Here is a 54825-nt window from a genome sequence, read left to right as displayed (position 1 = left end):
CGCAGCGCACCGGCCGGATGGTCCTCGACAGGGTCGTCGGCCCCTGGGACTGGTACGACTTCGATGTCGTCCAGCCGGGCACTGCTGCGGCAGCGCGACACCTTCTTCGCCTGGGCCGCCGCCCACGCGGACCGCTTCGCCCTCGGCGCCGGCGCACACGCCGTCCGCCGGGCGTATCTGCGCGTCCGCGACGGCCTCACCGCCCGTCTGCGGGACGGAACCGTAGCCACTCTCCGCCCCGCCACCGCCTTCGACGGCCCCGACTCACGCACCTACGAATCCGCCAACCGCGTCACCAAATGCGCGGACGCCCCCGGCCCCGCCCCGCGCCGCATCCTCGCCGACATCCGCCGCACCCGGACCCTCGACCCCCCTCGACCACGACTACTCGCACGGCGTCTTCGCCAGCGGCGGCAACACCTGCGTGGACCGGACGGCCGCCGCCTACCTCGTCGACGGAACGCTCCCGACGACGGACGTACGCTGCACCGGCCCCGGGCTGCCCGAGGTACGTAGCACGGTGAGTTGACCGGGCGCCGCCCCGGTGACGTGGTGTGCCGCGATCAGTGCCGGAACTCTCCTGCCACACGCCCCAGTTCGATCCGGTCGATGTTCGGCGCCCAACCGGTCGGGTTGCCGAACGTCACCGTGTTGGTGCCCTTCTTCAGCTCGACCGGGACGCCGAGCGTCCAGTAGTCGTCCCAGCTCCAGGTGTTCTTGAAGGTGGCCCGGGTCGGGGCGCCGGAGTCCACGGTGATGTCCGCCGTACGGGACATGATGTCCGTGTTGTACGCGTGCCCGTTGTCACGCCGCTCGTTGTGCGCGTACCGCACGACGAGGAGATAGCGGCCGGACCGGGGCGCGTCCACTGTGAACTCGGCTCTGCTGTCGGGGCCGTTGCCGAGCGAGCCGATGTAGGAGCCGCCGGAGGCGTGCGCGGAGTCGACGAGTTCGGCGCCGCCCGACAGGGTCGCCGATGCGGCCTCGTAGGCGAGCGTGCCGGCCGTCGAGCCGTCGCCCGAGACATCGAGGGAACGGACGGAGGCGTACTTCGCGCTCAGCGCGACACGGTTGTTCCCGGCCACCAGGTACAGCCGTAGGGGCTGTCCCGGCGCGGCCGTCACCGTCTCCCCGTGCAGCCGCAGCTTCACGGGCGCGGAGGCACGCGAGCGGACCGTGAAGTAGCCGTCACGCGGGGCGTAGACGTCGAAGACCGCCCTGTCGCCGGTGTGCAGCACGAGAGCACCCGTGCCGACGCCGGACGACGAGGAGTAGTCGTACGACGGCCGGCCGCTGACGTCGGCGAGGGTGGCCTCGTACGACGCGGAGGCCTCGCCGGTACGGGCCGTCAGGTCGATGCGGTCGAGTGTGACCTCGGCGTCGCCCTTGGCCAGGGTCAGCACGTGCGAGCCCGCCGTGAGCCGGATGCCGACGTCGTTCCTGGCGCGGTAGGTCCAGTTCTCCGTGGAGGCGTACGAGACCGTGACCGGGGCGGCGCCGTCGACCGACAACTGTTGGGTGGCCGGGCCACCGGACTGGTTGCCGTAGAGGATCGCCAGGTCGTACGTGCCGTCCGTCGGGACCGACACCCTGAAGTCCACCTTGCTGGTGGGCTGGTTGAGGGAGCCGACGTCCTTGGTGCCGGAGGCCGCGTAGCCGTTGGCGTTGCTCACCGTGCCCTGCGTGTAGATCTGCCCGGCGGTGATCGCCGCGTCCTCGGCCTCGTACGACGCCGACCACGGGACGGCGGCGGGGGAGGGGGTGCCCGAGCCGGCGGGGGTGAGGACGATCCGGTACGCCGACATCTTGTGCAGACCGCGCAGCGGGACGGTGACCGTGCCGTCGTCCGCCACCTTGAGCCTGGCACGGGTCAGCACCTGTGGCGCGGCGTGCTGCCCCTCGTACCCGGACCAGGCCGCCTCGGCGACGGTCGCGGTGACCGTACGGCCGAAGACGGAGCGGGGGACGTTGCGCACCACGACGTCGGAGTCGCCGGCCGAACCGCCCAGCAGGACCTGGGCCTGGCGGCGGGAGGCGTCCAGGGAGGCGAGGCCCTGGAGGGTGTCGATGGTGTTCGGCTGCGGCGGGGTCACCTTCACCGTGTCGCCGGTCAGCCCGGCGTACCAACGGAAGAACCACCAGCCGCCGTTGGGGATGTTGGAGCGCACCACCTGGCCGCTGAGGTTGCCGGCGGCGTCCCAGTACGCCATGTTGGCGTACACCTTGTTCCTCTCGAACATCGAGACCCACTGCACGAGCTGCCCCGGCACGGACAGGTCGCGGCGGTTGGCGTACTCGTCGATGTTGATCCGGAGCGGGCCGATGCCCAACTCCCGCTCAAGCGCTCGGTAGTTGTCGTAGTGGCCCTGGAAGTCGCGCAGCGAGCCGGAGCTCAGCTCGTGCCAGGTCATGATCTGCGGCAGGACGTTCTCGTGCTGGGCGAAGGTGAGGAAGTCCCGCAGGAAGCGCGGGTAGTAGCCGGTCTCGTTGGGTCCCGCGATCACCGCGTCCGGGTCGATGGCGCGGATGCGGTGGTACACGGTCTTCCAGTGGGCGAAGAAGCGGTCGCGTTCGACCTCGTACGCGGCCTGGTCGGTGAGGTTGAGCTTGTACCAGATGAAGTCCGGTTCGTTGAACGGGATGTAGACGAAGCGGTCGCTGTTCGGGTCGGCCGCGATCTCCTCGGTGATCTTGTCGACCTTGGGGAGGTAGTCGTCGATGCCGAGATCCTCGTACGGCCACTTGGCGTACATGTCCTGCATCATCACGTTGATCTCGCCGCCGCCGTTGCGGAAGAAGGACTTGGAGACGGAGAGCGCGTCGCCGTTGGGGTGCTGCGCGCCGCCCTCCGGCTTCTGCGAGATGCTGGTGATCTTCAGGGGTGCCAGGGCGGCGTCGCTGGGGACACCGTCGTCGCCGAGGCCGTACAGGGCGCCGTTGGCGCCGAGCGTCACCGGGCCCTCGGAGTCGGCCAGGTCGACGGTGAGGCGTTGCGGGTCGGCGGCCGACGCGGAGCCCAGGGTGGGGACGAGGGCGGCGAGGGCGAGCACGGCTGTCAGCAGGGCGGTTCGGGATCTCGTGCGGGTGGGGGCGAGCACGCTGGCGGACCTCCGGTTACTTGACGGCTCCACTGGTGATTCCGGACACGATCTTTCGCTGGCCGACGAGGAACACGGCGACCATCGGCAGGCTCATCACCGCGACGTACGCGAAGACGAGATGCCAGTTCTCGAGGTAGAGCTGGGCGCTGGCGACCTGGTAGAGGTTGAGCGGCAGGGTCGCCCGCTCTCCGCCGCCGAGGACGAAGAACGCGTAGAAGACGTCGCTCCAGGCGTAGAGCATCACCATGATCGTCGCGGTGGCGATCACCGGCCTGAGCAGGGGCAGGACGATCCGCGCGAAGATCCGCCAGGGGGGTGCCCCGTCGATACGGGCCGCCTCCTCCAGTTCGATGGGGATCGTCCGGACGAACCCGGTCATGAAGAAGATCGACGTCGACAGATACATGCCGGTGTAGACGGCGATCATGCCGGGGCGGGTGTTCGCGAGGCCGAGCTGCCGCAGTTCCATCACGATGGTGATGACGGCGGGCGGCAGCAGCAGCCCGCTGATGCACAGCGCGTACGCCGCCGAGACCAGCTTGGACCTGCGGCGTGCGAAGACCCAGGCGGCGCCCGCCCCCAGCAGCAGGACGAGGATCACCGAAGGCACCACGACCAGCAGCGAGTTGAGAAGGCCGCGGAGCATCTCGCCCTGGTTGACGGCGTCCGCGTAGTTGTCGGCGGGCTGCCAGTGCCTGGGCAGGTCCAGGTTCGGCCTGATGGCCTCGGCCTGTGGCTTGGCCGAGGTGACGGCGACCAGCCACAGCGGTACGCCGACGGCGAGGCCGGCCAGCAGGACGACGAGGGCCGGGCGGGCGTGACGCCACACCGGGGTCACAGGAGTTGCTCCCTTCGGCGCAGTCCGACGACCAGCGGGATCGCCACGGCCACCACGACCAGGAACAGGACCAGACTCATCGCGGAGGCCTGGGCGTACAGGCCCTGCCCGAAGATCCGGAACATGTAGATGTTGAAGACCTCGGTGGAGGCGGCGGGCCCGCCGCCGGTCGTGGCCTGCACGATGTCGAAGGTGTTCATCGAACCGATCAGCGCCGTGGTCACGTTGAAGGTGACGGCCGGGGCCAGCATCGGCCACCGCACCGACCAGAAGGTCCGCCACGGCCCGGCCCCGTCCATCCGCGCGGCCTCCAGCATGTCCCCCGGGATGCCCTTGAGCCCGGCCAGATAGATCAGCATCGCCAGCCCCATCCACTTCCAGCCGTGAATGAGCGTGACCACCACCAGCGTCCACGTCGTCGACCCCAGCCACGGAATGTCGCTTCCCAGCACGGAGTTGACGGCGCCGTCCTGGTCGAGGAGCGCCTGGAAGACGTAGCCCGTCGCCAGGGCCGAGATGAGCACCGGCAGGAAGAAGACCGCTCGGAAGAAGCGGTTGAAGCGGGTGTCGTCCTCAAGGAGCAGGGCGAGTACCAGCCCGAAGCCGTTCTGGAAGAACGCCGCGAGCACCGCGTAGAGCAGGGTCGTCCGGATCGCCCGCAGCAGTGAGCCGTCGTCGGCGACGGTCCTGAAGTTGTCCAGGCCGGTGAAGGAGATGTCCGGGTGGTAGGAGGACCAGTCGGTGAACGGGTAGTAGAAGTTGAGCAGGTTGGGGACCAGGAAGAAGCCCGCGAAGACGACGATCGCCGGGAGGGCGAACCACCAGGGATGGTGCACCGCGGCCCGTGGCAGCCGCCCCGGCTTCTTCGGCGCGCCCGACACGGGCGCGGGCTTCTCGGCGCGTACGACCGCATGAGCCATCGTCAGAATCCGGGCGCGGCCTGCGCCTTGGCGACCTGCGCGAACTGGTCCTGGATGGCCTGGCCGACCTGTTGCGGGTTCTTCTTCCCGTAGATCATGTCGGCCAGGTACAGATGCGTGTCCGGGGCGACGATCGCCTTCGCCTGGAAGACGCCGATGGCGGTCGGCAGGGCCTCGACCTGGTCCTTGGAGGTCTGCGGCAGACCGTCGGGAGTGGGCACGGAAGGCTGCACGGACGGGATCTTCATCGCCTTGATGTAGTCGGCGTAGTCGGGGCCGAGCCAGAAGGCGAGGAACTGCCGGGCCGCGTTCTGCCGCTTCTCGTCACCCGTCCTGAAGGCGACCACGCCGTTGGTCTGGTCGGGCGAATACAGGCCGGTGGCCGAGGAGTTGGCGACGGGGAACCAGCCGATCCGCCGGTCGATCTCGGCGGTGGAGTACTTGGCCTGCAACTGACTCTGGAAGGAGGTGACGTTGAGGACCATCCCGGCCTCGCCCTTCCACAGGGCGTCGGCCTGCCCGGTGAAGGTGCCGGTGCGGTAGTTCTTCTGGGCCAGCCCGGCATCAAGGAGCTTGTCCTTGTACTTCTTGATCGCGCCGACCACGACGGGGTCGGTCCACTTCTCCTTGTTCCGGTTCAGCCCGTCCCACCAGGCCTGGTCGAGGTCGGTGAGCTGGACCTGCATCTGCCACTGCAACGGCCACTTGTCACCGCCGGCCTCGTAGAAGGCCGCCGCGTCCGTCTTGTCGACCACCTCGCGGCCGAGGGCCAGCAGTTCGTCGTACGACGTGGGGAAGTCCTTCTCGCTCAGCCCGGCCTTGGCGAAGACGTCCTTGTTGTAGTAGACGCCGAGCATGGCGGGGCTGGTGACGATCGCCGCGTACCGCTTGCCGTCGATCATGCCGAGCGACTTCTCGGTGTCGCCCAGCTTCGCCTCCCACGGCTCCCCGTCGAGGGGGAGGAGGTTCTGCTGCGGCTGGACGAACGGCAGGGTGGAGATGCTGGGTTGCCAGAACATCAGGTCGGGGCGGTCGCCGGAGGCCAGCTTGGTCGGCACGTTCTGCTCGTACAGGTCCGGGATCGCCTGGGTCTCGACCTCGGCGCCGGTGGCCTTCTCGAAGGCGTCGATCACCTGCTTCGGCGCGTTGACCGTGTTCTGCGCGGTCCACATCGTGAGCTTCACGCCGTCGAGACGGGCCGTGGGGTCGACGGCCGTCCGCTTGGCGTCGGAGCCGGAGTCCGGGTCGGCAGCGGTGGGGTCGCTGCACGCGGTGGCGGCCAGGGCGAGGGCGGATATCAGGGCCAGTGCGGGGAGTGCTCTTCTCTTCATCACGTGCCTTTCGGAGCAGGTGGTTCAGGAAGCGGGACTCACAACTGCCGTGCTGATGAGTGGTGTTCAGGAGGGAGGCGGCCCCGAGCTCTCCCGGACCACCAGCTCCGGGACGGAGACCGGGTGCGGGGCGATCGGCGCCGACTCCTCCAGCACCCCGTGCAGCAGCGCGAACGCGGACCGCCCCAGACCCGTGAAGTCCAGGCGTACGGTCGTCAGGGACGGCGTGAGATAGGCGGAGTGCGGGGCGTCGTCGAACCCGGCCACGCTCACCGCGCCCGGCACCGGGCGGCCCGTCTCGTGCAGGGCGCGCAGGACTCCGAGCGCCAGGTCGTCGTTGCCGCACAGGACCGCGGTGACGCCGGGGTCCTTCGCCAGCCTCAGCCCCGCCGCGTGGCCGCCCGCGGGACCCCAACTGCCCTGCACCGGACGGGGTTGTGGGGCGCCGGCCTCCTTCAGGGCCTGCCGCCAGCCGCTGGTGCGGGCGCTCGTGCGGCGGGTGCTGGACGGGATGGCCACGTAGTGCACGGTCTCGTGCCCCAGCGAAAGCAGATGACGGGTCGCCTCGTAGGCGGCCTCGCGGTCGTCGGTCCACACCCAGGGGCGGTTCTCGCCGGGCGGGCTCGCCGGGGTCTCCACCACGCCGACGACCGGCACCCCGGCCGGGACGGCGCCCAGGGCGCGGACACCGGCCGGATCGTAGGCGATCACGATCAGGCCGCCACCCGCGTCGGCCGCTCGCCGCACCTCCGCGGCGACGGCGGTCTCGTCGGCCGACTCCAGGACGCTGATCCCCACCGCGTAGGAGGCGGCGCGCGCGGCCTCCTCCACGCCCTGGAGGATCGAGGCGTAGCCGTAGTGGGTGGTGTTGGCGGTGAGTACGGTCACGGCCCGGGTGCGCCCGCTGGCCAGGGCGAGCGCGGTCGCGCTGCGCCGGAAGCCCAGCTCGTCGATGGCGGCGAGCACCCGCTCCCGGGTCGACGGCTTCACGCTGGGATGGCCGTTGATCACTCGGGAGACGGTCTGGTACGAGACGCCGGCGGCGGCCGCGACGTCCCTGATGCTTGCCGGGCTCCTTGTGTGACCGGTCACATTCATGCGAGGATTGTGACCGGTCACACAGGGGGCGTCAAGAGAACGTAACAACGGATTCACGCGACCGAGGGGGAACGCCTTGACCGGTACGGCGGATGCGGGGGAGCGCGATCAGCAGGTTCCGAACTCCTCGCGAGGCGCCTTCAGTTGGGGACACGCACAGCTGACGGCAGAGTTCGCCACCGCCGCCGACGGGACGCTGCGGCTGATCCGGCTCGACGGCACCGGCTCCGGCGACCCTGAGACCGCGCTTCCCCTCGTCGAGCTCACCGCTCTCGGGCACGGCAGTGGCTGGTCCGGCCCACGCTTCACCGGCACGGCGCTGGGCTCACGCCTCCGCCACCGGGGCCACCGCGCGGACCGCCGTGACGGCTGGGAGCACCTCACCGTCGAACTCCACGACCCCGCAAGCGGGTTGACGGCCTTCGCCGAACTGTCCTCCCCGGTCGGCATCCCCCTCCTGCGGTCCCGGGTCCGCCTGCGCAACGACGGCGACACACCTCTCGTCGTCCAGTCCGTCAGCAGCCTCCTGCTCGCCGGTCTGCCGGGGCCGGACTCCCTCGACGTCCACCGTGCCCGCAACGACTGGCTCGCGGAGTGCCGTTGGTACACCGAACCGCTGCGCGCGACCGTCGCCGACATCAACGCCGACGCCCACCAGCACGACAGCCGGGCCGCCCTCGCCCTCACCGGACGCGGCAGTTGGCCCACCGACGGGCATCTGCCGATGGGCGCGCTGACCCGACGGGACGACGGCCGCACCTGGCTGTGGCAGATCGAGTCCCCGGCGGGCTGGCGCTGGGACCTCGGCGAACACGCCGGGGGCAGCCACCTGGCGCTGAACGGCCCCACCGACGCCGCACACCAGTGGCGGATCCGGCTCGCGCCGGGCGAGGAGTTCACCACGGTGGAGGGCGTACTCGCGCTCGGCGCCGGGTTCGACGCGGCCATGGGCGCCCTCACCTCGTACCGACGCCTCGTCCGCCGCCCGCACCCGGACCACACCCACCTGCCGGTCGTCTTCAACGACTACATGAACACGCTGATGGGCGACCCCACGACGGCCAAGCTCCTCCCACTGATCGACGCCGCCGCCGAGGCCGGCGCGGAGTACTTCTGCATCGACTCCGGCTGGTACGACGACACCGCCGACGGCGGCTGGTGGAACAGCGTCGGCGCCTGGGAACCCTCGCCCCGCCGCTTTCCGGGCGGCGGCATCCAAGCCGTACTGGACCGCATCCGCGCACGCGGCATGGTGGCCGGGCTGTGGCTGGAGCCGGAGGTCATCGGCGTGGACAGTCCGCTCGCGGCGACGCTGCCGCCCGACGCCTTCTTCCAGCGCGACGGCGTACGCCTCACCGAACAGGGCCGCCACCAGCTCGACCTGCGCCACCCGGCGGCCCGCGCCCACCTCGACCGGACGGTGGACCGGATCGTGGGGGAGTGGGGCGTCGGCTATCTCAAGCTCGACTACAACATCGTCGTCGACCCCGGCACCCGCGGACCCGGCGACCTCGCGCCCGGCGCCGGTCTGCTGGGGCACGCGCAGGCATACCTCGACTGGCTGTCCGACGTCCTGGACCGGTACCCGGCACTGGTCGTCGAGAACTGCGCCTCGGGCGGCATGCGCATGGACGGTGCCACTCTGGCCGTCACCCAGCTCCAGTCCACCAGCGACCAGCAGGACCCGCTGCGCTACCCGCCCATCTCCGCCTCCGCCCCGACGGCCGTCCCGCCGGAACAGGGCGCCGTCTGGGCGTACCCGCAACCCGGGTTCGACGACGACCTGATCCGCTTCACCCTCGGCGGTGCGCTCCTCGGCCGCATCCACCTGTCCGGGCATCTGAACCGGATGTCCGAGCCTCAACTCCGGCTCGTGCGCGACGCGGTGGACGTGTACCGGAGCATCCGCCGGGACCTCGCGACGGCCCTGCCGTTCTGGCCGCTGGGGTTGCCGGGCTGGACGGACGAGTGGCTCGCGGTCGGGATGCGGGTGTCTGACGGCCGCACGACGTACCTGTCGGTGTGGCGTCGGGGCGGGGAGACCGAACTGAGCCTGCCCATAGGCCACTTGGCGGGACGGGCGGCGCACGCGGAGGTCCTGCACCCGGCTCACGCGTCCGTCGGCACGGCCGAGTGGGACGGGGACGCGGTCAGGGTGTCGGTGCCGCGGGCGCCGGGTGTGCTGCTCGTGCGGTTGACCGCCGGGGCGTAGGCAAGGATTCTTCTGCGAGGCTGCGGTGTGCCGCCTCGGAACCTCTGAGCCTCTTCGCGGGAGCCGACGTGATCGGAAGCAGGCGGATCGGCACCACTTCGGACACCGGCGCGCAGGCCGTCCTGGTGACGGGAGCGGCCGGCGGCATCGGGAGACACGCCGCCCTCACCCACGCCCGGCGAGGCCATCCGGTCGCGGCCCTGGACAACGACGCCGAGCGCCTCGCCCAACTGCCCCGCCACACAGGCCTGCACACCTTCACCTGCGACGTCACGGACACCGACGCACTGGACCGGACCCTCCAGGACGTCGAGGCCGCCGTCGGAACGCCGACGCGGGTCGTGCACTGCGCCGGCATCGCCCGCGTGGGCCGACTGCTGGACCAACCCCTCGCGGACATCGAGCAGTTGGTGCGGGTCAATTACCTCGGCAGCGTCCAGGTGGCCCGGGCCGTCGTGCCCCGCATGGCCGCCGGGCCGGGTGGCGCGCTGATCCTCGTCGCCTCCATCGCCGGATGGGTGCCGATGACGTCGGTGGGGGCCTACTCCGCGTCCAAGGCCGCGCTGGTGGCGATGGCCGAGGTGCTCGCCCGGGAGTGCGCCGACAGCGGCGTGCGGGTCGTGTGCGTCTGCCCGCCCGCCGTGGAGACGCCGATGCTCACTGAGATGCAGCGCAACCATCCCGACGTCATCAGCGACGCCCCCGGCATCCATCCCGACGTCGTGCTGCGCTCCGCCGAACGCGCCCTGGCCAGGGGGCGCGTCCTGGCGTTCCCCGGACGGGGCACGACCACCCTGTGGCGGGCCCGGCGGCTGGCCCCGCTGCGGGTGACCAGCCTGCTGGAGGCGGTTCTGCTCAAGCAGTTGAGCAAGTCGCGGCCCGCGCCGCCCCTCCTGAAGCAGGAGTAGGGCGCCCCAGGAGCCCGCACGCCTTCGCGGCCGTACACGGGGGCCCGTCGGATAGGGGACCGCACCCGCATCACTGGACGGCAGGCCTCGAAGCGAGGGGGCCGTTGTGCGGGACATCCGGGACGAACGGCCCTTCGCGGGCGGCGGTGGCCCGCGCACCATGGACGCACACGTGCCTTGCGCGCTGCATCCGGTGAAAGACGGTCTGGCCATGTATCCCAACGACGGATTCCGTGAACTCAAGCGTCCGGCGTGCCTGCGCCTGCTGGGCCAGGTGCCCGTCGGCCGGATCGTCCACACCCGGCACGCCCTGCCCGCGGTGCTGCCGGTCAACTTCAGTCTGGACACCGACGACGCGGTGCTGCTGCGCACCGCGGCCGGATCGGAACTGGTGCGCGCCATCGACGGCACCGTCGTCGCGTTCGAAGCGGACCAGGTCGACGCGGTCACCCACTCCGGATGGAGCGTCGTGGTCACCGGCGCGGCCACGGTCGTCACGGACGCGGCCGAGCACGACCGCCTGACCCGCACCGGGCCCCGCTCCTGGGTGTCCTCACCAGAGGAGGTGTTCGTCCGGATCGAAGCGGAGCTGGTGACGGGCCGCGAGCTCGTCGGCGGACGCACCCGTCACGGCGTCCGCCTGCCCGACTGAACCGAGAACCGGGCCTGCGGCCCGCAGGGCCCTGCGAGAGGGGCCGTCCGGCGGCCCACCGGGTTCACGTGGCCCCTGCCCGGGGCGTCCGCGTCGTACGAGCATCGAGAGCACAGAGCAAAGGAGGAGGGGTCATGACTCTCCAGCATGTGGCCGTGGGAACGGACGGATCACTGGTCGCCGTGCGGGCGCTCGACTGGGCCGCGGACGAGGCCGTACGACGCGGTGCCGGCCTGCGGATCCTGTACGCCGTGCCCGACCGTGACCAGGCCGGCCCCGTCCTGGCGTCGGCCACCGCGCGCGTGCAGGCACGGCACCCCGGTCTGGCGGTGACGTCCCGGGCCGTCGCGGGCAGCCCGGTCCCGGCGCTCGCCGAGGAAAGCGAGGGCGCGGCCCTCACGGTCGTGGGAACCCGCGGTTTCGGCGGTGTCACCGGACTGCTGGCCGGTTCCGTGAGCCTGCGGCTGGCCGCGCAGGCGCGGGGCCCCCTGCTCGTCGTACGGGGTGACCATCCGTGCGACGGCGCGCAGGAGGTACTGCTCGGCCTGGAGGACGACTGCGACGCCGAGGCCGCCGCGTACGCCTTCGACGAGGCCGAACGACGTGGTGTGCGGCTGCGTGTCCTGCACTCCCGCACCCACCGGCACATCACCCCCGAGCTTCCCTCGCTGATCCCCGCCACGAGCCCTGGACAGCGGCGGCTCGCCCGGGAGGAACACGCCGAGGAAGCGGTACCGCGGTTCAGCCTGGCCCTCCTGGAAGAGCAGCATCCTGGCGTCGCGGTGGACGCTCGCACGGTACGCAGCAGCCCGGCCGACGCACTGCTGGCCGCCACCGGCGGCACGGCCGTCGTCGTCATCGGCGCCCACCGCCGTACCGGCCGGCTCGGACCGCAGCTCGGCTCCGTGGCACACACCCTCCTGCACCGCTCGCACTGCCCGGTGGTGCTCGTGCCGACAACGGGGTGACCCCGCTCAGCCGTCGCTCTCCGTGCCGGGCCCCCGCGCCAGGGCGGCGGGGTCGCGGACTTGCGTGCCGTACGAAGATTCCGTTCGGCGGCCCTGCCGATGGCTTCGCGTGCCTTGGTCACCGCGGCGCCGGGCGTGTACGGCAGCTGCCAGGCGTACACGGCACGGAGCGGCGCGGCCCGCGTCATGGCGCTCTCGAAGGCGAACGCGAGCACCTCGTCACACTGACGCGAGGGAAAGACGCCGACCACCACGTCCCGGTACGGCGTGCCGACCGCGGGTCGGCCCTCGGCGTCCGGCAGATGCTCGGCCTCCAGGCTGTGAGGCGCCCGTACGAGCACCACCGGCCGCGTCGCCCGGGCCACCTCGCCAGCGCCACAGAGCCGGCCATGAAACCACCGAAGCCGCTGAAGGCCCGGCTGCCCAGCACCAGCAGCTCCGCCTCGTCGACCGCGGCGACCAAGGCGTCGGCGGCGGACCGCGGCACCTGATCGGCGGTCAGCCGCACCTGCGGATACCGCTCGCCGAGGCGGTCCAGCGCCCCGCGCAGAACGAAGCGGCTGACCTGGCCCGGCACAGGGCCGACCGGCCCCTTCGGGCCGCGCCGAAAAGGCGTGTGCGGCAGGCCCGTTCGGTGGGTGCCGTGCCGTCACAGGGGTGGGCGGACTGCCCTGTCGGGGCCCTTGACGAGGGCCGGTCGGCCCAAGCCCGCGGCGGCTCGCTCGGCCCAGTCTGGAGGCAGACGTCGGTCCCGTGACGATCGGCGCGCACCGCCGGAGGTCCTCATGCACAGCACCCCCCGCCTCGTGAGCGACGTGATGACGCGCAAGGTGGTCGCCCTCGAGAGCACCTCGACGTTCAAGGACATCGTGAAGGCCATGCGGCGCTGGCAGGTCAGCGCGCTGCCCGTGGTGGACGACGCGCACCGGGTCATGGGCGTCGTCTCCGAGGCCGATCTGCTGCCCAAGGAGGAGTTCCGCGCCCACGACCCCGACGCGGACGCCCTCCTGCGCCGCTCCGAAGCCCTCGCCCGGGCCCGGGCACGCTCCGCGGGCGAGTTGATGACGGCACCGGCGGTCACCGTCGAAGCGGACGCGAGCCTCGCCCGGGCCGCCCGGATCATGGCCAGGCACCAGGTCAAACGTCTCCCGGTCGTGGACGGCGCCGGCATCCTGACCGGCCTCGTCAGCCGCAGCGACCTGCTCAAGGTGTTCTTGCGCACCGACGCGGACATCGCCCGGGAAGTGCGCCGAGAGGTGGTCGAGCCGCTCTTCCCCGACCCGTTGGAACCGGTGCGAGTGGAAGTGCGGGACGGGGTCGTCTCCCTTGCGGGCCGGATCTGGGACACCGGCCTCGTCCCCATCGCAGTACGACTGGCACGGGCCGTGGAGGGCGTGGTGGACGTGGACTGCGCGCTCATGGGCCCACCCCGGCGGCCGGTCCTCGACCCGGATCTGGTGGACGACGAGCAGCCCGAACGGTCCGGCGGGCCGGCCGGAAAGGCATGAGCACAAGAGGGCGGAAAGGACCCGCCCGCTTCTCGCGGATCCTGATTGCGCAGTCGTAGCGGGACCGGACGAGAACACCGCGCCCCGGTCACGCCCGGCGCCGCTGTCGTTCCTGGGCGGAGTGGGAACGGTGACTGGCAGCAAGTTCCTCGTCGAGAGCGACCACGCCCGGGTCCGCGTCGACTGCGGGCGCGAGCTGCCCTGCGACGGCGCGGACATCGCGACGGTCGTCGTCACCCACGCCCACCTGGATCACTGCGGCTACCTGCCGCGACTGGTGCGGCACGGCTTCCGGGGGCGGATCGTGACGACGGAGTTCACCGCTCGGCTGATGGAGATCGTGTTGCGGGACAGCGCCGAGCTCCAGTGGGAAGCCGCCCACCACGCCAACGAACACGGCTGGTCCAAGCACCATCCGGCCCAGCCGCTGTACGACGACTCGGACGTCGACCGCACCCTGAATCTGCTCGACCCCGTCCCTGTGCGCACCCCGGTCGACATCGCGTTCTTCGACGAGCCGGCGCTGCGCCGGATCAACCGCCGCACGCACCGCCCGCCGACGGAGCCGGAGCAGACCCCGACCCGCACCCGGGGCACAGGCACGGACCACCGCATCACCGTTTCGTGTTGAGCGACCGTCCACCGAACGACCCGCAACGGGGCGGTTCGGTGCTGCGCGACCCGCTGCCCGGCGACCGGGGCGCGCACCCCCCTCGGCGCCGCCACGCCCTCGCGGCATGCCGACAGGCGCGGGCCTTGCGGCTCAGCGCCACTGCTCGGGGATGTTCGCCAACTGCCGCAGCAGGTCCCAGCCCTGGCTGCGGTGTTTGCGTTCCGCACCGGGACTCCGCCATGGGGCGCCCTGCCCGACCCAGTAACCGCGATAGTTGCGCAGGCCCAGGACGCTGTTGTCACCGACATCGGACTCGTTGCCGCAGCAGGAGCAGATCTCCGCGGTCGGCCATCCGTCCGCCCAGAACACGTCGGCGTCGTCGTAGCCGCACACCCGGCAGACGGTCTCCCACGTCTCGGTCTCGTCCATGCGGTCAGTCTATGGATCGCCCCGGACGCAACCGCACCACTCACACCGACCCCGGTAGGGCCTCGGTCGCTCGCAGCCGCGCTGTCCGCCTGCCGGCGGCGGGCATCGTCGCCACGGGCGCGGTACGGAAAGGGGCGTTGAGGCCGATCACCAGGGGCGAAGAACGCCACCACGCTCACCCCGAGGAATGCCACCCACAGCACCGCGAGACGACCGTTTCCCGATCGCCCGGACGCCGGACCGTGCCCGGCGTGGACATGAGGACGGCGAGGCCGACGAGGCGGGCGAGCATCAGGAACAGGCCCATGACGACCGAGCTGTAGCCGAAGACCGTGCCTGCCCCAGCAGGGTCTGCAGAGTCCGGCCCAGGGGCCGAACGGCCCCGGTCAGGGCCGATCCACCCCTCCTGTCGTGCGTCCGCGCGTGGGACGGTGAGAGTGGAGTTCCGCGCTGCAACGGTGCGGCCCGACACAAGGCGGTGGAAACGATGGAGCTGCCCCTGGTCGTGGGTGTGGACGGATCGGACTCGAGCCTGCTGGCGGTCGACTGGGCCGTGGACGAGGCGGCCCGGCACGGGCTGCCCCTGCGCCTGGTGCACGCGTCGCTGTGGGAGCGCTACGAGGGCGTCCTGCCGTCCACGAGCCCGAACCGGCCGTCCGAGCAGGTGATGGCCGACAACATCGTCGCCGGCGCGGCGGAACGCGCCGGCCGTCGCCACCCCGAGGTCAAGGTGGTCACTGAGGTGATCCCGGAGGAACCGGCCGACGCGCTGCTGCGTGAGGCGGAAGGCGCCACCGCGCTGGTCACGGGCAACCGCGGCCGCGGCGAGCTGCAGGGCCTGTTGCTCGGCTCGGTCGGCCTGATCGTCGCGGCCCGTGCCCACTGCCCCGTGATCGTCGTCCGCGGTGACCGCCCCGGCCGGGAGGGCGCCCACGAACGTATCCTGCTCGGGGTCGGCGAGCCCGCCACGTCCGCCGCGGCCGTGCGGTTCGCCTTCCGCGAGGCCGAGGCCCGCCGGTGCACCCTGGACGTCGTACGCGCCTGGCGCTGCCCGGCACACGAGACGGCCGACCACCCGTTGCTGGCCGGACACGAGGGCCACGAGCACGAGGACCAGGCCTCCACGCTGCTCGACGCCGTGCTGCACGACGCCGCGGCCGACCACCCGGATGTGACCGTGCGGCGCGCCACGGTGGAAGGGCCGGCCCGCAGGGTGCTGCTGAGCCGGTCGGCGGCCGCGGACCTCGTGATCATCGGGGCGCGTCGCAGGACCGGCCACTTCGGTCTCCAGCTCGGCCGGGTGGGACACACACTGCTGCACCACGCGCAGTGCCCGGTCGCCATCGTCCCGCAGCCGGTGTGACCGTGCGCCGCCCCCGCACACACGCGGACCCCGGCGAGCGGGTCGCCCCCGCCCTGCGGGGCATCCGTGCCGTGGTGTTCGACACCGACGGAGTGATCACCGACTCGGCCCGGGTGCACGCCGCGGCATGGAAGACGGCCTTCGACGCGTTCCTGCGCGCGCATCCGCCCGCGGACCCCGCCCAGCGGCGGCCGTTCGACGTGCGGGACGACTATCTGCGCCATGTGGACGGCAAGTCCCGCCTCGACGGCGCCGCCGCCTTCCTCGCCTCCCGCGGCCTCGACACCTCCGAGGACACCGTGCGGGCCGTCGCCGCGGACAAGGAGCGGCTGTTCACCGAGCGGCTGCGCGCGCACGGCGTCGACGCCTACCCGGGCACTGTCCGCCTCGTGCGTGCCCTGCGCCGGGCGGGGGTGCCCGTCGCGGCCGCCTCGGCGTCCCGGCACGCGGGTGAACTGCTCGACCACGCGGGTGTGCTGGACCTGTTCGACGTGCTCGTGGACGGCGGCGAGGCCGCCCGGCTCGCCCTGCCGGGCAAACCCAGGCCGGACCTGTTCCTGGAGGCGCTGCGACGACTCGGTGTCCCCGCGTGCCGGGCCGCGGTGGTGGAGGACGCCCTGGCCGGAGTGGAGGCGGGCCGACGGGGCGGATTCGCTCTCGTGATCGGTGTGGATCGAGCCGGGACCGGGGACTCGGGCGGCGCACTGCGGCACAGGGGTGCCGATGTCGTCGTACGCGACCTCGCGGAACTGGTCGTGGCAGGGGAGACGAAGTGACGGGCTGGACCTGGGAGTACGAGGGCTACACGCCCGCCGACGAACGGCTCCGCGAGTCGCTGTGCACGCTGGGCAACGGCGGCTTCGCCACCCGCGGGGCACTGCCGGAGTGCGCGGCGGACGACGTGCACTACCCGGGCACGTATGTCGCGGGCTGCTACAACCGGCTCACCTCCGAGGTCGCGGGCCGCGAGGTCGAGAACGAGGACATGGTCAACCTCCCCAACTGGTTGCCGTTGCGCTTCCGTCTGTCCGGTGAGGACTGGGTCACCCCCGACGACACCCCGGTGCTCGCGCACCGGATGACCCTGCACCTGGCCTCCGGGATGCTGGAGCGGCACACGCGCTACGACCTCGGCGCGCAACGGGTGCTGGCGGTCCGGCAGCAGCGGATCGTGCACATGGCCGACCCCCATCTGGCCGTCCTGCGCACCGAGTTCACGGCCGAGGGCTTCGCCGGGGAGCTGGAGGTCGAGGCCGCTCTCGACGGCGGTGTCACCAACGCGGGCGTGCCCCGGTACCGGGATCTGGACGGCCGTCATCTCACCCATGTGCACGCCGGCTCCGCCGGACCGGACACCGTGTGGCTGCGCTGCCGCACCCGCACCTCGGACATCCGCGTCGGCATGGCTGCCCGGCTGACCGCCGACGGGATCGCCACCGCCCGGCACGAACCGAACCGCGCGGTCCAGGAGGTGCGCCTCGGCCTGACGTCCGGCACAACCGTGACCGTGGACAAGACCGTCGCCCTGCACACCTCTCGCGACCCGGCCATCAGCGATCCGCTGTACGCCGCGGTCGACCGGGTGGAACGGTCCCCGGGCTTCGACGAACTGCTCGAATCACACCTCACCGCCTGGGACCAGTTGTGGCGCCGGGCGGCCCTGGACGTGGCCGGGGAGGGGGGCCGCATTCTGCGGCTGCACCTCTTCCACGTGCTGCAGACCCTTTCCCCGCACACCGCCGACCTCGACGTCGGTGTGCCCGCGCGGGGCCTGCACGGCGAGGCGTACCGCGGCCATGTCTTCTGGGACGAGCTGTTCGTCCTGCCCTACCTGAATCTGCACTTCCCCGAGGTTTCCCGTGCCCTGCTGCGCTACCGCCACCGCCGCCTGGAGCAGGCCTGCGCGGCCGCGCGACAGGTGGGCCGCAAGGGGGCGATGTACCCGTGGCAGAGCGGCAGCGACGGCCGCGAGGAGACCCAGCAGCTCCACCTCAATCCGCGCTCCGGCCGCTGGCTGCCCGACCACTCCAGGCTGCAGCACCATGTCGGCTCGGCCATCGCCTACAACGTCTGGGAGTACTGTGAGGCCAGTGGTGATGCCGAGTTCCTGCACACCAAGGGCGCCGAGATGCTGCTCCAGATCGCCCGCTTCTGGGCCGACTCGGCCGTCTACGACGACCGTCTCGGTCGGCACCGGATCAAGGGCGTTGTCGGCCCCGACGAGTATCACGAGGCGTACCCCGGCGCGAGCACACCCGGTCTCGACGACAACGCGTACACCAACGTCACCGCGGCCTGGGTCCTGACCCGCACCCTGGAACTGCTGCGGGCCCTGCCCGAACCCCGCCGGCGCGAACTCGTCGAGCGCACCGGCCTGGACGGGGGCGAGCTGGAACTGTGGGAGGACGTCTCACGCACCCTGCACGTGCCCTTCCACGCCGGAGTCATCAGCCAGTTCGAGGGCTACGGCGATCTCGTCGAACTCGACTGGGACGGCTACCGGAGGCGCTACGGCGACATCCGGCGCCTGGACCGGATCCTGGAGGCGGAGGGCGACACCGTCAACCGCTACCAGGCGTCCAAACAGGCTGATGTGCTGATGCTCGGCTACCTGTTCTCCCCGGCGGAACTGCGGGGCCTGTTCCGCCGGCTGGGGCTGCGGCTCGACGAGGAGACATGGTGCCGGACGGTCGACCACTACCTGCGCCGCACCAGCCACGGCTCCACCCTCAGCGGTCTGGTGCACGGGTGGGTGCTGGCCCGGGCACGGCGGGCGGAGGCATGGAAGTACTGCCACGAGGCCCTCCAGGGCGATATCGCCGATGTGCAGGGCGGTACGACCGGCGAGGGCATCCATCTCGGCGCCATGGCCGGCACGCTCGATCTGGTGCAACGAGGGCTGACCGGCCTGGAGACCCGGGGCGGGGCCCTGTGGCTCGACCCGGTGCCCCTGCCGGAACTCTCCTCGTACGGCTTCGAGCTCCGTTACCGGGGCCACTGGGGCGTACGCCTGCGCCTGGAGCGGGGCGGCTTGGAGATCACGGTGCCGTCGTCCGACGCCACCCCCATCGACGTACGGCTGCCGGACCGGTCGGTGCGTCTGGCGCCGGGAGAGACGGGGCGGCTGGTCCTGGCCGACTGAACCCGGGTCGGCCCGCGCGGTGGGACGGCCCTTCGAGGCGAGGGTCACCCTGGTCCAGCAGTGGCCCGTCCCGCTGTCGTTGCAGACGACCTTCCAGGAGGCCGGAGTGAGGTTGTCGTGCCATGGCCCCCCTCCTGAGGGAGGAACCGACGCGTCCCACCGGCCGGGCCGGTCCTTCTGGCCGTGGACGGTTTCCCCGCCTCCCGCGACGGCGATGGCGCTGTGCCGTTCGGCCGGGGTCCCCGTGAAGATGATCACCGGGCACCCGAGCAGCGTTGCGCACAGGAGCGGCGGAGGGCCCGCGGGTCCGGATCAGCCGAGGTCGGGGTCGTCGTCCTGGTCGAGCCGGAACTCGATGTCCACGACCCCCTCCACCGCGCGGACCAGCCGTGCCACCACGGGGACCAGGGACCTGTCACGGACCCGGCCACCCAGTCGTACGACACCGTCGTGGACCTCGACCGCCACCGTGTCCGCGTGCGTGGGGAACAGGTAGGCGACGACCTCACGCCGCACCTCCTCCGCGATGTCCTCGTCGTCGCGCAGGAACACCTTGAGCAGGTCGGCCCGGCTGACGATGCCCACCGGTCGCCCCTCGGCGTCGGTGACCGGCAGCCGCTTGACTCGAGCCCGCGCCATCGTCCGCGCGGCCTGCGACAGCGTCACGTCGGGGCCGAGGGTCAGGGCGGGCGAGGTCATCAGCTCGCCCGCCGTCACCGAACCCGCCTTCGCCAGGTCGGACAGCCGGCGCAGCTGGGTGTAACGGTCCGGATCGCTGTCGCGGAACTCCTCCTTGGGCAGCAGATCCGCCTCGGAGACCACGCCGGCGACCCGGCCGCCGCCGTCCACCACGGGCAGCGCGCTGACCTTGCGGTCCTGCATGGTCCGCACGATGTCCTTGAAGACGGCGTCGCGGTGTACACAGACCACGTCGCGGGTCATCACGTCACTCACGATGTGCGGGGTACCGGACACGGTGGCTCCTTCGCTCGTCGGCCTTTCGCTACGGGGTCCTCGGTACGGGCGCGGTCAGCGCATGCTGCCGCTGCCGTAGGGGGCGTACAGGTCGAGGAGCCGCGTACGGGCCGCCTGCAGACGATGCGCGACGACCTCGCCGACCCACCGGGCGATCGTCCGGCCGAACTCGGGGTCGTCCTCGCACAGTCGGCGTACCGCGTCCGCGTCGAACTCGTAGGCCCGCAGCGGCGACGCGGTTCCGGCGCCCAGATGCCAGACATACGGCGGGAACAGCCAGGACCAACCGACGAGTTCGTTGTGTCCGATGGACTCGATGACCGCGGCCCGTCGTCCCGGCACCCGAATGTCGAGGTCGACCGTGCCGGTGCGGACGATCCAGAATCGGTCGGCGCGGGAGCCCTCCTCGAAGAGCCGGACGCCCTCGGGGAAGGAGACCTCACGGGCGATCCCCAGCAGACGGTCGCGGTGCGCGGCAGGCAGCGCCCGCGGCATGCTCATCGTTGCGGGTGCGTTCATGGCGTGCCTCCAGAGGGTCGTGTGCCTGACGGAGTCGAGGACGGGGAGTCACGGACATCCGGGGAGGCATACGGAGCTACCACCACCAGCGTGGCCGCCCGGACCCGCCCGGGCCATGGGCCGTCCGGCCCCGTCCGTGGGCCACCCGGCGGTCCTTCGAAGCCCTTCAGCATCCTGCGGTCCGGGGGCGGAACGCCGTTCGATGGGCGTGAGCCCCACCGGCCCCGGCACGAGGAGTCCAGCCATGCGTATCGTCGTCGCCCTCGGCGGCAACGCCCTGCTGCGCCGCGGTGACCGCCCCGACGCGGGCGTTCAGCGGGCGAACGTCGTCCGCGTCGCGACCGCGGTCGCGCCCCTGGCCCATGAGCACGACCTGGTCATCACCCACGGCAACACTCCGCAGCTCGGCCTCCTCGCCACCGAGAGCGCGGCGGACCGGTCGCTCGGCGCGCCCTGCCCGGTCGATCTGCTCGGCGCCCAGACCCAGGGCCTGATCGGCAGCCTCCTGGTGCACGGCCTGCGGAACGCGCTGCCCGGGCGCCGAGTCGTCGCCCTGCTCACCCACACCCAGGTGCGCGCCGACGACCCGGCCTTCGCGCGGCCCACCGAGGCCGTCGGACCGGCCTACCCGGACAACGTCGCCGACTTCCTGACGGACGAGTACGGCTGGGCGATGACGAGGGTGCGGGGCGGCCGACAGCGGGTGCTGCCGGCACCGCGGCCCGAGCGGGTGCTGGAGTGCGACACGGTCCGGGTGCTGCTCGAGACGGGCAGCGTGGTGGTGTGCGCGGGCGGTGGCGGCGTCCCCGTCGTCGCCGACCGTTCCACGGGCGCGCTGCGCGGCGTGGAGGCGATCGTCGACAAGGACCTGGCCGCGGCCCGGCTCGCCGAGGACGTGAAGGCCGACTTCCTGCTCATTCTCACCGACGTCCCCAACGTCTACGCCGACTACGGCACCCCCGAGCGGCGGTCGGTCCTCGACGCCACACCCGGCGAACTCCGCGCCGCCGGTTACGCCGCTGACTCGATGGGCCCCAAGGCCGAGGCCGCCGCCCGGTTCGTGGAGCACACCGGTCAACTGGCGGCGATCGGGGCGCTGGACGCGGCGTACGAGATAGTGCACGGCCGCTCGGGGACGCTGGTCCGGCCGGACCTGCCGGTCGGCTGACCGGCATCGCTCACCGGGTGTCGGACCATCGCCGGTACGCCGCCAACGCCGTCGGCAGCGTCGGAAAGATCAACTCCCGGCCCACCGACTCCACGAGTCCGTACGCCTCCAGGTCGTCCAGCAGATCCTGCTTCACCCGGGCGAGGGCGAACACGACCCCACGGCCCGCGAGTTCGCGCCGCAGCTCGTCGACCGCATCCAAGGCGGTGATGTCGACCTCGACGTTCGCCTCCGTGTTGAGGACGAACCACCGCACGGCGGTGGTCTGTTGGTCGACGGCTTCCAGGGCGCGGCGGTGGAAGTCCTGCGCGTTGGCGAAGAACAGCGGGGAGTCGTAGCGGTAGACGAGCAGTCCGGGGACGGTGCGGGCGTCGGGATAGTCGTCCACGTCGTGCATGCCGGCCACCCCGGGCACCAGCCCCTCGATCGCGTCGTGCGGCCGGGCCACCCGGCTCAGCAGCTCGGCGACGGACAGGCCGACGGCGACGAGCACGCCGTACAGCAGATCCAGTGTGAGCACGCCGACGAGGCAGCCGAGCGCGAGCAACAGTTCGCGGCGGCGGAAGGAGGCCAGACGGGCGAAGCCCGCCAGATCCATCATGCGCACCGCGGCGTAAGCGACGAGCGCGCCGAGCACCGCCGACGGGGTGCGCGTCAGGAGGGGGCTGAGGAACAGCAGGACGGCGAGCACGGCCGCCCCCGCGACCAGGGAGTACGCCGGGCTGCGGGCGCCGGCCGAAGAGGCCAGCGCGGTACGGCTGGCGCTGCTGCTGACCGGGAAGCCCTGCAGTGATCCGGCACCGAGGTTGATCGCGCCCAGCGCCAGGAACTCCTGGTCGGCGTCCAGACCCCGGCCGCCCTCGTCGTGGGGGTCGAAGGCGCGGGCGGTGAGGATGAAGTCCGTGTACGCGACGAGCAGGACACCCAGGGCGGGCAGCACCAGGTCCGGCAGCATGGTGAGATCGGGGGCCGCGAACGCGGGCAGGCCCGAGGGGACCTCGCCGATCACCTTGAGGCCGTGCGTGTCGTCGAGGTCGAAGACGGCCACGGCCGCCGTGCCGAGGATCACCACGAGGAGCGGGCCGGGGACCGTGGGGAGCAGCCACGCCACCGTGAACAGGAACGCGAGCGCGACTGCGGAGAAGAGCGTGGTCGCGGGGTCCAGTTCCGTCAAGTCGGCGAAGAACGACCGGAGTTGCGGGAAGAAGCCCGATCCCGACGTGTCCACCCCCGTCAGCTTGGGCAGCTGGTCCACGATCATGATCAGGGCCACGCCCGCCAGATAGCCGATCAGGACCGGGCGGGACAACAGGTCGGCGACGAAACCGAGGCGCAGCAGCCGGGCCGCCAGGCACAGCAGCCCGACCGTCACGGCGAGGGCCGCGGCCAGCGGGGCATAGCGGTCCGGATCCGCTCCCGCCAGAGGCGCCACCACCGTCGCCGTCATCAGGGCGGTCGTCGACTCCGGGCCGACCGACAGCAGCCGCGAGGAGCCCAGTACCGCGTACAGGCCGAGCGCCGGCAGGATCGCCCACAGCCCGGCGACCGGTGGCAGCCCGGCCACGCCCGCGTACGCCATCACCTGAGGCACGAGATACGCAGCGACGGTGACCCCGGCCAGCAGATCGCCGCGCAGCCAGGCGCGGCGGTATCCGGACAGCGTGGCGATGCCGGGCGCGAGTCGGCGCCACCCCGGTTCGCGTCTGCCCGAACCGTTCGACATGGGATTCCTTTCGTCGGCTGCCTTCAGGTTCGGCGAGCGTACGCCGGGTGGCAAAGGGACCGTTCAGTCCTTCGGCGGTACCACTGGCGGGTGGGCCGGTCGGCCCCTCGTGGGGACCTGCGGCCCCTGCTGCGCCCATGTCGCCCGGGACGACGCTGGACACAGAAACCGACAGGAGGCAGAACCATGGTGCGCACCGTTGTCGCAGGTCTCGACGGCTCCTCCGAGAGCCGGGCGGCCGCCGAATGGGCAGCCCGCGAGGCGAAGCTGCGCGGCCTGCCGTTGAAGATCGTCAATGTCTGGGAACCCGTCCCGGACCCCATGGCCCAGGCCCCGCTCCTCGGCGCGGAGACCCAGCAGCACTGGAGCGAGCGCGTGCCCCGCGAGGCCGCCGAGGGGCTGCGGCTGCGGCACCCCGGTGTCGAGGTGGGCGTGGAGCAGCTGACGGGCAGCGCTTCCGAGATTCTCACCAAGTCCGCCGAGGACGCCGAAGTGCTGGTCCTCGGCTCCCGCGGACTGAGCGGAATCGGCGGATTCATGGTCGGCTCGGTCGGCCTGTCCGTCATCGCCCACGCCGAGCGGCCCGTCGTCCTGGTCCGTGCCGGGGAGCAGGCCGCCGACGAGCACGAGGCGGATCCGGCCGGCATCCCGTCCGCCGCCACTCCCTTCAAGCCCGTCGTCCTCGGCGTCGACCCGCACGGCCCCCACGACGCCGTCATCGGCTTCGCCTTCGAGACGGCCGCCCGGCGGGGAACCGGCCTGCGGGCCGTGTACGGCTGGAACCTTCCGCCGTACTACGTCTACGGCCTGTCCGCCGACCCGTACCTGCACGACGAGATCGCCCGCCGTCAGGCGGCGGCCCTGACCGAGGTGCTCAAGCCCTGGCGGCAGCAGTACCCGGACGTCGAGGTCACCGAGGCCCCTGCCTCCGGCAGCCCCGGCAACCGGCTGGTGGACGCCGCCACCGACGCCTGTCTGGTCGTCGTCGGCCGGCGGATCCGGCGCAACCCCCTCGGCGCCCACATCGGTCCCGTCGCGCACGCCGTCCTGCACCACGCCGTCGCGCCCGTCGCGGTCGTCGCCCACAACTGACCTGATCGACAGAGGAGTTGAACCCATGAAGGCAGCCGTCGTACGAGCCTTCGGCGAGCCCCTGGTCATCGAGGAGCGCCCCGACCCCCTACCCGGCCCCGGCCAGGTCCGTATCCGGGTCGAGGCCTCCGGCCTGTGTCACACCGACATCCACGCCGCGCACGGCGACTGGCCCGTCAAGCCCAGCCCCCCGTTCGTCCCCGGCCACGAGGGCGTCGGCATCGTCGAGGAACTCGGCGCCGGTGTCACCCACCTGAGCCTCGGACAGCGCGTCGCCGTGCCGTGGCTCGGCAAGGCCTGCGGACGGTGCGAGCACTGCCTGTCCGGGTGGGAGACACTGTGCGAGCAGCAGATCAACACCGGGTACGGGTGCGACGGCGGTTACGCCGAGAAGATGCTCGCCTGGGCCGACTACGCCCAGCCGGTGCCCGACGGGGTCGACGCCGTCGACGCCGCCCCGCTGACCTGCGCGGGCGTGACGACGTACAAGGCACTGAAGGTCGCACAAGTGCGCCCGAGCCAGTTGGTCGCGATCTCCGGCATCGGCGGGCTCGGTCATCTCGCGGTGCAGTACGCGAAGATCGCGGGCGCCACCGTCGCCGCCATCGATGTCACCGACGACAAGCTCGAACTCGCCGCGGAACTCGGCGCCGACCTGGTCATCGACGCGCGCAAGCAGGACGTCGCCCAGGTGCTCAAGCAGCACGGCGGAGCCCACGCGGCGATCGCCCTCGCCGTCGACGAGGCCGCGTTCACGGCCGTCGCCTCCGGACTGCGGCGCGGCGGCAGGCTCGTCATGGTCGCCCTGCCCGCGCACGGCACGATCCAGGTCCCGATCTTCGACACCGTACTGAACGGAACGAGTGTGATCGGCTCCATCGTCGGCACCCGGCAGGACCTCGCCGAGGTGTTCGAGCTGCACGCGGCCGGCCGCACCCGGGTCATCAGCGAGACCCGGCCGCTCTCGTCCGTCAACGAGTCGATCGAGGACGTCCTGCGCGGCCAGGTCAAGGCCCGCATCGTCTTCGACCTCGCCACAGGGAGGTGAACGTGATGGAACTGCCCGTCGTCGTCGGCGTCGACGGCTCCGAACCGAGCCTGCGCGCCGCGGACTGGGCGGCCGACGAGGCCGCGCTGCGAGGCGTGCCGCTGCACGTGGTGTACGCCTGCCGCTGGGACCGCTACGAGGGTGCCGCCCTCGCCCAGGAGCTCGGCAAGCCCTCCGCCGAGGTGCTGCCCCAGGACGTCGTCGCCGGTGCCGCCCGGCGCGCCCACGCCCGGCAGCCAGAGCTCAAGGTCACCACCGACGTCGCCTTCGAGGAGCCCGAGTACACCCTGGTGCACGAGAGCCGCAACGCCTCCGTGCTGGTGGTGGGGACAAGGGGCCGCAGCGGGGTCGCCGAGGCGCTGCTGGGCTCCGTCAGCCTGACCGTCGCCGCCCACGCCCACTGCCCGGTGATCGTGCTGCGCGGCAACCACGACACCAAGGCGTCCCACGGGACCCACGGCCGCGTCGTCATGGGCGTCGGCGAGGACCCCGAAGCGACGGCGGCCGTACGACGGTTCGCCTACGAGGAGGCCCGGCGACGCGAAGCGGCCCTGGACGCCGTACGGTCCTGGCGGTGCCCCGCGCACGAGACCACCGACCACCCGCTGCTCGCCGACGCTCCCGCCCGTCTGCACGAGGAGAGCGCCGAGAAGGCCCTCGCCGAGGCCCTGCGAGACGCCCCGCCGGATGTCGAGACACGGCCGCGCACGGTCGAGGGCCACGCCCGCCGCGTCCTGGCGGACGCCTCGCACGGCGCCGACCTGCTGGTGGTGGGGGCGAAGCGGCGCCGCGGACACCTCGGGCCGCAACTCGGCCGGGTCACCCACGCCGTACTGCACCAGTCCAGCTGCGCGGTGGCGGTCGTCCCGCACCCGGCGTGAACCCTGGACTCGCCGCGCGGTCCAGGACCTCGGTCGGTGGACGGCGCGGCGAGTGTGTGCGTCAAGAGGAGGAGCCCGTGCGCCGTATCGCGTCCGGGCCCACCCGGAGCCCGGGCCACCCGGCGGGCAGGTCCCGGTGAACGAGGGCCGACCGGCCCAGCGGGGCCGCCCGGGCGGCCCATGGGAGCGGCCCCGGCTCCGCTGGACGCTCCAAGTGTCGACAAGACCCGTGAGGAGATCCGTCATGACGGACGACGCACTCGGCAGGCCCCCGGTCCACGCCCTGCTCGCGGACGGCAGCACGGTCCGCATCCGCCCGGTGCGGCGGGACGACCACGACCAACTCCAGGGCCTGTACGAGGAGATGTCCCCGGAGAACCTGCGGCTGCGCTTCTTCGCCGCGAGCCGCCGCTCCGCGGCCATGGCCGCCGACCGCGCCTGCGCCCCGCGTCACGTCGGCCACCGGGCCCTGCTCGCCGAAACCGAGGGCCAGGTCATCGGGCTCGCCGAGTACGACACCGGCGGCGATTCCGACTCGCACACGGCCGAGATCTCCATCGCGGTCGCCGACGGGATCCACCACCGCGGCGTCGGCACCCTGCTCGTCGAACATCTCGTCTCGGCCGCCCGCGCCGCGGGCATCACGACCTTCACGGCCGACGCGCTCAGCGAGAACCACGAGGTGCTGCGGCTCTTCGCCGACCTCGGACTGCGCACCGCCCGCCGCTTCGATGGCCCCGAGGTGCGCTGCACCATCGCCCTCGACGACAGCGACAGCTATCTCAGCGCGGTCGAGGAACGCGGCCGGGCCGCCGACATCGTCAGCATGGAACCCCTACTGCGCCCCCGCACCGTGGCCGTCGTCGGGGCCGGACGCAAGCCCGGTTCGGTCGGCCGGGCCGTCCTGCACCAGCTGCACGCGGGCGGCTACACCGGCCGGCTGCTCGCCGTGAACCCGGCCGCGCACGCCATCCTCGGCGTGCCCTGCCATCCGTCGGTCACCGCCCTGCCCAGGACGCCGGACCTCGCGGTCCTCGCCGTGCCCGCCGCCGCGGTCCCCGCGACCGCCGAGGAGTGCGGCAAGGCCGGAGTACGCGCCCTGCTCGTCGTCACCGCAGGCCTGGACGCCGACCAGGCGCAGGCCCTGCTCGCCGCCTGCCGGGAGCACGGCATGCGCCTCGTCGGCCCCAACTGCCTGGGCCTGTCGAACACCGACCCCGCCCTGCGCCTCGACGCCACCTTCGCCGCCGCCCCTCCGCGCCCCGGCACCGCGGGCGTCGCCGTGCAGTCCGGCGGCGTCGGCATCGCCCTGCTCGACGGGATGTCCCGGCTCGGCATCGGCGTCTCCTCGTTCGTCTCCCTCGGCGACAAGTACGACGTCAGCGGCAACGACCTGCTCCAGTGGTGGGAGAGCGACGACCGCACCGACCTCGCCCTGCTGCACCTGGAGTCCTTCGGCAGCCCCCGCGCCTTCTCCCGCACCGCCCGCCGCGTCACCCGCCGCATGCCGGTGCTCACGGTCGACGCGGGACGCACCGAGGCGGGCCGCAGGGCCGCCGCCTCGCACACCGCTGCCGCCGCCACCCGCACCATGACGCGCGCCGCCCTGTTCACCCAGGCCGGCATCACCGCCACCCGCTCCGTCGGCGAACTCCTGGAAGCGGCCGCCCTGTTGCACGCCCAGCCGCTGCCCGCGGGACCCCGCGTCCTGATCGTCACCAACGCGGGCGGCGCGGGCGTTCTCGCGGCCGACGCCTGCGCCGAGGCCGGGCTGACCCTGCCCACGCCCGCCCCCGAACTCATCGACGACCTGCTCGCCGTACTCCCGGACGGCGCCGCCGTCGGCAACCCCGTCGACGCCACCGCCGCCGTCTCGGAGGGGCAGCTCAGGGACTGTGTGGACCGGATCATGCGGTACGGCGGCATCGACGCCGTCCTCGTGGCCCTGGTCCCCACGGCGGTCGCCGCGGCGACCGGCGACGACCTCGTCCGGGCTCTTACCGGCGCCCCCGGACAGAGGACGAAGCCGGTCGTCGCGGTCCGGCTGGAACAGGCCCTGCCCGTCGAACTGCTGCCCACCGCCCAGGGCGGCGGCAGTGTTCCGTCGTACGCCGAACCCCAGGCGGCGGCACGGGCGTTGGCCCACGCCGCCCATCGTGCGGCCTGGCTCGCCCGGCCCGCGGGGACGGTCCCCGAGCTCAAGGGCGTGGAGACGGAACGCGCTCACGCCGTTGTCACGGCATACCTCGAAGTCCACCCCGACGGCGGCTGGCTCGATCCCCGCGGCTGCGCCGAACTCCTCGACTGCTACGGCATCCCCCAACTGCCCTGGGCATGGGCCGACACCGAGGACGGTGCCGTGCTGGCCGCCCAACGCCTGCGCGGCGCCGACGGCCGTGTCGTCATGAAGGGCCACTGGCCGGGTCTGCTGCACAAGAGCGCCCAGCACGCGGTCCATCTCGACCTGCGCGGCGACTCCCAAGTGCGCGCCGCCTACCGCGACCTGGAGACCCGGTTCGCGGGCCTGCTGACCGGAGTCGTCGTCCAGCCCCTGGCCGACCGGGGCATCGAGCTGTTCGCGGGCGTCGTGCAGGACCAGGTCTTCGGGCCCCTCGTCCTGTTCGGCCTCGGCGGCACCGCCACCGAGATCCTCTCCGACCACGCCGCCCGGCTCGCCCCGCTCACCGACCACGACGTCCACGACCTGATCACGGCGCCGCGCTGCGCCCCGCTCCTCTTCGGAGCCGGCGGTGACGGGCCCGTCGACCTCAAAGGCCTCGAACAACTGCTGCTGCGGCTGTCCCGCATGGCGAGCGACCTGCCGCAGCTCGCCGAGGCCGACTTCAACCCCGTTCTCGCGACACCGGGCGGAGCCACCGTGCTCGATGCGCGCGTACGCCTGCTGCCCCGCAGGCCCCAGGACCCGTATCTGCGCCGTCTCCGCTGAGGAGGGACAACCATGAAGCACAACAAGGTCGGCTCCGTCATGACCACGGACGTCGTCCGCGCCCGGTACGGCACACCCTTCAAGGAAGTGGCCCGGTTGCTGGGCGAACACCGCATCAGCGGACTGCCGGTGGTCGACGACGACGAGAAGGTCGTCGGTGTCCTGTCCGAGACCGATCTCATGGTTCGCCAGGCCGACGCTCCCGACCCCTACGAGCCGAGGAAGCGCTCCCGGTTCGCCACGCTCACCCGGCGGGGCCGTGCCCGTGCGGTGAAGGCGAGGGCCCGCACGGCAGGCCAGTTGATGACCGCACCTCCCGTCACCGTCTTCGCCGACGACACCATCGTCGAGGCCGCCCGCACCATGGCCGGGCACCACATCGAACGGCTGCCCGTCCTCGACGAGGAGCAGCGTCTGGTCGGCATCGTCACCCGCCGCGACCTGCTCCAGGTCTTCCTGCGCCCCGACGCCGCGATCCGCGCCGAGGTCATCGACGAGGTACTGGTCCGCGCCCTGTGGTTGCCGCCGCGCGGCGTCGACGTGTCCGTGACGGAGGGCGTCGTCACGCTCTCCGGACACATGGAACGCAGGAGCGAGACGGAGATCGCCGTCTCGATGACCCGCCAGATCGACGGCGTGGTCGACGTAGTCAGCAAGCTCACCCACCGCCTGGACGACTCACACGTGGAACCCGCCGAGCAGGCCGTGCACGGCGTCGCCGACGACTGGCTGCGCAAGCTCTGAGCTGGAGAGGAGGTGGACCGTCATGTCGGATGGCGTACTGGTCGCCTACGGGACGACGAACGGATCCACCGCACAGATCGCCGAGACCGTCGCCGAGGTCCTGAACAAGGCCGGTCTCCATGCCTGGGCGCGGCCCGCCCGATCCGTCGAGAGCGTCGCGGAGTACGACGCCGTGGTGGTCGGGGGAGGCCTGTACGCGGGGCGCTGGCACCGGCACGCGCGCCGCTTCGTGCGCCGCCATCACCGCGCCCTCGCCGAGAAGCCGCTGTGGCTCTTCAGCAGCGGACCGCTGGACGCCTCGGCCGGGGAGAAGGACATTCCACCCGTGCCCGGTGTACGGCGTGCCATGACCCGGCTCGACGCCCGCGGCCATGTCACCTTCGGCGGCTGCCTGCTGGAAGGCGCCAGGGGCCGCTTCGCCCAGATGATCGTCCGCAACGGAAAAGGCGGCGACTTCCGTGACTTCGCCCTCATCGAGGAGTGGGCCCAGGGCATCGCCGACGAGCTGACGACGCATGCGGCAGGGCGCTGAACGCGCGGCGTGCCCGGACTGCACGCCATTCGCATCGAGGACGTCGAGATCACCGTGGAGGACGGGCTGCTGACGCTGCGCGGCGAGTAGCTCACCGAGCAGCACCGCACCGAGTTCCGGTACGGCACCTTCGCCCGCTGCGTCCGGCTGCCCGCCGGGGCGAAGGGCGACAAGGCGACCGGTATCTACCAGGACGTCACCATCTGCTGAACGGACCTGCACATCTTCACGAGGCGGTCGGCGAGATCGTCGAGGTCGGGGGTGATGTGCGGACCGTACGGCCGGGATACCGGGTCCTCGTCTCCCGCGTCACCGCCCGCGGTCGCTGCGGCTGCTGCCGCGAGGACTCCTACGGCCGGTGCCGGGGCGGCGGGGGCCAGGCCAACCGCGAGGCCGTCCTGCTGGCAGACATCTTCCTGACGGCAGCCCGGACGCCGCCCGGGCCTTCGGCGCCGACGTGGCCATCGAAGGCGGCCGGGGTGCGGGCGACCTGCGAGCTCTGCACGGTCTGGCTGGTGCCGACTCCGGAATCCCACACTGTCCTGTACGGACTCACGGTGGTGGTGCTGCTGCGGTCCACGAACTCGCCGCCCCCGGGCCCAGCACGAACTGGGCGATCTGCCCGAGCTCCTGACCGACCGCGGCATCCACGTCAGCTACGCGGAGTCAGGGCTGCGCCAGGGCCGAGCGGTACCCCGACGGGACTGGTCGGCCCACGCGCGGCACGGTTGCGCGGCGCCACGCTGGAAGTGACGAGAAGGAAGGAAGCAGACAAGAGGGAGGGAGACATGAGCGGCATGATCGAGCAGCTACCCCGATACGTGCTGCGGGCGGAGCTGCCGGGGATCGAGCGCCGAACGACACGTCCTCGTCACCGACTGCCAGGACCGGCTGGTGGGCGTCATCAGCCGCGGCGAGCTGTTGCAGGCGCTCGTCCGCCACGACGAGGCGAACGGGGCCCGGGGTCGTGGCCCGCGGGATCGAGGGCGAGAACGTGGTGGAGGTGTCGGACCGTCTCGTCGCAACCGTCCGAGGACGCCGATGCGGGTACCGCTCGGCCCTGACGACATACAGGCCGGCGTGGCGTACGCGCCCGGGCCGAGGAGGTCACGATGACCGAGCAGGAACTGGCCACGAAGACGGTGGCCTCGCTGGTCGCCGACGCGACGGCGGCACCGTCGATGCACAACGCCCAGCCCTGGAGGTTCCGCTTCGTCACCGGCGAGCGCCTCCTGGTGCTGCGCGCCGACCCGAGCCGGGCCATGCCTCGCTCCGACCCCGACAACAGGGCGCTGCACATCGGCTGCGGTGCGGCGCTGTTCAACCTGCGCGTGGCCGCCGCGCACGCGGGTCTGTCCCCGCGGGTCCGGCTGCAACCGGACGCGGACGACCCGATGGTGCTGGCCGCCGTCCGGCTCCCCGACTCCGACGCCGACGTCGGAGCCGGGGCGGTCGAGGCCGATCTGGTGCGCCTGTATCCCGCGATCAACCGACGGCACACCAGCCGTTACCCCTTCGAGGACAAAGAGCTCCCCGAAGACGTACGGGACACGCTGCGGGCAGCGGCCGCCCAGGAGGGCGCCGACCTGCTGTTCCCCGGCCTCTGGCATGTCGAGACGGTCCTGGACCTGGTCCGGGACGCCGAGAGCCGTGACGCCCTCGACCCGGCCGGCACGGAGGACCTGCGACGGTGGACCCGGCTCGGCCCGGAGGCCGACATCGCCACCGACGGAGTGCCCGAGTACGCCTTCGGGCCGCGTAGGCGAGACGGCCGCGCGCCGCTGCGGGACTTCGCGGGCCGCCGCCCCGTGGCCGACCGAGGCACCGTCTCCTTCGAGAGCAGTCCACACCTGGCGCTGCTGGCCACACCCGGGGACACGCCGACCGACTGGCTGCGGGCCGGGCAGGCGCTGGAGCGCGTCCTTCTGGAGGCCACCTCGGCGGGGCTGGCCGGCTCGCTGACCTCTCACCCGCTGGAGAGCCGCGACCTGCGCACGCTCGCCCGCGATCCGGTGGCGGGCCGGGGGCCCGTCCAGATGGTGCTGCGCCTCGGCTATGGGCCGCAGGGCCCGGCCACACCCCGGCGTCCTGTGCGGGACGTCCTCGACGTCACCTGAGACCTGGGAGCCCCTCCGAGTGCCCAGCAGGCCTACCGCGGGAGCGGTGCGGCCAGTGCGCCTCCGGGGCCGTAGCCGAGCCGGATCACCATCGGGGCGCGGGCGTGGCGGTCGCCTCCGTGGACGCGAACTGCTCACGCAGATCCGGCCACTCCAGCGCCTGGCGCAGCAAGGACGCCGGCACATCGTGGGCGGCGGCCACCAGCAGGACTCGTTCGAGCGCCTGTCCGGCGCGCACCCCGTCGGCCCTGCGGTCGTGCGCGGTCGACAGCACGCCGAACACCGGCCATTTCCGAAGGGGCGAGCGGCCGGCACGGACGGGTGCCGGTGGGCGCCGAAGTCCCGCAGGGGGACACGTTCCAGAAAGTTCTGCGGCCGCGGCTCGGACGGCGTCGCGGGTGGCGCGCTGCCCGGCATCCCGGGTGAACCGCAGCAGTCGCTCTGTCTCACCGATCACCATGACCAGGTCGGCCCAGGAGGGCGCCCTCGGTGTGGACGTCCTCGCCGAGTTCGGCCAGCTCCGGGGTTCCCGGCGGTCCCCGTCGTCCAGAGCGTCGTCGAGGGAACCGTCGCCGAACTGGTGCGTGCCTCGGCCGAAGCCGCACTGCTCGCCCTGGGGCGCAGGCATCGGGACGTTCGCCCCGATCGGTCGCCCATCGGGCCGATCACCCGCACTGTGCTGCACCGCGCCCGTTGTCCCGTGGCCGTCGTCCCGCACGCCTGAGCCCGTACCCCTGGCCGGACCCGATGGGGCCGACCGGCCCGGCTCAGGGACCCTGCGGCCCCTGCACCCCGAACGCTCCGGCCGAGACGCTGTAGTCGTCAGACCGACTGGGGAGGTGGAGATCATGCCCCGCACCCTGACCGTGGGTCTCGACGGCGCGCCGGAGAGCCGGGCCGCCGCCCAGCGGGCGGAGTCCCCGGTGCTGGGCGCCGAGACGCTCCGGCACTGGAGTGAGCGCGTTGCCCGCGCGGCCTCCGCAGGGCTGGCGGCTCGGCCGCGAGGAGGTGTCGGAGCATGACACGGACAGTGCGCCCGAAGGTACACAAGGTGTGGCTGTGGCGCTGGCGGGCCGGTCCGCTGCGACGCCGCTGTGACATCGTCGAGGCATGGCTGCTGCTGGCCCTGTGCTTTCTGGCCGTCGCTGCGGGAGCCGTCGCGGGCATGGTGACCGCGCACGCGGTGGAGCAGAGTCTCGACGACCGTCGGGCGCAACGCCATGCCGTCCCGGCCGTTCTCGTGCAGGACGCCACCGGCACGGTCTCCTCGACCACGTCCTCCGACGAGTACGCCTGGGCCAAGGTCCGCTGGACGGCCGCGGACGGCAAGGGCCGCACCGGACTGGCCCGGGTCGAACGCGGCATCAAGGCCGGCAGCACGACCAAGGTGTGGCTGGACCGGGAGGGCAACCTCGTCCCCCCGCCCGTGAGCAGCGAGGAAGCCGAACTCCAGGGTGCCGTGCTGGGCGCGGCGGCCGCGGTGTGCGTCTGTGTGCTCGTCCTCCCCCTCGGCTGGCCCCTGCACGGGCGTCTGGACCGGCGCCGCATGGCACAGTGGGACGCGGAATGGGCCCGGGTCGGTCCGAGGTGGGGCCACAAGACCGGCTGACTGCACCCAGGATCACGGGGCACCGAGCCGCCGCCCCGTTCCTCGCTTTCTGAGCCGTCGCCCCGTCCCTCAGCAGATCCGGGGCACACTGTGCCGTACCCGGAAACCGTCCTGGTGCGACAGCTTCGTCGGACCGTCGGCCAGCCGGACGTGTCGCATCGCACCCGGGCCATGGTTGACATTCGCCACCCAGCCGGACAGGCCCAGTGCGGACGCGGTGCGATGGACGAACGGTCGGAAGCCCACACCCTGCACGGTCCCCTCCACCCGGAAGCGGCGTACGGTCATGCCGGCCTCCTCGCCGCTTCGCGCGTCTCCTGTGCGATCTCGTCCGTGATGGCCGTGACGAGGGGTTCGACGGCCTCCGCGACAGCGGGGGAGAGTCCGGTGCCCAGCGTGCTGTCGGCGCCTTCCACGGCGTAGACGACCAGCCGTTGCGGCAGCCGACCCAGGACACGGCCGAGTTCGACCCCCTCGCCGAGGCCCAGGCGGTGGACGCGCCCCGGGTCGCCCGGGTGGGCGTGGGCCGCGTCGACGACTACGGCGAGCCGGGCGCCCTCCCATCGGCCCATCAGCCGACCGGGGTCGCCGTCGCAGGTGGCGAGGTCGGTGTCCGGCGGCAACGGGCACTCGCCCAGACGGGCGAGCACGGCCCAGCCCACGCCGTCGTCGCGCCGGAACTCGTTCCCGACGCCGATGACGGCGATACGACCACGCCTCTGCATGTCTTTCACGGTGCGACGCGACCGCTGTGCCCCACAGGGGCCGAACGGCCCGGGCGCGAGGGCCGACCGGGGTTCACGCCGGTACGACGACGACCGGGCAGCGCGCCTGCTCCAGCGGATGCCGGCCCGGTGCCGCCCGATCGGTGTCCGGTGACTACGAGGCCGGACTCGCGGGCGGTGTGGGCCGGCGCCTCGGCGGGCGAGAACAGCACCACGTCCTCGGGGACGTCGACGTGCGGATACGAGCCGCGCCGCGGCCGCAGCGCGCCGTTCAGCAGCTGCACCTCCTGGTCCTCCCGGGGCGCGCGCCCGGCCTGATGGCCATGCAGGTGCGGGCCGTCGCGGAGGCCGTGACCAGCCGTCGGCGCGACGGCGGCGATCCGCGCGCCGAGATCATGATCCCGCTCGGCGAGACAGCCGATGCCCGGTGGGGACTGTCACGGTGTGCGGAACCCGCGGAAGGTGACGTGCGTGCGGCTCTCGAAGCCGAGTCGTTCGTACAGCGCGAGCGCACCGGTGTTGGTCTCGGCCACGTGCAGGAAAGGGCGTTCGCCCCGGGACTCGATGCGTGCGGCGAGCGCGCCGATCAGGCGGCGGGCGTGGCCGCGCCCGCGTGCCTCCGGTGCCGTGCAGACCGCGCTGATCTCGGTCCAGCCCGGCGGCCGGAGCCGTTCGCCCGCCATGGCCACCAGCCGGCCGCCGTCGCGGACGCCGAGGTAGGTGCCGAGCTCATGGGTGCGGGGCCAGAACGGGCCCGGTTCGGTGCGGGTGACGAGGTCGAGCATCTCGGGGACGTCCGCCGCGCCCAGTTCCACCACGTCGACACCGCTCACGTCGTCCGCCCGCTCGGCCGGGCCGCTGCCGGGCCGGACCAGCTGCCGGCCTTCGAGGACGAAGACCGGTTCCCAGTCCGACGGCGGGATGGCCGGGCAGCTGAACAGATCGGCGAACTGCCCGCCCCCGAGCAGCTGGGCCAGATCGGCCCAGTCCCTTGCCGCCGCGTCGGCGGGCACCGCCGAGAAGGACGCGACCCCCGGCACATAGGTGGCGGCCCGGCCGAGCCTCTGGGCGAGATGCGCGTGATGACCGCCGAGTGACGAGCCCACCGGGTCGTCGAGCACGGCGGTGTCGCTGTTCGTCATCGGGGGGCCTTTCGTGACGGGGGAGGCCGGGCGGCGCCGCTCCCGCATCGTACGTCCCCTTCCCTCACTGACGACCGAAATGTCGCGCCCTGTGGGTGGGCGGGCGTCAGCCCGCCGCCCTGGCGTCCACCACCCAACAGGCCGCCGTGAAGCGGACTTCGGGACCGTGCACGAACGGCTCGAAGGCGGCGCGGACCGTGTCGACGACACGCGGCCGGATCTCCTCGTCCAGGTCGGGGAGAAGCATTCCGAGGGGGCCGAGCTCGGTGAAGTAGCCCACCAGCTCGCTCGTCGGCAGGACGCAGGGCAGTTCGACCGGCTGGATGCCGATCTCGCCCCACCCGCTCTCGGCCAGGACAGCGCGGACCACGTCCGCGTCCGCGAAGGCGAACTGCCCGGGGCCGTCCGGGCGTCGGGCCGGCAGCTGCGGGACGAGCGGGGCGGCGGCCCGCTCGGCCGTGGTCATGAACGGGTTCTCCTCGGGCCCACGCCAGGCGACGAACCGCAGCCCGGCCCCGTGCCGCGCGGCACGCCGAAGGTGGGTGAACGCCCGTACCGAGTCGTCGAAGAACATCACGCCCAGGCGCGAGACGACGGCGTCGAAGGTCGCGGGCTCGAACGGATGGTCCGCCGCGTCCGCCACGACGAACGACGCCCGTACGCCCGCCTTGGCCGCGCGGTCCCGGGCGGCGCCGATCATCGGTTCGGAGATGTCGACGCCCACGCACCGCCCTTCGGGGCCGAGCCGCCGGGCGACGGCCACCGTGGTGCTCCCGGTGCCGCAGCCGACATCGAGCACCCGGCCTCCGGCCGCGGTGGACAGCCCCTCGACGAGCAGCTCCTCCAAGGGCTTGAGCAGCCCGTCCAGCAACTCCTGCTTCTCGACCCAGACATGGCCGGCGCGACCGCCCCAGCGGCCCGGCTGGTCGTCCTCGGTCGGATGCTTGATCTCCATGATCGTCTCCTGTGCTTGCTTGCCGACGGCGGGTTCGGAATGACAGCGTGCTACTTCAAGCCGACTTGAGGTCAAACGAGATGACGGTCCTGGACATCGGCGAGGTGGCCCGACGCGCGGGCGTCCCCGCCTCGACGCTGCGGTACTACGAGGAGAAGGGGCTGATCGCCTCCTGCGGAAGACGGGGACTGCGCCGCCAGTACGACCCCGATGTCGTCGAGCGCCTCGCGCTGATCGCGCTGGGCCGCACCGCGGGCTTCTCGCTCGACGAGATCGCGCGCACGTTCGCGGCCGACGGACAGCCCGACATCGACCGCGGGATGCTCGCGGCCAAGGCGGACGAACTGGAGGCCCGGATCAGTGAACTCACCGTCCTGCGCGACTCCTTGCGGCACGCCGCCGCCTGCCCCGCGCCGAGCCACCTGGAATGCCCCACCTTCCGCGGCCTCCTCGCCGCCGCGGCGACGGGCGGCGTGACCCCGCCGAGCAGGCGCACCCCCGGGCCCCGCTGATCCCGCCCGGGCAGCGGCCGGCATCAGGGCAGGCGGGTGCGGTGCGGGCCGTCCCACCCGGTGGCGGCGAGGATGGCGGCCGCCGCGCCGGTGCCCAGTACGGCGCCCGCGATGACGTCGCCCGGGTAGTGCACGCCGGTGTGGACGCGGGAGTACCCGACCGCGCAGGCGAGCAGACCGAGCGGAAGCGTGGCGACCGGGAGGACGGGGCCGACGGCGGCCGCGAAGGCGACGGCCGACGCGGTGTGGCCGGAGGGGAACGACGCGGACTTCGGCATGGGGACGTGCCGCCCGGGAAAGGGCGAGTCCTCGGCCCGGTGCGGACGGTGCCGACGCACCAGCCGCTTGCCGAGCAGGTTCGCCGTCGTCGAGGCGACGCCGATCGCCGCCACCCCGAGGGCCGCGGCACGGCGCGGACGGCCGGGGCACAGAGCGAGCAGCCCGGCCACCGCGAACGAGATCTTGGAGTGGTCGGCCGCCGCGGACAGCCGGCGCAGGGCGTGGTCCAGCGTCGGGGTGTGCGTGACCGTCACGGCCTCGTAGAGCGCCTGGTCGAGGGCGGCGAGATCGCGCAGCAGCGCTCGGGGAGCGCCGTCTTCGGGCTGGGGGCGGTCAGACATCGCTGTGCTCCTGCGTCGTGCCGGTGGTCGGGGAAGGGCGGTCGAAGGCGAGGCGGACGATGTGCCGCCAGTCGACGGACGGTGCTATGTAGGGCGCGCCGGGCCGGTGCCGGGGCACCCGGACCCGCAGCACCCCGGGCCGCACCGTGCACACCACCGGCGGCGGCAGGGTGAGCGCCTCCCCGTCCACCGCCACGGCGATGACATCGGCCTCGGCCTCGACGGTCACCCGACGTGCGGTCAGCGAGGTGATGCCGCTGGCCCGCTCACCCCGGAACGCCAGCTCGGCGGCCTGGGCGGCGCCCTCGATCCGTACGGCGAGCACGCCCAGTCGGCCCGCGTCGAGCCGTTCTCGGCGCCCCGCGCCGAGCGGGTCGGCGAGGACATAGGGGTTGTTGCTCACCAAGAGCGCCTGCGGCACCGGGAGAGGTTCCTCGTCGGCCCGGGCCTGGAGCTTGGAGGAGGCCTCGCCGGTCAGCAGGTCCGGCAGCTGGTCGAGCGCGGTGACGGCCTTCGCCTCGCGGTAGTCGGGGCTCTGCACGATCTCGGCGTACGCCCCGAAGGACACCGTGTTGACGAACGGGCGCCCGGCGACGTCGCCCAGGTCGACACGGAGTTCCACGCCGTCCGTGAGGGCGTCCAGGCCGCTCGCCGGGTCGGTGCGATCGAGACCCAGGTCCATCGCGAAGTGGTTGCGGGTCCCGGCGGCCAGGACCATGAACGGTACGCCGTGTGCCGCGGCCACCTCCGCGACCAGCGCCTGCGTCCCGTCGCCGCCGGCCACACCGAGCAGATCCGCCCCCTCGGCGACGGCCTGCCGGGCCAGCGCGGCGGGGTCGGGGCGGGGGCGACGAGGCGGGGGGCCGTCGGGAGCGGTGGCGGCATCGGTATCACCATCGGCCTCGCCCTCGGCCCCCGTGCCCAGGTCCAGCAGGATGACCCGGGCGCCGAGCGCCTCTGCCCTTTCCACCAGCTCATGCTGGCCGACCTTCCCGCCACCCGACCGTGGGTTCATGATCAGCACAGGTCTGTTGGGCGGCCGTACGGAACGCGAGCGCATGCCGTGCGGTCGGCGCCGACGGCGTAGCGCGCTTCTGGCGCAGGCCAGCGCCGCGGCCCACGCGCCGAGCGCCGCCACCGCGTACAGCCACAGCCCCGAGACGGCGTACAGGACGAGAACGCCCACCGGCGCGGCGACGGCCAGCAGCGCGCCGCACAGCCGCGGCAGTCCCCGGTGCGCCAGTGCCCACCAGAGGCCGGCGCCGGCGAGTCCCAGTCCGCCCAGGCCCAGCAGCAGGATGAGGATCTGGCCCGCACCTGCCGCCACGGCCGCGACGGCACCCGCCAGACAGAGCAGTGCGAGCCGGGCCAGGGCCCGCGCCCGTCCGTCGGCGCCGCTTGGCTTCGTGCGGTTCGTCGAGGGGGCCGTGTTCATGATGCTCCGGGAGATTCGCGAGATCCCAGGTCTGGGCTGGTAGCTGCCATTCTCTCCGCAAAGATCGCCCGACCGCAGTCCCTTTGCTCCGCCGCGGTGCCAGTTGCGCGGCTCCGCTGCCGCGAAAAGCGGTCGGCGCGGCACGATGAGAAGGCGCGGAACCGCGCGGGCCGGCGCGTTACGGGGGAGTCGCTGTCTCCCGAGGTTCGGCGGGCTCCGGAGACAGCGACCCCCGGCCGACGGCTGGCGTACGAGTCCGACGGCGCTGGTGACGGCGTCGGCGCCGGCCTTCGTGACGGTGTTCCTCGGGTGGCTCCCCAACCCGTTCGCGTCCGGCGGGCAGGAGTCGGCGAGCCGGCCCCCGCGCCCGGCGCCGGAGCACGCCGCTCGCGGCTTCCCGTCGCGACGAGGCTCGCCCTCACGCTCCGCAACCCGGGTGAGCCGAAGGCCGCGATCAGCGAGTTCCGGTTCACCGTGCGCGAGGTGCGGAGCCTGGAGTCCTGGATCACCGCCGACTACGACATCGACGTGGACCGGATCCTCGCTTCGGCCGACGACCTCAGCCCGGAGGCGAAACGCCTCAAGACCGAGACCACCACTCTGCGCCATGGGGGGAGGAAAACCTCCCTGTTACGGCCTCGGCCGCGATGGCAGGCTCCGGGGAAGCCGCCCTTGGTCCTGGCGCCGCGTACGGCCGAACCTCCTTGACGCGAAGGCTTGATGATGCCCCCACACGAGTCTCCTGCTCCGCCTCCCACCGCACCCGAGATGCCTCCGTCGCCGCCCACGCGGCGCACCTTCATCGCCACCACCACCGCCGTGAGCGGTGTCGTCGTCGCGGGCGGCGTGATCGGTGGAGCCGTTCTCGCCGAGCCGCAGGAGGCGGTGGCCACCGACGCCGCGCCGTCCACCCGGGTCTCCCTGACCGTCAACGGCACCCGGCGGACGGTGACGGTGGACAACCGCACCTCGCTCCTCGACCTGCTGCGCGAGCACCTCGGCCTGACCGGCTCCAAGAAGGGCTGCAACGCGGGAGCTTGCGGAGCGTGCACCGTGCTGGTCGACGGGCATCGGGTCAACTCCTGCCTCACGCTCGCCGTCCGGCTGGAGGGCGCGCGGGTCACCACGGTCGAGGGCCTGGCGGACGGCGACGAACTCCACCCCCTGCAACAGGCGTTCATCGACCAGGACGCCTTCCAGTGCGGCTACTGCACGCCAGGACAGATCATGTCCGGCGTCGGCTGCATCAAGGAGGGCCACACCGGCTCCCCGGAGGAGATCCGGGAGTGGATGAGCGGCAACATCTGCCGCTGCGGCTGCTACGTGAAGATCGTGCGCGCGGTCGAGCAGACCGCGGCCGGGAAGTGAGGTACGGCCGTCATGCATCCCTTCGCCTACACCCGCGCCACCGACACCCGTGAGGCCCTCGACGCCGGTCGCCGCGGCGGCCGTTACATCGCCGGCGGCACCACCCTCGTCGACCTGATGCGGGAGACCGTCGAACGCCCGGAGAGCCTCGTCGACATCAGCGGCCTGCCGTTGCGCGAGGTCCTGGTCACCAAGGAGGGCGGGCTGCGCATCGGCGCCCTGGTCCGTATGGGCGAGGTCGCGGCGCACCCCGCGGTCCGCGCCGCCTTCCCGGTCGTCTCCCAGGCCCTGGAGCTGAGCGCGTCGGCCCAGCTGCGCAACATGGCCACCATCGGCGGCAACATCATGCAGCGCACCCGCTGCACCTACTTCCGCGACGTCACCGCGCACTGCAACAAACGGGAGCCCGGCTCGGGTTGTGCCGCGCTGCACGGAGTCAACCGCGGCCACGCCATCCTGGGCACCACGGACCACTGCGTCGCCACCCACCCCTCCGACGTCGCCGTGGCCTTTGCCGCTCTGGAGGCGACCGTCCACCTGCTGGGCCCCGACGGACGCGAACGCACCCTGCCCTTCGCCGACTTCCTGCTCAAGCCCGGCAGTACTCCGCACCACGAACAGGCCCTCCGTCAGGGTGAGTTGATCACGGCCGTCGAGATCCCCGCCCATCCGCGACCGCTGAAGTCCGGTTACCTCAAGGTCCGCGACCGCCAGTCCTACGAGTTCGCGCTCACCTCCGCCGCCGTCGCCCTGCACATCCGGGGCGGGGTCGTCCGGGAGGCCAAGGTCGCCGCCGGGGGAGTGGGCACCGTGCCCTGGAAGCTGTCCGAGGTCGAACGGCACCTGATCGGCCGCCGCCCCTCGGACGCCCTGTGGGCCGCGGCCGCGGAGAAGGCGGCGGACGGGGCGCGCCCCCTCACCCACAACCGGTTCAAGGTCGCGCTGCTGCGCCGCACCGTCGAACGCCAGCTTCGCATCGTAGGAGGAAGCAAGTGAGCCCCCAGCCCCAGTCCGCCGTGGGCGCGCCGCTGTCCCGGGTGGACGGTCGGCTCAAGGTCACAGGGCGGGCGGAGTACGCCGCCGAGCACGACCTGGCGGGCACGGTCCACGCCGTCATCGTCGACGCGAGCATCGGCCGCGGCCGCGTCACCTCCGTCGACACCCGTGCCGCCGAAGCCCACGCGGGCGTACTGCGGGTGATCCACCACGGCAACGCGCCGAGGCTGCCGTACCGCGACAACCAGGGGTCGAACAACCTTCCCGGCCGCAGACTGCGCGCGTTCCAGGACGACCGGGTGCTCTTCCACGGTCAGCCCGTCGCCGTCGTGGTCGCCACCAGCCTGGAGGCCGCCCAGCACGGGGCGAGCCTGGTGACGGTCGGCTATGACGCCGAGGAGTCCTCGACGGATCTCTCCGAGGGCGAGCCGGGGCAGCCGGCCGAGTACGCGCGCGGTGACGCGGAGGCCGGGCTGCGCGACGCGGCCGTACGCCTCGACCTGACGTACCGCCTTGCGCGCAACCACCACAACCCGATGGAACCGCACGCCACGATCGCCCGCTGGGACGGCGACCGGCTCACCGTGTGGGACAAGACCCAGTGGGTGCCCGGCACGCAGCTGGAGCTGTCCACGGTGTTCGACCTGCCCTTGGAGTCCGTGCGGGTCGTCAACCCGTTCGTCGGGGGCGGCTTCGGCAGCGGGCTGCGCTGCTGGCCGCACACCGTGGTCGCCGCGCTGGCCGCCCGGGAAGTGGGCCGCCCGGTGAAACTGGTCCTGACCCGCAGGCAGATGTACTTCGGCACCGGCTTCAGGCCGTCGTACGCCTACCGGTTGAGCATCGGCAGCGACCGCACCGGCCGCCTGGTCGCCGCCGACCACCGGATCGAGGCGGAGACCTCGTCGTACGAGACCTTCACCGAGGCCGTCATGTCGCCCGGTCAGATGCTCTACGGCAACCCCAGCGTCCGCCAGGCCTACCGGACGGTGCCGCTGGACGTGAGCAGCCCCATCTGGATGCGCGGCCCCGGCGCGGCCACCGGCGTCCACGCCGTCGAGTCGGCCATGGACGAACTCGCCCACGAGCTCGGCATGGACCCGATCGAACTGCGCCGCCGCAACGAGCCCGCCCAGGACCCGTCGAACAACACGCCGTTCTCCACCCGCCGGCTCCTGGAGTGCTACACGGTCGGCGCCCGCGAGTTCGGCTGGGACCGGCGCAGGCAGCAGCCGCGCTCGACACGCGACGGCGACTGGCTGATCGGCATGGGCATGGCCGCCGGCGTCTACCACACGGGAGTCGCCCCGGCGCAGTCCCGGGGCCGGCTCCACGCCGATGGCACCGCGGTGGTCGAGTCCGCCACCAGTGACATGGGCCCGGGCACCTACACCGCCCAGACCCAGGTCGCTGCCGACGCGCTCGGGCTCGCCGTGCGCGCGGTCGACTACCGCCTAGGTGACTCGCTGTACCCGCAGACCCCGCCGCACGGCGGCTCGATGACCATGGCGAGCGTCGGCTCCGCCACCCTCGACGTCTGCGACCAGCTCAGGCGGCAGGCGATCCGACTGGCCGTCGAGGACGAGGAGTCCCCGCTGCACGGAGTGGACGCGGACGACATCGTCGTGCGCAACGGCCGACTGCACGTCCAGGGGAACCCGGCGCGCGGGGAGACGTACAAGAGCCTGCTGCGGCGCAACCAGCGAGACCGGCTCGAAGCGAGCTCCTCCTTCGACCCGCCGCGCGGCGAACGGCGTTCCATCAGCGCCTACAGCGCCGTCTTCGCCGAGGTGGCGGTCGACGCGACACTCGGTCTGGTGCGGGTGCGGCGGATGCTCGCCGTGTACGACGCGGGTCGCATCATCAGCCCCAAGCTCGCCGACAGCCAGGCTCTCGGCGGCATGGTCGGCGGCATCGGCGCGGCCCTGCTGGAGCACACGAGCACGGACCACCGCGACGGCCGGATCGTCAACGCCAACCTCGCCGACTACCTGGTCCCGGTCAACGCCGACGTGCCCGACCTCCGGGCGATCTACCTCGACGGGGAGGACTACGACGCCGACCCGCTCGGCGTGAAGGGCCTCGCCGAGCTGGTGATCGTCGGTGTGGCGCCCGCCCTCGGCAACGCGGTGTTCAACGCCACCGGCCGGCGCGTCCGCGAACTGCCCATCACGGCCGAGTCACTGCTCTGACCAGCCCCTGTCCCCGCCGCCCCTTTGAGTGAAGGACCCGTCCATGCTGAACATCGCGGACACACTGCTGAGTTGGTGCTCCGCGGCCCGCCCCTTCGCCCTCGCCACCGTCGTCGACGTCCGCGGCAGCGCGCCGCTGCCGGTCGGGACCTCGGTCGCGGTGGACGCGGACGGCACCGCGGTCGGCAGCATCTCCGGCGGTTGTGTCGAGGGCGCGGTGTACGACCTGTGCCGTGAGGTGCTCGACGGCCAAGGCGCCCCGGAACGCGCCTGGTTCGGCTACTCCGACGACGACGCCTTCGCCGTCGGCCTGACCTGCGGCGGCGAACTCGACGTCCTCGTCCAGTACATCGACCCCGAGAGCCGGCCGCGGCTCACCGCCGCCCTCACCGACGTGGTGGAGGGCCGGCCCGCAGCCGTCGCCCAGGTCGTCGAGGGGCCGCGGGAACTGGTCGGCGGGATGCTGTACGTCGACGCGGCGGGCGGCATCCATGACGGGCCGTCGACCGCAGCGGCGCGCCGGGAGGTCGGCGCGGCGGCGGGGGCGCTGCTGCGGGCAGGGCGTACCGCCCGCGCCGAGGTCGGCGGGGACGCCGCCACCTGCCCCGAGCGGCTGTCGGTACTGGTCCACGTCCAGGCGTCCCGGCCCCGCATGCTGGTCTTCGGCGCGGTGGACTTCGCCGCCGCCCTCACCCGGGCGGGCCGACTCCTCGGCTACCGCGTCACGGTGTGCGACGCGCGTCCCGTCTTCGCCACCGAGGCCCGCTTCCCGGACGCGGACGAGGTCGTCGTCGACTGGCCCCACCGCTACCTCGAAGGCACGGAGGTGGACGACCGCACGGCCGTCTGTGTCCTCACTCACGACGCCAGGTTCGACATCCCCCTGCTCCGGCTCGCGCTCGCCCTGCCGGTCGGTTACGTCGGCGCCATGGGCTCCCGGCGCACCCACGCCGAGCGCATCCGCCGGCTTCGTGAAGTCGGCGTCACCGAGCGACAGTTGGCGCGGCTGCGGTCGCCGATCGGTCTCGATCTCGGCGCCCGCACGCCCGAGGAGACGGCCGTCTCCATCACCGCGGAGATCATCGCCTGCGCGAACCGGGCCACCGGTCTGCCCCTGTCCGGCGGCACCGGCCCCATCCACCGGCCGGTGCCTGTGCCGGGGTCAGGCCGGGGACGGCGAAGCCGGCATCTTCTGCTCGGCGGCCCAGGAGGCGAGGATGCGCAGCCGGTCGTGTGTGGGTGAACCGGGGGCGGCGGTCCAGACCGTCAGATGCTGGTCGGGATCGGTGTTGGCGGTCAACGTGTCCCAGTCCAGGACGAGTTCACCCACCACCGGATGGTTGAGGGTCTTCGTCCCGACCGTCCGGGCGGCGACCCGGTGCGCGCCCCACCACTTCGCGAACTGGACGTCCCTGGTGGACAGTTCACCGACCAGCTCGATCAGCCGCGGATCCTCGGGATACTTCGCCGCCTCCATCCGCAGCTGCGCCACGGAGATCTGGGCCGAGGCCTCCCAGTCGGCGTACAGGGTGCGCATCGCCGGTTCGGTGAACTGGATGCGCGGGTAGTTGCGGTGCTTCTCCGGGATCCGGGAGAAGTCGATGACCAGGGCCGCGGCCAGCGCGTTCCACGCCAGGATGTCCCCACGCCTGCCCTGCACGAGCGCGGGGGTGGCGGTCAGGTCGTCCAGGACGCGCTGGAGCTGGGGCTGGACCTGCTGCCGGCCCCGGCGGCGGGTGCGCACGGCCGGCTTGCCCGCGAGCTGGAAGAGGTAGCCGCGCTCGTCGTCGTCCAGATGGAGTACCCGGGCCAGGACGTCGAGCACGGGCGCCGACGCCTGCATCCGGCCCTGTTCGAGCCGCGTGTAGTAGTCGGTGCTGATGGAGGCGAGCTGGGCGACCTCCTCGCGGCGGAGCCCGGCGACCCGGCGGGCGCGACCGGTCTCCGGCAGCCCGACCGTCCGCGGGCTCAGTTCCGAGCGGCGCCTCTTGAGGAATTCTCCCAGCTCGTTGAGGGGAACATTGCTGGTCATGCTCCCCAGCATGGCACCGATCGCATCCCGGGAAGGGGGGAGAGTTTCCTCCCAGGATGACTCCCTCCCAGGATGGATCTCTCCGCTTTTCCCACCCGCTCCCGAGTGTGAGGCTCGATCCCGAGCCGCTGTCCACCCCCTCGGGCCGCGGCGCCCGCACCCCCCGCAGCAAAGGAAGCACCACCATGCGCGGAGCAGTCATCCACGCCCCCGGCGACATCCGTTTCGAGGAGGTCGACGACCCGAGGATCATCAACCCCACCGACGCCGTGATCCGCACCGTCGTGACCTGTGTGTGCGGCTCGGACCTGTGGCCCTACCGCGGAGCGGAACCCGTGGACCAGCCGCACCCGATGGGCCACGAGTACGTCGGGGTCGTCGAGGAGGTCGGCAGCGAGGTCACCCACGTCAGGCCGGGCCAGTTCGTCATCGGCTCGTTCGCCACCTCCGACAACACCTGCGCCAACTGTCGGGCGGGCTACCAGTCCAACTGTGTGAACCGCGAGTTCATGAGCACCTGCCAGGCCGAGTACGTGCGCATCCCCAACGCCCACGGCACCCTGGTCGCCACGCCCGAGCACCCCGCCGACGACTTCCTGCCCAGCCTGCTGGCTCTGTCCGACGTGATGGGCACCGGCTGGTTCGCGGCCCGGGCCGCGGAGGTCGCGCCCGGCTCCACCGCCGTCGTCGTCGGCGACGGAGCGGTCGGCCTGTGCGGCGTCATCGCGGCCAAGGAACTCGGCGCCGAGCGGATCATCGCGATGAGCCGGCACGCGGACCGGCAGAAGCTCGCCCTGGAGTTCGGCGCCACCGACATCGTCACCGAGCGCGGCGAAGAAGGCATCGCCCGCGTCAAGGACCTCACGGACGGCGTCGGCGCCGACTCGGTGCTGGAGTGCGTCGGCACCCAGCAGTCCATGCAGCAGGCGCTGCGCGCCACCCGCCCCGGCGGCAACGTCGGCTTCGTCGGCGTCCCCCACGACGTGGCCTTCGACGGCCAGGAGCTGTTCTTCTCGCACGTCGGCCTGCGCGGCGGCCCGGCACCCGTACGCGGCTATCTGCCCGACCTCATCCAGCGCGTCTTCGAGGGCCGCATCGACCCGGGCAAGGTCTTCGACCTGACCCTGCCGCTGGACCAGGTGGCCGAGGGCTACAAGGCGATGGACGAACGCCGCGCCATCAAGGCACTCCTGAAGCCCTGACGCCCGAACGAGTCACCGGCGGCACGAGCAACGCTCGACGCCACCTGGGCCGAACCGGTCACCGGCGATCAGTACGGGGCTCCCCGTACCCGTCGTCGACAGCGGCACGGGGGAGGGGGCGCAGCACCAGCAGGGCCCCCTCCCGCCGGGCCGCCATCACAAAGCCGAACCGGTCGGCCTCCAGGCACAGTTCGACGTCGTCCGGATGAACTCCGCGGTATCCGCGTCGTACTCCGTCGGCGAGTTCGCCCGCTGCTCTGGAGGCCCGCGCCCGGCGGAGGTACGGGCCCGCCTCGGCATCGCTGTCGGTGATGCGTCGCTCGATGTACTCGGCGCAGGCCAGGTCCTCGTCGGCCCGCCCGTCCTCACCCGTGACGACGAACGTCACCGGCTCCCGCCCCTCGGCGCGCAGGAACCGCGCCGTCGCGCCCGCCACCACGAAACTCGCGCACAGCACCAGCGGCGCGTCGGCGACCGCCAGCGCGCCCACGGTGCCGGCCGTCGTCTTCTGCACCACCGTACGACCGGCCACATCCGCCGATCTGACGAGTCCCGGCGAGTTCACCGCGTCGAAGCCCGCCGCCGGAGGGCCGTCCTTGAGGGCCAGCCACCCGGGACGAGCCGCCTTCAACGCGAGTGCCTCCTCCTGCGACGAGGCCAGGACGATCCGCTCCGCACCCCGCGAGAAGGCCCAGGCGGCCACGGTGAAGGCCCGCATCACGTCGATCACGACCGCCACGCGTGGAACGTCGGTGAGCTCCCCGACGCCGACGAATCGATGAGTCATCGCCCCAGTCTGGCCGAGACCGGACCGGGACCGCCGATCGAATCGGTGTTCCCATTAGGGTGAGGGTGGGTTATGGTCACATTGCGTAAGGATCTTGTACGGAGGTGCCCCGGATGGAGAACACAGCGCCCGCCCGCCGGGGCCGTCCCCCGGGGCCCCGGGTCGCCGAAGGAGAGCTGACGAGCCGCCAGGCGGCCATCGTCCGCTACATCACGGAGACGGTCGCCCGGCAGGGCTACCCGCCGTCGATGCGGGAGATCGGCCACGCCGTGGAACTCGCCAGTACGTCCTCGGTCGCCCACCAGCTGATGGTGCTGGAGCGCAAGGGCGTCCTCTACCGCGACCCCCACACCCCCCGCGCCTACCAGGTCCGCCCCTCCTGGGCACCCGACCTGGGCCACCGTGGCGCGGAACCCGTCGAGGTACCGCTCGTCGGCCGGATCGCGGCCGGCGCACCGCTGCTCGCGGACGAGATGGTGGAGGACGTCTACTCCCTGCCCCGGCAGGTGGTGGGCGACGGCGACCTGTTCGCCCTGACGGTCTCCGGCGACTCGATGATCGGGGCGGCGATCTGCGACGGCGACATCGTGACCGTCAGACGCCAGGACAGCGCCGACCACGGAGACATCGTCGCCGCGCTCCTGGAGGACGAGGCCACCGTGAAGGTGCTCCGCCGCCAGGACGGCCAGGTGTGGCTGATGCCCCGCAACCCCGCCTACCAGCCGATCCCGGGCGACCAGGCCCAGATCCTGGGCAAGGTGGTCGGAGTCCTGCGCGTCCTCTGACCGGCGACACCCCGGCCCGCCCCCACACGCAGGCAGCTTCGGCGCCGCCTACCAGCCCCGCGCGGCGTCCCGAAGCAGGTCGCGGACGCGGACCACGTCGGGGTTGGTCTCGGCGCCGGGCCGCTGGACGAGGAAGAGGGTGTTCAGCGGCGGCTCCTCCGGGTCGTGGAGGAGAGTGAGGCGGCCGGAGTCGAGGTACTCCTGGCACAGGGAGCGGGGCAGGACGCTGTAGCCGGCGCCGGAGTTCACGGCCGACAGCACCGCGTACAGGTTGGGCACGGTGACCGCGGCGCGGGCGGTGAGCTGCTTGCCGAGGATGTTGCGCCAGTAGCGGCGGACGATCGGCAGGTCCTCGGCGTACGTCACCATCGGCACCTCGCGCAGGGCGGCACACAGGTCACCGGCCTCGGGATGCTCGGCGACGCGCCGCGCCCAGACCGGGTTCGCGACCAGCAGATACTCCTCGTCGGCGAGCGGTACGGACTCCAGGGCGCGCCCCCGAGGGCGCCGGGTGGTGATGACGAGGTCATGGCGGCCCGCGCGCATCTCCTCCAGCAGCGGCTCGGGCAGTCCTTGGGTGACGCGCAACTGGACGCCGTCGGCGACGAGCGGGACCAGTGCGGGCAGAACGCGTACGCAGAGCAGCTCCGAGGGCCCGGCGAGGTGGACGGGGGCGGCCATCTCGCCGGCATCCTCCAGCCCTGCGAGCGCGTCGAGAGGGCCGGCGATCTGCCCGGCGAGCTCGTGGGCGTACGGGGTGGGCTCCACCCCGCGTGGCAGCCGGGTGAACAGGTCCCGGCCGGCCTGCTGTTCCAGGGTGCGGATCTGCGCGGTCACGGTCGGCTGGGACAGTCCCAGGCGTGGCGCCGCCGCGGTGAACGACCCCGAGCGGTGGACGGCCAGGAAGGTGCGCAGCAGATTCAGGTCCGCGTGGGGCGGGAGCCGGGTGCCTGGTGCGGCAGCCGGGGGTGCCTCCGCGGCGGGTGTCGTCGGGTGCTTCATACAGTCGAGCGTACCGGTCCTTCGTATCGGAGTTCCGATAGCAGAGATCGGTGTCTCTATTGGTGACCGGATGGCAGTCCGGCCTACCTTCGATGTGTCGCCGGACGGCGGCGGAGGCCGGTGGCCGCGATCCCGCGGCCAGGGCCACGGAGCACGCACACCCGCACCACACCGTAAGGACACCCCTCATGACCACGCAGAACGCCATCAACTGGCCCGCGAAGTACCTCCCCGGCACCGGCGACAACTTCGTCTCCAACGAGGTCGTCGTGCAGGGCGTCACCGCCGCCCAGGTCTGGCGCCACCTGACCGACACCTCCGAGTGGGAGGGCTACTACGACAACGTCGCCGACATCTCCTTCCCGCAGGGCGGCGGCCCCGAGCTGAAGGACGACCTCGTCTTCAGCTTCGGCACCTTCGGCTTCCCGCCCCTGGCCGCCCACGTCGTCGAGTTCCAGGCCCCCGCCGTGGGTGTCCCCGGCCGTCTGTCCTGGACGGCGAAGCAGGACGGCCCGCCCGAGGAGCGGCTGGACGTGCTGCACGCCTGGCTGGTCGAGGACCTCGACGGCGGCCGGGTCCGCATCCTGACCCAGGAGACGCAGATCGGTCAGCCCGCCGCGGCCCTCGCGAACGAGCGCCCCAACCCCATGCTCAACGGCCACCAGGCATGGCTGGACGGCCTCGTCTCCGCGGCCTCCAAGTAGCCGCACTCCGGGCGCGCCCCCTGGGCCCGACCGACGCCGACCGCACTGCCACGCACTGCATCGCCCCCCTATGCCCCGGCCTCCAAGTCCTCCTCGAAGTAGCTGTCGTGCCGGACGCGGAACTCCCTCAGTTCCTCGGCGCTGCGCCGGCTCATCTCCGCGACCTGCTCGAAGTACTCCTCGCGGGGTGCGCCGGGGGAGAAGAGCATGAGCATGGACATGGGCTCGTCGGTCACGTTCTTGAAGGCGTGCAGACCACCGACGGGCACGTAGAGGAAGTCACCCGGGCGACCGGTGACCCACTTCTCGCCGTTGTAGAGCTCCAGTTCCCCGGAGAGGATGTAGAAGGACTCCGAGATCGCCTTGTGGAAGTGCGTCTTGGCGCCCGCGGACCGTGCCCCCAACTCGGCTTTGTAGAGCCCGAATTCACCGCCGGTCGACTCGTGCGTGGCGAGGTAGTGGGTGGCGCCGCCGGGCGAGGAGACGTCCGGCGGGGTGTCGGCCGGGCGGAAGACCGCGTTCACCTCCCCCTTGTCGCCGTGGTAGCGGGGCTCCGGGTAGGAGAGATACGACATGCTGCACTCCTTCGACGGTGTCTCACCGCAAAGGGTGCTCCCGCGGCGGGGCGGCGGCATCGGGCTCGCGGCCGATCTTGGCCCGGGACGGGACGAGGGCCGGGGACCTAGTACGGCGAAAACCGGACGCGGGTGTCAGCCGCGGTGGCAGTGCAGGAACAGGTGGGGTTCTGGGCCCGCGTCCGGATGGTCGGGGGTGAACGTGGGCTGGTGCCGGGACAGGACGGTGAGGCCGGCCGCCTCCACCATGGCGGTCACTCCCTCCTCGGCGAAGCTCGTCGCGCGGACCGGGCGGCCCATGAAGACGACCTCGACGTCCTCCACGTCCGCGGGCACCGTGGCGAGCACCAGATGCCCGCCGGGCTTCAGGGCCCCGGCCAGCCGGGCCAGCACGGCCGACTGCTCGGCACGGGTCATCTGCAGCAGCGAGAAGAACACGCACACCCCGTCGAACACGTCGGCTTCGAGGGGCAGTTCACGGATGTCGGCGTGACGGAACTCGGCTCGCGGCACCTGACGGGCGGCGAGGTCGACCATGACAGGGGAGATGTCGACGCCCAGCACCGAGTGACCCGCCGCGGCGAGGGCGGCGGCCGTGGGCCGTCCCGTGCCGCTGCCGACGTCCAGGACGCGGGCGGCGGGCGGCAGCCGCTCGGCCAGCCACTGGAGCGCGGCGAGGTGCGCGGGCGCGTGGGCGAACGCCTTCTCGTAGTCGGCGCCCAGCGCGTCGAACAGCACGGCGGCGGGCGGCCGTTGCTCGTCGTACGCCATCGTCGATGTCCCCTTCGCTCGTCGACCCGCATCGTCGCATCCGCCGTACACGTGCCACAACGGGTGCCCGATGCGCGTCCCCGGGCTCAGGGCAGGGGAGAATGGGCCGTACCCAACGGTCGACTCTTGCGGAGGAGCGGGGAAATGCAGGACGCGCGAGCGGGACAGGTCGCCGGGCCCGAGGACCTCATCGACGTGGCCCGGCTGGTCACGGCGTACTACGCGCTCCACCCCGACCCGGCCGAGCCCGGGCAGCGCGTGGCGTTCGGCACCTCGGGGCATCGCGGCTCTTCCCTCGCGGCAGCCTTCAACGAGGACCACATCGCCGCCACCAGCCAGGCCATCTGCGAGTACCGCGCGGCCCAGGGCACCGACGGGCCCCTCTTCCTCGGTGCCGACACCCACGCCCTGTCCGAACCGGCCCGGATCACGGCCCTGGAGGTGTTCGCCGCCAACGACGTCACCGTCCTCATCGACCAGACGGACGGCTACACGCCCACCCCGGCGGTGTCGCTCGCCATCCTCACCCACAACCGGGGCCGCACCTCCGGCCTCGCCGACGGCGTGGTGGTCACGCCCTCGCACAACCCGCCCGCCGACGGCGGCTTCAAGTACAACCCGCCGAGCGGCGGCCCGGCCGGCTCCGAGGCGACCTCCTGGATCCAGGACCGCGCCAACGAGATCATCATCGGCGGCCTGAAGGACGTACGCCGCGTCCCGTACGCCCGCGCCCTGGCCGCCTCCGGTACCGGTCGCCATGACTTCCTGGGCGCCTACGTCGCCGACCTGCCGAACGTCCTGGACCTGGACGCGATCCGGTCCGCCGGGGTGCGGATCGGCGCCGATCCGCTGGGTGGCGCCTCCGTCGCCTACTGGGGCCGGATCGCCGAGCAGCACCGGCTCGACCTCACGGTGGTGAACCCGCTCACCGATCCCACCTGGCGTTTCATGACGCTCGACTGGGACGGCAAGATCCGCATGGACTGCTCCTCGCCGTACGCCATGGCCTCGCTCATCGAGCAGCGCGACCGCTTCGACATCGCCACCGGGAACGACGCCGACGCGGACCGGCACGGCATCGTCACGCCGGACGGGGGCCTGATGAACCCCAACCACTATCTGGCGGTGGCGATCTCGTACCTCTTCTCGCACCGCGAGCACTGGCCGGCGAGGGCCGGGATCGGCAAGACGCTGGTGTCGTCCAGCATGATCGACCGGGTCGCGGCGGACGTCGGCCGCGAGCTGGTCGAAGTGCCGGTCGGTTTCAAGTGGTTCGTGGACGGCCTGTCCGACGGCACGCTCGGCTTCGGCGGCGAGGAGTCGGCCGGCGCCTCCTTCCTGCGCCGCGACGGCTCGGTGTGGACCACCGACAAGGACGGCATCCTGCTGGCCCTGCTCGCCTCGGAGATCACGGCGGTCACCGGCAAGACCCCCTCGAAGCACTACGCCGAGCTCACCGACCGCTTCGGCGCCCCCGCCTACGCGCGCGTCGACGCCCCCGCCTCCCGCGAGGAGAAGGCGCTGCTCGCCAAGCTCTCCCCGCGCCAGGTCACCGCCGACACCCTGGCGGGTGAACCGGTCACCACGGTCCTCACCGAGGCGCCCGGCAACGGCGCCGCCCTCGGCGGCATCAAGGTCGGCACCGCCAACGCCTGGTTCGCGGCCCGCCCTTCGGGCACCGAGGACGTCTACAAGATCTACGGGGAGTCGTTCCTCGGCGCGGACCATCTGCGGCAGGTCCAGGAGGAGGCCAGGGCCGTGGTCCTGGACGCGCTGGGCGGCTGACCCGCGCGAGGGCGGTGGCTTCAGGACTCCTTGCGGGTGAGCGTCAGATGCGTGACCCCGCTGGGGGAGGGCGTGGACTCGACGTCGTACGCCTCCTCCAGAGCCTCCAGACCGTCCCAGAGGCGTTCGCCGCGGCCGAGCAGGATCGGTACGACCACGACGTGCAGATGGTCGATGAGTCCGGCCGTGAGGAAGGCGCGGATGGTGGTGGCGCCGCCGCCGATGCGTACGTCCTGGCCGTCCGCGGCCTCGCGGGCCGTCGCCAGCGCCTCGGCGGGCGAGGTGTCGAGGAAGTGGAAGGTGGTCCCGCCCTCCATCTTGATCGACGGACGCGGGTGGTGGGTGAGGACGAAGGTCGGGGTGTGGAAGGGCGGGTTGGGACCCCACCAGCCCTTCCACTCCGGGTCCTTGTGCCACTCGGGGTGGCCGAACTTCCGGGAGCCCATGATCTCGGCGCCGATACCGGGCGTGAACTGCCGCACGAAGACGTCGTCGACGCCCCTGTTCCCGCCGGAGCGGCCGCTCGACTCGTGCCACCAGCGAGTCGCGAACATCCATTCGTGCAGCCGTTCACCGGCGTGACCGAACGGTGCGTCGAGGCTCTGCCCCTCACCGGTGGCGAAGCCGTCGAGCGAGATCGCGAAGTTGTGGACGCGGGCGAGTGACATGGCGGGCGACTCCTCGTGTTCTTCCGGTCGGGCTTCGTCCTGGACCCTTCCAGGATCGCCGAGCGAGCCGGAGAAAACCCGGGAACGCGCCCGCCAGCGCGTCGTCAGTCCACCGGCCCCTGGACGTACGGCAC

General features: G+C 72.4%; 53 protein-coding genes and 3 pseudogenes (1 of these 56 cut by a window edge). 32 read left to right on the top strand and 24 right to left on the bottom strand.

All coding sequences use genetic code 11. From position 1 onward, the window contains the following. Positions 1-376 precede the first annotated feature (376 nt). Positions 377-529, top strand: a pseudogene (locus ACIHIX_RS37175) (alpha/beta hydrolase); the annotation flags it as partial. Between the two features lie 34 nt (positions 530-563). Here ACIHIX_RS37175 and ACIHIX_RS37170 read toward each other — a convergent pair. From ACIHIX_RS37170 to ACIHIX_RS37150, 5 genes are all read right to left on the bottom strand, one after another. Continuing rightward, positions 564-3098, bottom strand: coding sequence for a CBM35 domain-containing protein (locus ACIHIX_RS37170; protein ID WP_399964221.1), 2535 nt, complete (start codon positions 3096-3098; stop codon positions 564-566). Between the two features lie 16 nt (positions 3099-3114). Then, on the bottom strand, positions 3115-3939 hold the full coding sequence (locus tag ACIHIX_RS37165; protein WP_399964219.1) for a carbohydrate ABC transporter permease: 825 nt from the start codon (positions 3937-3939) through the stop codon (positions 3115-3117). Then, a complete protein-coding gene (locus ACIHIX_RS37160) occupies positions 3936-4859 on the bottom strand; it encodes a carbohydrate ABC transporter permease (protein WP_399964217.1) in 924 nt (307 codons plus the stop codon). Before ACIHIX_RS37160 ends, ACIHIX_RS37165 begins: the two co-directional genes overlap by 4 nt. Before the next feature lie 2 nt (positions 4860-4861). Further along, entirely contained in the window at positions 4862-6190 is a 1329-nt protein-coding gene (locus tag ACIHIX_RS37155; RefSeq protein WP_399964215.1) for an ABC transporter substrate-binding protein, read from the bottom strand. A 66-nt stretch (positions 6191-6256) separates the two neighbouring features. Next, positions 6257-7288 carry a LacI family DNA-binding transcriptional regulator gene (locus ACIHIX_RS37150; protein WP_399964213.1) on the bottom strand — a complete coding sequence of 344 codons (1032 nt, stop codon included), beginning with the start codon at positions 7286-7288 and terminating at the stop codon, positions 6257-6259. A 76-nt stretch (positions 7289-7364) separates the two neighbouring features. On the opposite strand from ACIHIX_RS37150, the gene ACIHIX_RS37145 reads away from it, so the two are divergent. The 6 genes from ACIHIX_RS37145 (at position 7365) to ACIHIX_RS37120 (ending at position 14167) form a co-directional block, all read left to right on the top strand. Further along, on the top strand, positions 7365-9500 hold the full coding sequence (locus tag ACIHIX_RS37145; protein WP_399964211.1) for a glycoside hydrolase family 36 protein: 2136 nt from the start codon (positions 7365-7367) through the stop codon (positions 9498-9500). Positions 9501-9568: 68 nt separating this feature from the next. Continuing rightward, positions 9569-10408, top strand: coding sequence for an SDR family NAD(P)-dependent oxidoreductase (locus ACIHIX_RS37140; protein WP_399964209.1), 840 nt, complete (start codon positions 9569-9571; stop codon positions 10406-10408). A 211-nt stretch (positions 10409-10619) separates the two neighbouring features. Then, on the top strand, positions 10620-11060 hold the full coding sequence (locus ACIHIX_RS37135; protein WP_399964207.1) for a pyridoxamine 5'-phosphate oxidase family protein: 441 nt from the start codon (positions 10620-10622) through the stop codon (positions 11058-11060). Positions 11061-11194: 134 nt separating this feature from the next. After that, positions 11195-12028: a universal stress protein gene (locus ACIHIX_RS37130; RefSeq protein ID WP_399964205.1), complete on the top strand. Its 834-nt coding sequence runs from the start codon at positions 11195-11197 to the stop codon at positions 12026-12028. Positions 12029-12813: 785 nt separating this feature from the next. Then, positions 12814-13536 carry a CBS domain-containing protein gene (locus ACIHIX_RS37125; RefSeq protein ID WP_399964204.1) on the top strand — a complete coding sequence of 241 codons (723 nt, stop codon included), beginning with the start codon at positions 12814-12816 and terminating at the stop codon, positions 13534-13536. Between the two features lie 130 nt (positions 13537-13666). Beyond that, positions 13667-14167, top strand: a complete 501-nt coding sequence (locus tag ACIHIX_RS37120) for a hypothetical protein (RefSeq protein WP_399964201.1) — start codon at positions 13667-13669, stop codon at positions 14165-14167. A 132-nt stretch (positions 14168-14299) separates the two neighbouring features. Here the strand turns inward: ACIHIX_RS37120 and ACIHIX_RS37115 are convergent, their stop codons facing one another. Further along, positions 14300-14578, bottom strand: a complete 279-nt coding sequence (locus tag ACIHIX_RS37115; protein WP_399964199.1) for a hypothetical protein — start codon at positions 14576-14578, stop codon at positions 14300-14302. 487 nt (positions 14579-15065) lie between these two features. Between ACIHIX_RS37115 and ACIHIX_RS37110 the strand changes: the two genes are divergently transcribed. From ACIHIX_RS37110 to ACIHIX_RS37100, 3 genes are read left to right on the top strand one after another with little or no spacing between them, the layout of a single operon-like run. Next, positions 15066-15941: a universal stress protein gene (locus ACIHIX_RS37110; RefSeq protein WP_399964197.1), complete on the top strand. Its 876-nt coding sequence runs from the start codon at positions 15066-15068 to the stop codon at positions 15939-15941. Positions 15942-15943: 2 nt separating this feature from the next. After that, positions 15944-16717: an HAD family hydrolase gene (locus ACIHIX_RS37105; protein WP_399964195.1), complete on the top strand. Its 774-nt coding sequence runs from the start codon at positions 15944-15946 to the stop codon at positions 16715-16717. Further along, complete coding sequence (locus tag ACIHIX_RS37100) at positions 16714-19083, top strand: glycoside hydrolase family 65 protein (RefSeq protein ID WP_399964193.1); 2370 nt, start codon at positions 16714-16716, stop codon at positions 19081-19083. Before ACIHIX_RS37105 ends, ACIHIX_RS37100 begins: the two co-directional genes overlap by 4 nt. Before the next feature lie 312 nt (positions 19084-19395). On the opposite strand, the gene ACIHIX_RS37095 is transcribed toward ACIHIX_RS37100, so the two are convergent. Then, the gene (locus ACIHIX_RS37095) at positions 19396-20058 is read right to left on the bottom strand and encodes a CBS domain-containing protein (RefSeq protein WP_399964191.1); all 663 of its coding nucleotides are present in this window, start codon (positions 20056-20058) and stop codon (positions 19396-19398) included. A gap of 54 nt (positions 20059-20112) precedes the next feature. Next, positions 20113-20577: a Crp/Fnr family transcriptional regulator gene (locus ACIHIX_RS37090; RefSeq protein ID WP_399964189.1), complete on the bottom strand. Its 465-nt coding sequence runs from the start codon at positions 20575-20577 to the stop codon at positions 20113-20115. A gap of 244 nt (positions 20578-20821) precedes the next feature. On the opposite strand from ACIHIX_RS37090, the gene ACIHIX_RS37085 reads away from it, so the two are divergent. Further along, a complete protein-coding gene (locus ACIHIX_RS37085) occupies positions 20822-21745 on the top strand; it encodes a carbamate kinase (RefSeq protein WP_399964187.1) in 924 nt (307 codons plus the stop codon). Between the two features lie 10 nt (positions 21746-21755). On the opposite strand, the gene ACIHIX_RS37080 is transcribed toward ACIHIX_RS37085, so the two are convergent. Further along, on the bottom strand, positions 21756-23468 hold the full coding sequence (locus ACIHIX_RS37080) for a SulP family inorganic anion transporter (RefSeq protein WP_399964185.1): 1713 nt from the start codon (positions 23466-23468) through the stop codon (positions 21756-21758). A 186-nt stretch (positions 23469-23654) separates the two neighbouring features. On the opposite strand from ACIHIX_RS37080, the gene ACIHIX_RS37075 reads away from it, so the two are divergent. The 8 genes and pseudogenes from ACIHIX_RS37075 (at position 23655) to ACIHIX_RS37040 (ending at position 32829) form a co-directional block, all read left to right on the top strand. After that, positions 23655-24560 carry a universal stress protein gene (locus tag ACIHIX_RS37075; protein WP_399964183.1) on the top strand — a complete coding sequence of 302 codons (906 nt, stop codon included), beginning with the start codon at positions 23655-23657 and terminating at the stop codon, positions 24558-24560. 25 nt (positions 24561-24585) lie between these two features. Then, positions 24586-25608: an alcohol dehydrogenase AdhP gene (gene adhP / locus ACIHIX_RS37070; protein WP_399964181.1), complete on the top strand. Its 1023-nt coding sequence runs from the start codon at positions 24586-24588 to the stop codon at positions 25606-25608. 5 nt (positions 25609-25613) lie between these two features. Beyond that, complete coding sequence (locus ACIHIX_RS37065; protein ID WP_399964179.1) at positions 25614-26489, top strand: universal stress protein; 876 nt, start codon at positions 25614-25616, stop codon at positions 26487-26489. A gap of 244 nt (positions 26490-26733) precedes the next feature. Then, positions 26734-29436, top strand: a complete 2703-nt coding sequence (locus tag ACIHIX_RS37060; protein ID WP_399964177.1) for a GNAT family N-acetyltransferase — start codon at positions 26734-26736, stop codon at positions 29434-29436. 12 nt (positions 29437-29448) lie between these two features. Further along, positions 29449-30180 (top strand): CBS domain-containing protein, encoded by a 732-nt coding sequence (locus ACIHIX_RS37055; RefSeq protein ID WP_399964175.1) that lies wholly within the window; start codon positions 29449-29451, stop codon positions 30178-30180. Positions 30181-30202: 22 nt separating this feature from the next. Continuing rightward, on the top strand, positions 30203-30712 hold the full coding sequence (locus tag ACIHIX_RS37050; protein ID WP_399964173.1) for a flavodoxin domain-containing protein: 510 nt from the start codon (positions 30203-30205) through the stop codon (positions 30710-30712). 227 nt (positions 30713-30939) lie between these two features. Beyond that, a pseudogene (locus ACIHIX_RS37045) lies at positions 30940-31137 on the top strand (alcohol dehydrogenase catalytic domain-containing protein); the annotation flags it as partial. A gap of 687 nt (positions 31138-31824) precedes the next feature. After that, positions 31825-32829 (top strand): Acg family FMN-binding oxidoreductase, encoded by a 1005-nt coding sequence (locus tag ACIHIX_RS37040; protein ID WP_399964170.1) that lies wholly within the window; start codon positions 31825-31827, stop codon positions 32827-32829. 85 nt (positions 32830-32914) lie between these two features. Here ACIHIX_RS37040 and ACIHIX_RS37035 read toward each other — a convergent pair whose 3' ends face one another. Further along, positions 32915-33457, bottom strand: a complete 543-nt coding sequence (locus ACIHIX_RS37035; RefSeq protein WP_399964168.1) for a hypothetical protein — start codon at positions 33455-33457, stop codon at positions 32915-32917. Between the two features lie 220 nt (positions 33458-33677). On the opposite strand from ACIHIX_RS37035, the gene ACIHIX_RS37030 reads away from it, so the two are divergent. Together ACIHIX_RS37030 and ACIHIX_RS37025 are read left to right on the top strand one after the other, a co-directional pair. Further along, positions 33678-33851, top strand: coding sequence for a hypothetical protein (locus ACIHIX_RS37030; protein ID WP_399964166.1), 174 nt, complete (start codon positions 33678-33680; stop codon positions 33849-33851). Beyond that, positions 33848-34438 carry a hypothetical protein gene (locus tag ACIHIX_RS37025; RefSeq protein ID WP_399964164.1) on the top strand — a complete coding sequence of 197 codons (591 nt, stop codon included), beginning with the start codon at positions 33848-33850 and terminating at the stop codon, positions 34436-34438. The genes ACIHIX_RS37030 and ACIHIX_RS37025 overlap by 4 nt, the downstream gene beginning before the upstream one ends. Before the next feature lie 69 nt (positions 34439-34507). On the opposite strand, the gene ACIHIX_RS37020 is transcribed toward ACIHIX_RS37025, so the two are convergent. Genes ACIHIX_RS37020 through ACIHIX_RS37010 form a run of 3 tightly spaced genes read right to left on the bottom strand, consistent with a single transcriptional unit; the run spans position 34508 to position 35447 of the window. Next, the gene (locus ACIHIX_RS37020) at positions 34508-34726 is read right to left on the bottom strand and encodes an acylphosphatase (protein WP_399964163.1); all 219 of its coding nucleotides are present in this window, start codon (positions 34724-34726) and stop codon (positions 34508-34510) included. Then, positions 34723-35163 carry a hydrogenase maturation protease gene (locus ACIHIX_RS37015; protein WP_399964161.1) on the bottom strand — a complete coding sequence of 147 codons (441 nt, stop codon included), beginning with the start codon at positions 35161-35163 and terminating at the stop codon, positions 34723-34725. The genes ACIHIX_RS37020 and ACIHIX_RS37015 overlap by 4 nt, the downstream gene beginning before the upstream one ends. Positions 35164-35168: 5 nt before the next feature. After that, positions 35169-35447 (bottom strand): hypothetical protein, encoded by a 279-nt coding sequence (locus ACIHIX_RS37010; protein ID WP_399964159.1) that lies wholly within the window; start codon positions 35445-35447, stop codon positions 35169-35171. A gap of 24 nt (positions 35448-35471) precedes the next feature. Here ACIHIX_RS37010 and ACIHIX_RS37005 point away from each other — a divergent pair. Continuing rightward, a pseudogene (locus ACIHIX_RS37005) lies at positions 35472-35580 on the top strand (pyruvate, phosphate dikinase); the annotation flags it as partial. Between the two features lie 20 nt (positions 35581-35600). Here ACIHIX_RS37005 and ACIHIX_RS37000 read toward each other — a convergent pair. Next, positions 35601-36305 carry a GNAT family N-acetyltransferase gene (locus ACIHIX_RS37000; RefSeq protein ID WP_399964157.1) on the bottom strand — a complete coding sequence of 235 codons (705 nt, stop codon included), beginning with the start codon at positions 36303-36305 and terminating at the stop codon, positions 35601-35603. Positions 36306-36411: 106 nt separating this feature from the next. Then, the gene (locus tag ACIHIX_RS36995) at positions 36412-37260 is read right to left on the bottom strand and encodes a class I SAM-dependent methyltransferase (RefSeq protein ID WP_399964155.1); all 849 of its coding nucleotides are present in this window, start codon (positions 37258-37260) and stop codon (positions 36412-36414) included. An 80-nt stretch (positions 37261-37340) separates the two neighbouring features. Between ACIHIX_RS36995 and ACIHIX_RS36990 the strand changes: the two genes are divergently transcribed. Then, positions 37341-37772 carry a helix-turn-helix domain-containing protein gene (locus tag ACIHIX_RS36990; RefSeq protein WP_399964153.1) on the top strand — a complete coding sequence of 144 codons (432 nt, stop codon included), beginning with the start codon at positions 37341-37343 and terminating at the stop codon, positions 37770-37772. A 23-nt stretch (positions 37773-37795) separates the two neighbouring features. Here ACIHIX_RS36990 and ACIHIX_RS36985 read toward each other — a convergent pair whose 3' ends face one another. Together ACIHIX_RS36985 and ACIHIX_RS36980 are read right to left on the bottom strand one after the other, a co-directional pair. Then, positions 37796-38392, bottom strand: a complete 597-nt coding sequence (locus ACIHIX_RS36985) for a phosphatase PAP2 family protein (protein ID WP_399964152.1) — start codon at positions 38390-38392, stop codon at positions 37796-37798. Further along, positions 38385-39827, bottom strand: coding sequence for a diacylglycerol/lipid kinase family protein (locus ACIHIX_RS36980; RefSeq protein WP_399964150.1), 1443 nt, complete (start codon positions 39825-39827; stop codon positions 38385-38387). Before ACIHIX_RS36980 ends, ACIHIX_RS36985 begins: the two co-directional genes overlap by 8 nt. Before the next feature lie 309 nt (positions 39828-40136). On the opposite strand from ACIHIX_RS36980, the gene ACIHIX_RS36975 reads away from it, so the two are divergent. From ACIHIX_RS36975 to ACIHIX_RS36955, 5 genes are read left to right on the top strand one after another with little or no spacing between them, the layout of a single operon-like run. Beyond that, on the top strand, positions 40137-40535 hold the full coding sequence (locus tag ACIHIX_RS36975) for a hypothetical protein (protein ID WP_399964148.1): 399 nt from the start codon (positions 40137-40139) through the stop codon (positions 40533-40535). Between the two features lie 60 nt (positions 40536-40595). Continuing rightward, on the top strand, positions 40596-41195 hold the full coding sequence (locus ACIHIX_RS36970; RefSeq protein ID WP_399964146.1) for a (2Fe-2S)-binding protein: 600 nt from the start codon (positions 40596-40598) through the stop codon (positions 41193-41195). A 12-nt stretch (positions 41196-41207) separates the two neighbouring features. Next, positions 41208-42191, top strand: coding sequence for an FAD binding domain-containing protein (locus ACIHIX_RS36965; protein WP_399964144.1), 984 nt, complete (start codon positions 41208-41210; stop codon positions 42189-42191). Continuing rightward, positions 42188-44380, top strand: a complete 2193-nt coding sequence (locus tag ACIHIX_RS36960) for a xanthine dehydrogenase family protein molybdopterin-binding subunit (protein ID WP_399964142.1) — start codon at positions 42188-42190, stop codon at positions 44378-44380. The genes ACIHIX_RS36965 and ACIHIX_RS36960 overlap by 4 nt, the downstream gene beginning before the upstream one ends. Before the next feature lie 43 nt (positions 44381-44423). Then, positions 44424-45623 (top strand): XdhC family protein, encoded by a 1200-nt coding sequence (locus tag ACIHIX_RS36955; protein ID WP_399964140.1) that lies wholly within the window; start codon positions 44424-44426, stop codon positions 45621-45623. On the opposite strand, the gene ACIHIX_RS36950 is transcribed toward ACIHIX_RS36955, so the two are convergent. Further along, positions 45543-46424 (bottom strand): helix-turn-helix domain-containing protein, encoded by an 882-nt coding sequence (locus tag ACIHIX_RS36950; RefSeq protein WP_399964138.1) that lies wholly within the window; start codon positions 46422-46424, stop codon positions 45543-45545. The genes ACIHIX_RS36955 and ACIHIX_RS36950 overlap by 81 nt on opposite strands. A 173-nt stretch (positions 46425-46597) precedes the next feature. On the opposite strand from ACIHIX_RS36950, the gene ACIHIX_RS36945 reads away from it, so the two are divergent. Further along, positions 46598-47614, top strand: a complete 1017-nt coding sequence (locus ACIHIX_RS36945; protein ID WP_399964136.1) for a zinc-dependent alcohol dehydrogenase family protein — start codon at positions 46598-46600, stop codon at positions 47612-47614. 58 nt (positions 47615-47672) lie between these two features. On the opposite strand, the gene ACIHIX_RS36940 is transcribed toward ACIHIX_RS36945, so the two are convergent. Then, complete coding sequence (locus tag ACIHIX_RS36940) at positions 47673-48401, bottom strand: 2-phosphosulfolactate phosphatase (protein WP_399964134.1); 729 nt, start codon at positions 48399-48401, stop codon at positions 47673-47675. Between the two features lie 113 nt (positions 48402-48514). On the opposite strand from ACIHIX_RS36940, the gene lexA reads away from it, so the two are divergent. Continuing rightward, positions 48515-49186: a transcriptional repressor LexA gene (gene lexA / locus ACIHIX_RS36935; protein ID WP_399964132.1), complete on the top strand. Its 672-nt coding sequence runs from the start codon at positions 48515-48517 to the stop codon at positions 49184-49186. Positions 49187-49234: 48 nt separating this feature from the next. Here lexA and ACIHIX_RS36930 read toward each other — a convergent pair whose 3' ends face one another. Next, positions 49235-50188: a LysR family transcriptional regulator gene (locus ACIHIX_RS36930; protein WP_399964130.1), complete on the bottom strand. Its 954-nt coding sequence runs from the start codon at positions 50186-50188 to the stop codon at positions 49235-49237. 188 nt (positions 50189-50376) lie between these two features. Between ACIHIX_RS36930 and ACIHIX_RS36925 the strand changes: the two genes are divergently transcribed. Beyond that, positions 50377-50892 carry an SRPBCC domain-containing protein gene (locus ACIHIX_RS36925; protein WP_399964128.1) on the top strand — a complete coding sequence of 172 codons (516 nt, stop codon included), beginning with the start codon at positions 50377-50379 and terminating at the stop codon, positions 50890-50892. A 68-nt stretch (positions 50893-50960) separates the two neighbouring features. On the opposite strand, the gene ACIHIX_RS36920 is transcribed toward ACIHIX_RS36925, so the two are convergent. Together ACIHIX_RS36920 and ACIHIX_RS36915 are read right to left on the bottom strand one after the other, a co-directional pair. Continuing rightward, on the bottom strand, positions 50961-51467 hold the full coding sequence (locus ACIHIX_RS36920) for a cupin domain-containing protein (RefSeq protein ID WP_399964126.1): 507 nt from the start codon (positions 51465-51467) through the stop codon (positions 50961-50963). A gap of 135 nt (positions 51468-51602) precedes the next feature. Further along, entirely contained in the window at positions 51603-52238 is a 636-nt protein-coding gene (locus tag ACIHIX_RS36915; RefSeq protein ID WP_399964124.1) for a class I SAM-dependent methyltransferase, read from the bottom strand. 144 nt (positions 52239-52382) lie between these two features. Between ACIHIX_RS36915 and pgm the strand changes: the two genes are divergently transcribed. Beyond that, positions 52383-54023 (top strand): phosphoglucomutase (alpha-D-glucose-1,6-bisphosphate-dependent), encoded by a 1641-nt coding sequence (gene pgm / locus ACIHIX_RS36910; protein ID WP_399964122.1) that lies wholly within the window; start codon positions 52383-52385, stop codon positions 54021-54023. 20 nt (positions 54024-54043) lie between these two features. On the opposite strand, the gene ACIHIX_RS36905 is transcribed toward pgm, so the two are convergent. Then, entirely contained in the window at positions 54044-54691 is a 648-nt protein-coding gene (locus tag ACIHIX_RS36905) for a dihydrofolate reductase family protein (protein ID WP_399964120.1), read from the bottom strand. A 104-nt stretch (positions 54692-54795) separates the two neighbouring features. Continuing rightward, on the bottom strand, positions 54796-54825 hold the final stretch of the coding sequence (locus ACIHIX_RS36900; protein ID WP_399964118.1) for a glycosyl hydrolase. 2970 nt of this gene lie beyond the right edge of the window; 30 of the gene's 3000 nt are visible here — the last part of the coding sequence; the start codon falls outside the window, past its right edge; its stop codon occupies positions 54796-54798.

The organism is Streptomyces sp. NPDC051913 (genome assembly GCF_044593635.1).
Taxonomy (GTDB): Bacteria; Actinomycetota; Actinomycetes; order Streptomycetales; family Streptomycetaceae; genus Streptomyces.
The sequence above is the reverse complement of the archived record's forward strand: the minus strand, read 5'-3'. Positions and strand labels throughout refer to the sequence as shown.

What these genes read in the sequence shown, in the direction of transcription:
- ACIHIX_RS37090 (WP_399964189.1), bottom strand. Translation starts at nt 20,577, where the DNA reads ATGAACGCACCCGCAACGATGAGCATGCCGCGGGCGCTGCCTGCCGCG.
- ACIHIX_RS36950 (WP_399964138.1), bottom strand. Translation starts at nt 46,424, where the DNA reads ATGCTGGGGAGCATGACCAGCAATGTTCCCCTCAACGAGCTGGGAGAA.
- ACIHIX_RS36925 (WP_399964128.1), top strand. Translation starts at nt 50,377, where the DNA reads ATGACCACGCAGAACGCCATCAACTGGCCCGCGAAGTACCTCCCCGGC.
- ACIHIX_RS36940 (WP_399964134.1), bottom strand. Translation starts at nt 48,401, where the DNA reads ATGACTCATCGATTCGTCGGCGTCGGGGAGCTCACCGACGTTCCACGC.
- ACIHIX_RS37135 (WP_399964207.1), top strand. Translation starts at nt 10,620, where the DNA reads ATGTATCCCAACGACGGATTCCGTGAACTCAAGCGTCCGGCGTGCCTG.
- ACIHIX_RS37060 (WP_399964177.1), top strand. Translation starts at nt 26,734, where the DNA reads ATGACGGACGACGCACTCGGCAGGCCCCCGGTCCACGCCCTGCTCGCG.
- ACIHIX_RS37065 (WP_399964179.1), top strand. Translation starts at nt 25,614, where the DNA reads ATGGAACTGCCCGTCGTCGTCGGCGTCGACGGCTCCGAACCGAGCCTG.
- ACIHIX_RS36905 (WP_399964120.1), bottom strand. Translation starts at nt 54,691, where the DNA reads ATGTCACTCGCCCGCGTCCACAACTTCGCGATCTCGCTCGACGGCTTC.
- ACIHIX_RS37115 (WP_399964199.1), bottom strand. Translation starts at nt 14,578, where the DNA reads ATGGACGAGACCGAGACGTGGGAGACCGTCTGCCGGGTGTGCGGCTAC.
- ACIHIX_RS36955 (WP_399964140.1), top strand. Translation starts at nt 44,424, where the DNA reads ATGCTGAACATCGCGGACACACTGCTGAGTTGGTGCTCCGCGGCCCGC.
- ACIHIX_RS37150 (WP_399964213.1), bottom strand. Translation starts at nt 7,288, where the DNA reads ATGAATGTGACCGGTCACACAAGGAGCCCGGCAAGCATCAGGGACGTC.
- ACIHIX_RS36985 (WP_399964152.1), bottom strand. Translation starts at nt 38,392, where the DNA reads ATGTCTGACCGCCCCCAGCCCGAAGACGGCGCTCCCCGAGCGCTGCTG.
- ACIHIX_RS36995 (WP_399964155.1), bottom strand. Translation starts at nt 37,260, where the DNA reads ATGGAGATCAAGCATCCGACCGAGGACGACCAGCCGGGCCGCTGGGGC.
- ACIHIX_RS37000 (WP_399964157.1), bottom strand. Translation starts at nt 36,305, where the DNA reads ATGACGAACAGCGACACCGCCGTGCTCGACGACCCGGTGGGCTCGTCA.
- ACIHIX_RS36930 (WP_399964130.1), bottom strand. Translation starts at nt 50,188, where the DNA reads ATGAAGCACCCGACGACACCCGCCGCGGAGGCACCCCCGGCTGCCGCA.
- ACIHIX_RS37055 (WP_399964175.1), top strand. Translation starts at nt 29,449, where the DNA reads ATGAAGCACAACAAGGTCGGCTCCGTCATGACCACGGACGTCGTCCGC.
- ACIHIX_RS36920 (WP_399964126.1), bottom strand. Translation starts at nt 51,467, where the DNA reads ATGTCGTATCTCTCCTACCCGGAGCCCCGCTACCACGGCGACAAGGGG.
- ACIHIX_RS36945 (WP_399964136.1), top strand. Translation starts at nt 46,598, where the DNA reads ATGCGCGGAGCAGTCATCCACGCCCCCGGCGACATCCGTTTCGAGGAG.
- ACIHIX_RS37110 (WP_399964197.1), top strand. Translation starts at nt 15,066, where the DNA reads ATGGAGCTGCCCCTGGTCGTGGGTGTGGACGGATCGGACTCGAGCCTG.
- pgm (WP_399964122.1), top strand. Translation starts at nt 52,383, where the DNA reads ATGCAGGACGCGCGAGCGGGACAGGTCGCCGGGCCCGAGGACCTCATC.
- ACIHIX_RS37030 (WP_399964166.1), top strand. Translation starts at nt 33,678, where the DNA reads ATGCCCCGCACCCTGACCGTGGGTCTCGACGGCGCGCCGGAGAGCCGG.
- adhP (WP_399964181.1), top strand. Translation starts at nt 24,586, where the DNA reads ATGAAGGCAGCCGTCGTACGAGCCTTCGGCGAGCCCCTGGTCATCGAG.
- ACIHIX_RS36970 (WP_399964146.1), top strand. Translation starts at nt 40,596, where the DNA reads ATGCCTCCGTCGCCGCCCACGCGGCGCACCTTCATCGCCACCACCACC.
- ACIHIX_RS36965 (WP_399964144.1), top strand. Translation starts at nt 41,208, where the DNA reads ATGCATCCCTTCGCCTACACCCGCGCCACCGACACCCGTGAGGCCCTC.
- ACIHIX_RS37085 (WP_399964187.1), top strand. Translation starts at nt 20,822, where the DNA reads ATGCGTATCGTCGTCGCCCTCGGCGGCAACGCCCTGCTGCGCCGCGGT.
- ACIHIX_RS36990 (WP_399964153.1), top strand. Translation starts at nt 37,341, where the DNA reads ATGACGGTCCTGGACATCGGCGAGGTGGCCCGACGCGCGGGCGTCCCC.
- ACIHIX_RS36980 (WP_399964150.1), bottom strand. Translation starts at nt 39,827, where the DNA reads ATGAACACGGCCCCCTCGACGAACCGCACGAAGCCAAGCGGCGCCGAC.
- ACIHIX_RS36915 (WP_399964124.1), bottom strand. Translation starts at nt 52,238, where the DNA reads ATGGCGTACGACGAGCAACGGCCGCCCGCCGCCGTGCTGTTCGACGCG.
- ACIHIX_RS37050 (WP_399964173.1), top strand. Translation starts at nt 30,203, where the DNA reads ATGTCGGATGGCGTACTGGTCGCCTACGGGACGACGAACGGATCCACC.
- lexA (WP_399964132.1), top strand. Translation starts at nt 48,515, where the DNA reads ATGGAGAACACAGCGCCCGCCCGCCGGGGCCGTCCCCCGGGGCCCCGG.
- ACIHIX_RS37020 (WP_399964163.1), bottom strand. Translation starts at nt 34,726, where the DNA reads ATGACCGTACGCCGCTTCCGGGTGGAGGGGACCGTGCAGGGTGTGGGC.
- ACIHIX_RS37080 (WP_399964185.1), bottom strand. Translation starts at nt 23,468, where the DNA reads ATGTCGAACGGTTCGGGCAGACGCGAACCGGGGTGGCGCCGACTCGCG.
- ACIHIX_RS37075 (WP_399964183.1), top strand. Translation starts at nt 23,655, where the DNA reads ATGGTGCGCACCGTTGTCGCAGGTCTCGACGGCTCCTCCGAGAGCCGG.
- ACIHIX_RS37015 (WP_399964161.1), bottom strand. Translation starts at nt 35,163, where the DNA reads ATGCAGAGGCGTGGTCGTATCGCCGTCATCGGCGTCGGGAACGAGTTC.
- ACIHIX_RS37155 (WP_399964215.1), bottom strand. Translation starts at nt 6,190, where the DNA reads ATGAAGAGAAGAGCACTCCCCGCACTGGCCCTGATATCCGCCCTCGCC.
- ACIHIX_RS37130 (WP_399964205.1), top strand. Translation starts at nt 11,195, where the DNA reads ATGACTCTCCAGCATGTGGCCGTGGGAACGGACGGATCACTGGTCGCC.
- ACIHIX_RS37035 (WP_399964168.1), bottom strand. Translation starts at nt 33,457, where the DNA reads ATGCCTGCGCCCCAGGGCGAGCAGTGCGGCTTCGGCCGAGGCACGCAC.
- ACIHIX_RS37125 (WP_399964204.1), top strand. Translation starts at nt 12,814, where the DNA reads ATGCACAGCACCCCCCGCCTCGTGAGCGACGTGATGACGCGCAAGGTG.
- ACIHIX_RS37025 (WP_399964164.1), top strand. Translation starts at nt 33,848, where the DNA reads ATGACACGGACAGTGCGCCCGAAGGTACACAAGGTGTGGCTGTGGCGC.
- ACIHIX_RS37040 (WP_399964170.1), top strand. Translation starts at nt 31,825, where the DNA reads ATGACCGAGCAGGAACTGGCCACGAAGACGGTGGCCTCGCTGGTCGCC.
- ACIHIX_RS37160 (WP_399964217.1), bottom strand. Translation starts at nt 4,859, where the DNA reads ATGGCTCATGCGGTCGTACGCGCCGAGAAGCCCGCGCCCGTGTCGGGC.